This window comes from Pseudomonas sp. PDM27 (assembly GCF_019219205.1).
Taxonomy (GTDB): Bacteria; Pseudomonadota; Gammaproteobacteria; order Pseudomonadales; family Pseudomonadaceae; genus Aquipseudomonas; species Aquipseudomonas laurylsulfatiphila.
The window spans coordinates 172,018-213,755 of sequence record NZ_JAHUWF010000012.1; the positions used below are offsets into that span (position 1 = coordinate 172,018).

Consider the following 41,738-nt stretch of genomic DNA (forward strand, 5'->3'; position numbering starts at 1 on the left):
GTTCCAATTGCTGTTCTACGCTGAGGGCCGGCTTGTCGAAGGGCCTCATGTAGTTTTCTCCAGGCAAAAAAAACCCGCACGATTTGAGCTTGCTGACTGGGTCAACCTAGGCTTGGCGGGTGTGTTGGGGTGCATTATAGGTAGCTGGAGGAGGTCGTCAACTTCATGCTGAAGTGAAATTGTAACGGGTATGTGTTCAGGCAGATTTGGGTGGGCAACCGGATCCGCGTTGGGATCGAAATCTGAAGATCAAAAGATCGCAGCCTTCGGCAACTCCTACAGGGGGGGGGCGGGGTGCTATTTAGGCGTTGGATTTCTGGATGCCAGAAACAACAAAGCCCTCGCATTTCTGCGAGGGCTTGTTCTGTATGGTGCCGGCACCAGGAATCGAACCCGGGACCTACTGATTACAAGTCAGTTGCTCTACCATCTGAGCTATACCGGCGTGTCAGGGCGACGATTATAGCGATTGGATAGGTTCTGTAAACCCCTGAATTCTGACTATTTTTACGCGGGCTTCGGGTCAGGCGCGCAGCAGGGTTTTCTTGAGTTTCTGAATGGCTTTCCAGGTTCGACTGTTTTGCATTGCGCGTAGCTGTGCTTCGGCCTGTTCGGCGCGTTGCAGGGCGGCGGCGAGTTGCTGTTCGGCATCGCCGACGGGGTGGCTGAAGTTGTGGCCTTTGCAGAACTGGAACTCGTCCAGGTTGCACGGCGGGATGTCGAAGGCGGGTTTGAGGTTCAAGTGTTCTTCGGCGAGGTAGTAGGTATTGATGCCGTCGAACAGGATGGACTGGTAGCCGGCGCCGGTAACGAGGGTTTCCCAGGTCTGGTCGCGCTCCCACGGGGTTTCGATGAGGATGACCCACGGCCGCCACTGGGTGAAGTCCATGCCGCGCAGGACGGTCTCTTCGTGGCCTTCGACGTCGATCTTCAGGAAGTGGATAGCGCGGCCCTGGGCATGTTCTTCGCAAATGGATGTCAGGGTGCGGGATTGGACGGTTTGGCTGCGCACGTCCATGCCGGCGTCTTTGTGCATCTGTGCCATGGCCGGGTCGACGGTCGAGAGGCCGGTGTCGGCGATGCCGTAGAAGGTCAGGCTGTCGGCGCTTTCGCCGGCCACGCATTGCAGGTTGGTGTCCTTGGGGCGTTGCTGGCACAGGGCTTCGTAGTAGTTGGGCATCGGTTCGACGTTGATACCGGTCCAGCCGTTGTCGTAGAAGGCCTTGGTGACCGAGTCATGGGTGGGATCGTTTGCCCCGACGTCGATGTAGAAGCCGTTCTCGACGGTCTTGAGGGCGCGCCACAGGCGTATGTCTTCGAAATTCTGTGCGTAGGAAATGAACGTCACTGGCGCATCCTGTCGGAGGAATGTTCTTGTTCGTGGCCGCGCTGCCGGCGCCCTTGAGTGTGTGTATATCAAGAGTAGTGAAAGGGTGCAATTTCCCCTGTCTGCGGTCCGGGATTAGGCGTTTATGTCGTTTTGGTTAAATGCTTATGCACAATGGCATTGGCGGCGCACTGGGTTTAGGCCGAATTTGTGGATCCGTTCTCATTTGTCCGCAAATGCCTGTTTTTTCGATTTTTTATGCGGGTGTACAAAAAATGAACAGTTTGGATTTAGCCCTGAAACAGGCGTAGATATTGGATCCACGATTATTTCATCAACAGAGTTATCCACAGGCTGGCTGTGTTTAAGCGCGTTCGGCCAGGAGCAGGAAATTACGCGGCGTGAGCGGGGTTTTGCAGAAGGTGCCGACGCGGATGCTGTAGCCCTGCTCGGCGAGGAAAAGTGCCCGGTCAAGAACCAGCCAAAGCTCCAGCGGACGTCGGAAAAGTCCACGTAGTAGTTCAAGGTTGCGCACTTCGGCCAGTCGCTGCCAACCGGCGGCTTCGAGGGCTGGCCAATCTTGCGGTCCGACTGTGGATAACTCTTTGAGTGCGGCCAGGTGATGGCAGTAATCGGCGAAGGGTTTGTCCAGCCAGGCGCTGGGCAGGGAAGGGGTTGCCAGGTACTCGTCCATGCCGCGCAGTTGCCGTTGCAGCAAGTCGAAACCCAGGCGTCGGGCCATGGAGGTGTCGCGTTGACGGCGCACGCGGGCGCCAGCGGTGACGGTTTCGCTCATGGGCAGCGCGAGATCGTCGAGGGAAAGCTGTAGGCCGGTGCCTTGGGCGGCCAAGGAAATCGGCGAGTATTTGGCAAGACTGATCCGGTTGTAGCAACACGGCGCAATGGCGAGTTGTTTGCAGCCTGTGGCGCTGGCGAGTTGAATCAGCCGCACATGCAAATCACCGCACGCGTGAAGCGCGACGGGCGTGTGGTGCGCACTCAGTAAAGTAGCTGCGTTTGCCGCGAGCACATCCTGTTCAATGTGCAGCGCATGCAGGTGATGACGCTGGCTGAGTGCCTGGCCGCTGGTTACCAGTGCCGGGTCGTATTCCAGGCAAGTCAGTTGTTGCCCCGGTTGCAGCAGGCGGCGCCCCAAGTGTCCCTTGCCCGAGCACCAGTCCAGCCAATGCTTCGGTGCTTCGGAAAACTGCAATCGACTGGCGAAGGCTTCGATCTGCTGCCATTTGCGCCCCGGTACATCGACGTTCAGTCGATGGCCGGCCGCTTCTAGTGCGTGAGCAGGCAATTCATCCACAGCACTCAAGGCAACGGACATCGATGCCAAGGAAGCAAAGGGTTCCGGCGCATTCAGAAGGGCGGGTTGATTGTGGGCGCTTTCCGCGTCTTCCAGCGACCGCTCGCGTAGCCATTCGGCCAGAGTTGGGTAGGACGCTTCCCAGGGAAGCTGCAGATGAGTGAATGGCCGAGGTTTCCACAGTGCCTGATGCTCTGTCAGAAAAGCATCCAGCGCGGTGAAGCGGGCGAGCAAGGCCTCGCCCGTCAACACGCAGCTATCAACGCCCTTGGCAGGCATCGACGCGCAACCAGCGCTCCAGCAGCTTGAAGCCGCGCACCAGCACGTAAGCCATCACCAGGTAGAACATGCCCGCGGCGAAGAAGATCTCCACCGGCAGGTAGGTCCGGGCAATGATGGTGCGGGCCATGCCGGTCAGTTCCAGCAGGGTCACGGTGCTGGCCAGGGCGCTGGCCTTGAGCATCAGGATCACTTCGTTGCTGTAGGCCGGCAGGCCGATGCGCGCCGCGCGCGGCAGCATGATGAAGAACAGCGCCTTGGGTTTGGACATGCCCAGTGCTCGCGCCGCTTCGATCTCGCCCGGTGGAATTGCCTGAATGGCGCCGCGCAGGATTTCGGCGATATAGGCCGCCGTGTGCAAGGTCATGGTCGCCGTGGCGCACCAGAACGGATCGCGCAGATAGGGCCACATCGAGCTGTTACGGATCGCGTCGAACTGCGCCAGGCCGTAGTAGACCAGGAACAGCTGAACCAGCAGCGGCGTGCCCCGGAAAAAGAAGATGTAGCCGTAGGGAAAGGCCCGCACCCACCACAGGCGCGACGAGCGGGCGATGCCCAGCGGAATGGCCAGCAGCAAACCGGCGATCACGGCGATGGCCACCAATTCCAGGGTCAGGGTCGCGCCCTGGGCCAGTTTCGGCAGCCACTTGATGATGACTTCCCAGTTCATTGGGTGCTCCTCGCGAAGCCGCGGGCGGCGCGCTTTTCCAGGAAGTGCATGCCGGTCATCGCCAGCACCGTCAGGCTCAGGTACATGAACGCGGCCACCATATAGAAGGTGAACGGCTGTTTGGACACGGTCACGCCGATTTGCGCGTGACGCATGATTTCTTCCAGGCCGATCACCGACACCAGCGCAGTGTCTTTCATCAGGATCATGAACAGGTTGCCCAGGCCGGGCAGGGCGATGCGCCACATCTGCGGCATGATCAGCCGGGTGAAGATGCGCCACTTCGACAGGCCCAGGGCCACGCCGGCTTCGCGATGGCCTTTGGGGATGGCGAGGATCGCGCCGCGGAACACTTCCGTGGCGTAGGCGCCGAAGCACAGGCCCAGCGCAATTACGCCGGCGGCGAAGGCGTTGAGTTCGAGGTCGGGGTTGCCGAAGAACTCGCCCAGGGCACGCATCAGGTTGACTGTGCCGAAGTAGATCAGCAGCACCCAGAGCAATTCCGGGATGCCGCGAACCAGGGTCGAATAAGTGCCGCCAAGCCATTGCAGCGGCTTGTACGGGGAAGTCTTGGCCAAGGCGCCGAGCAGACCGAGCACCAGCCCCAGGCACAGGGCCGAGAGTGCCAGTTTCACAGTCATCAGCGCGCCAGCGGCGAGCGCCGGGCCGAATCCGTAGAGGTCGATAATCATGGATTTCTTTTCAAATCGCGGCAGGCAAGGCCGAGAACCGGCGCCATCAGGCGCCGGTCGGGCAGGTCAGAATCAATAGATGCTGAACGGGAAGTACTTGTCGTTGATTTTCTTGTAGGTGCCGTCAGCGACGATTTCTTTCAGCGCGGTGTTCAGCTTCGCGCGGATCGGATCGTTTTTACGCACGGCAATGCCGATCTTGTCGCTTTCTTCCACCGGGTCGCCCTTGAACTCGTAGCTACGGCCAGCGTCGCTTTTCAGCCACTCGTAGTTGACGTACTTGTCGGCCAGGATGCCGTCCAGACGGCCGGAAGTCAGGTCGAGGTAGGCGTTTTCCTGGGTGTCGTAGAGCTTGATGGTGATGTCGTCACCATAGTTGTCTTCCAGGAAGGTACCGGCCAGGGTCGCGCGCTGGGCGCCGATGATCTTGCCTTTGACCGAGGCCTTGTCGGTCTTGAAGTCGACGTCTTTCTTGGCGATGAACTGCAGCTTGTTGGAGTAGTACGGGTCGGTGAAGTCCACCGCTTGCTTGCGCTCGTCGGTGATCGACATCGAGGAGATCAGGAAGTCGAACTTCTTGGCGTTCAGGGCCGGGATGATGCCGTCCCAGTCGGAGGTCACGACGGTGCACTCGACTTTCATCTTGGCGCACAGGGCGTCGCCGATCTCTTTGTCGAAGCCGACGACATTGCCACTGGCATCTTTATTGTTGAACGGCGGGTAGGCCGCTTCGATGCCCATCTTCAGGGTTTCGGCCATGGCACCAGCGCTGAACGCCAGGGTGGCGGCGGCAGCCAGGAAGACCTTTTTGTAGTTCTGCATGTGGGTAGCTCCGTTAGCGGTTGCTGGACATGAATTGTTTGCAGCGCGCCGAAAGCGGGTTTTCAAACACCTGCTGTGGCGATCCTTGCTCTTCTACCAGGCCCTGGTGGAGGAACACCACTTCGCTGGAGACCTGACGGGCGAAGCCCATTTCGTGGGTCACGAGCAGCATGGTGCGGCCTTCTTCGGCCAGCGCGCGGATGACATTAAGTACTTCCTGGACCATTTCCGGGTCAAGCGCGGAGGTGGGCTCGTCGAACAGGATGACCTTGGGCTGCATGGCCAGGGTGCGGGCGATAGCCGCGCGTTGTTGCTGGCCGCCGGACAATTGCGCGGGGTAGGCGTGGCGCTTGTCGGCGATGCCGACCTTGGCCAGCAGGGCTTCGGCCACTTCGATGGCTTCGGCCTTGCTCTGGCCGAGCACGCGACGCGGGGCTTCGATGATGTTGTCGAGCACGCTCATGTGCGGCCACAGGTTAAAGTTTTGAAACACAAAACCGATTTCGCTGCGCAGGCGATTGATCTGCTTGCCGTCGGCGGCCACCAGCTCGCCGTTCTTCGCAGTCTTGAGCTTGAGTTCTTCGCCGGCGACCAGGATCTGGCCCTGGTGCGGGTTCTCCAGCAGGTTGATGCAGCGCAGGAACGTGGACTTGCCGGAGCCGGAGGAACCCAGGATCGAGATCACATCGCCGTCGCGGGCGGTCAGCGAGATGCCTTTGAGCACCTCCAGCGAACCGTAGCGTTTGTGCAAGTTGCGGATTTCAAGCGCGGGCGTGGCCTCAGCCATGTGCGTTCCTCATATATGTTGCGCTCCTGCTGTTGGCGGCCTTCCTGGCGAGGCGGCCAACCTAGCATAGCGTTTCAATGGCAGCCAACAGCGCTACGGACAGTAAACGGCTGGCGTGTGGCAGGTTGTCGCATCGGCGCAGCAGACTGTCGCCCCATCAACAACCGAACAGCCGTTTGAACCTTGCCTGTCGATAAAAAGCGCGGTGGCTGTCGCAAAAAAAGGCGCGATGTTGCCAGCTTTGACGGGGTGTTGGAAGCGCTATCCGGCCAAATGCACCCGTTGTGCACTTTTAATGTGCGCCGAGCCATTTTCAGGTGTGTTTCCGGTGCGCGGATTTGCCCCGCAAAGTGGGTCGCAGGGTAACGTTCTGGCGAAGTGCCATTAAATTCAATGGGTTGCGATGACCGTCCGGTCTAAGCGAGATCACCGGACTAGAGGGATTTGAAACATTTTGGCGCAATTATTGCGTGCAGAATCCAGAACGCCCCGTTGGCTTCTTTTTACGAGAAGGATCGCTGAACGGGATGCACGCATTCGCTTTTCCTTACAAAGGTAGTTTCAATGAGCAGTACCCAAAGCTCTAACGGCCTCGAACAGGGGCTCAAACCGCGTCATGTGACCATGCTGTCGATTGCCGGGGTTATCGGCGCCGGCTTGTTCGTCGGCTCGGGTCACGCCATCGCCGCTGCAGGTCCGGCTGTTCTGTTGGCTTACGCCGCCGCCGGCATGTTGGTGGTGCTGGTGATGCGCATGCTCGGCGAAATGGCCGTTGCCTCGCCGGACACCGGTTCGTTTTCGACTTACGCCGACCGCGCGATCGGTCACTGGGCTGGCTTCACCATCGGCTGGTTGTACTGGTGGTTCTGGGTTCTGGTGATCCCGTTGGAAGCCAACGCTGCCGCGACCATCCTGCATGCCTGGTTCCCTGGTGTGGACATCTGGGCCTTCGCCCTGGTCATCACAATGCTGCTGACCGTGACCAACCTGTTCAGCGTGAAGAACTACGGTGAATTCGAGTTCTGGTTCGCCCTGATCAAAGTGTTGGCCATCATCGGTTTCATCATTCTCGGCGTAGCGGCGATCTTCGGCTTCCTGCCGAACAGCCAGGTCAGCGGCGTTTCGCATCTGTTCGACACCCAAGGCTTCCTGCCAAACGGCATGGGCGCGGTACTGGGCGCGATCCTGACCACCATGTTCTCCTTCATGGGCACCGAGATCGTGACCATCGCGGCCGCGGAATCGAAAAACCCTGGCAAGCAAATCTCCAAGGCCACCAACTCGGTGATCTGGCGGATCGGCTTGTTCTACCTCGTGTCGATCTTCATCGTTGTGGCCCTGGTGCCATGGAACGACCCGGTACTGGCAAGCCTGGGCTCCTACCAGACCGTGCTTGAACGCATGGGCATCCCGAACGCCAAGATCATCGTCGACATCGTGGTACTGGTTGCAGTGACCAGCTGCCTGAACTCGGCGCTCTACACCTCGTCGCGTATGCTGTTCTCCCTGGGCAAGCGCGGTGATGCACCTGCCATGTCCACGCGCACCAACAAAAGTGGCACGCCTTACTGGGCGGTGATGTTGTCCACCGGCGCTGCGTTCCTGGCAACATTCGCCAACTACGTGGCCCCGGCTGCCGTGTTCGAATTCCTGCTGGCCAGCTCCGGCGCCATCGCGCTGCTGGTGTACCTGGTGATCGCGATTTCGCAACTGCGCATGCGCAAGCAGCGTATGGCCCGTGGTGAGAAAATCGTCTTCAGCATGTGGCTGTTCCCGGGCCTGACCTACGCGGTGATCGTCTTCATCGTTGCGGCCCTGACCATCATGCTGTTCCAGGATGCCCATCGTGTGGAAATCCTCGCGACCGGCTTGCTTAGCGCCCTGGTAGTGGCGGCCGGCTTGCTGGTGGCTCGCCGTCGCAAACTGGAAAAACGTGGCGCGGTGGTGCTTAACTGATCCATCCTGCGTAACGCAAAACGGCCGCTGTCAGTGATGACGAGCGGCCGTTTTTGTTTCTGTCGATTGCTCTGTGTTCATTCGACATGAACCCAGTCTTCTACACGTAACCCTGGAACGCGCTCGAACTCCCGCAGGTTGTTGGTGACCACGATAAACCCGCGTGAGCGTGCGTGCCCGGCAATCATTTGGTCGTACGGGCCTATGGGGGTGCCGGCCTTTGCCAGTTCGGATCGGATCATTCCGGTGTGCGCTGCTGCTTCGTTGTCGAAGGGCAGGACTTCAAGTCGGGCAGCGAAGCCTTCGATGACCGCCAGGTTTTTTTCGGGGGCTGCTGACTTTTCCGCTCCGTAGATCAGTTCCATCAGCGTTATCGCGCTGATGCACAGTTGGTCGTGATGACGGTTGAATGCCTCCCGTACCGCCTGTGGTTTGTTCTTGATGGTGAAGATGCAGATGTTGGTATCGAGCATGTACTTGATCATCAGAACGACTCACGCTCCTGCTCGGCAGGTTGCTCGCGATCGGTCATGAAGTCTGCAGTGACGCTTTCACCATCGAACCAACTGTCCCAGGTTTCACCCGCGGGCGTGATGATGCGGGCTCTGCCGACGGCGACGACGTCGACCCGTTTCACGTCGCTTGGCATGGCCACGGCTTTTGGCAGGCGAACGGCCTGACTTCGATTGCTCATGAAAAGGGTTGTCTTTTCCATTTGGACCTCCTGCGCCGTTGCTGGTGCTTTGAGTCCAAAGGATAGGTTTTGTGTTGGATATGTCAATGGGATATACGTGGCGCCTGACGGAAGGAAAACGCCCAATTCAGAGCAAAAAAACGGCCGCTGTATGTGATGACGATCGGCCGTTTTTGTTTGTGCCGTAACCCTTACTCGGCTTTTTCTTCCGGCGTTTCCTGCGACTCGCGGTAGGCGTCCAGCGCAGTGCCGAAGTCAGTAATGAACTGTGGCTCGCTCAGCCATGCCTGGGCGGCGTCGCGGTCCATGCCGTCGGCCCACATGCGGTAGTCGATCAGCATGTCGGCGGCCAGGTGGGTGGCGGCCATGCCTTCGTCGTCGGCGTTTTCCATGTCCAGCAGTTCTGGGTGGTCAACGATGATAAAGGCGAGGTTCGTCAGCAGGACCGAGAGCATTTCGCTGCGGCTGACGGCTTCGGCGTCACGCATTTTGCTGAACATTGCCAGGGTGTATTCCGGGATCGGCTCGGCGAGGTGGCCGAGTTCATCATCGTCCAGTGCAGCGGGTTTCCTGCCGTGGATATTGATCTGCTTGGCTTTGGCTTTTGCACGCTTGGCGCGTTTCTGTTGCTTGTTCAGGGAGGCCATGGGAACTCAGTTCGGTTTCTGTTGGGTTTGCGCGGCAATGGCGTCGGACGCCGCCACATAGTCGGCCTGGAAGGCCGGAGATTCGATCCACGCCAGGGCGCCGGCTTCGTCTGTTTCGGCCGACCATTGGCGATATTCGATCAGCGCGGCGAGGATGAAGTCCATCGCGCCTTCTTCGCCTTCCTGCTCGTACACCAGTTCCAGCAACGGGTCTTCGAGGAAGGCCGTGCACATGGCTTGCTGGCTGGTCTTTTCGGCGTCGATCATTTTCTTGAACAGTTCGGTCAGGTCCACCGATTCGAAGTCGATGCGATCGTCGTTCGGGTCCAGCTCGACCGGCGCGGCGGCCCGCTGGGTGCGATTCTGCTTGGCCTTGGCCTTGGCGCGAGAGGCGCGTTTGTGCTGCTTGTTGGCGGAGGCCATGGGCGTCGTTCCGTATTCGTTGAAAGGGCAATTGACTTAGCTTCGCGGCACTCGCCGCCCGGGGGTATCGGGGGCCAGTTCGCCGTTTTGCAGCCAGGCCAATGCAATGGGCCATAGTGTGGCTTGGTATGGGCTGCGAAAAAAGGCGAAATGTCCGACTTCTTCTTCGCCGATGTCTTCAGGGTGGATACGCAGGTGAGCGTTTGTACTGCCGGTGAAGTAGTTGAGCAGGCGCTCGATGGCCGGGACCGTGCCGTAAGGATCATCGCTGATGCTGATGGCCAGGGTTTGTGCGGTGACATCGGCAAAGGGCAGTTGCCCGCTTGTTGTGCCGATCGCGCGGCCGCTGGAGCGTTTTTCGTAACGGGCAGTGGACAGGCTCCAGTCACGGACCACGCCGGCGGGTGTGTCCTCCAGCCATCCGAGGCGCTTGCCCGGAAAGTAGCCGTAGATCACTGTCACCAGTGGCATCAGCACATGCCACTTGGCAAACATCCGCCAGCGATGGGCGGGTGCATAGTCGCGCCAGTAGGCGAATTGCGCACCGACCGTCACCAGGCGCCGGATCAGGCGCCCGGACGCTCCAAGGCCCGCTGCGCAGCCGCCAAAGCTGTGGCCGACCACATCGATAGGCTGCCCGGGGAACTCACGTTGTGCGCGCTTGAGCATCGCCTCGAAATCCAGCGCTCCCCAATCGGTCCATGAAGCCTTCAGGCCTTTGAGCGATGCCGGCCGCGACTCGCCGATGCCGCGGTAGTCATAGGTGATGACATCGAAGCCATGATCGAACAGGTAGTCGGCGAAGCGCGAGTAATGACGACAACGAACCGAGGTGGCGGCGTTGATGATCACGATCGGACGAGCGGCATCCCGAGAAGCGTGTCGCCAGGTGAAGCCACCGAGGACGAAGCCGTCTGCAGCGGTTTCCTTGAATGGTTCGCCGGACGCGGCGCATTGCAATGGCAACTCGATTTGAGTTGGAGCGAGTGAAGGCGTGTCCTGCAAATTCATCGGCGTCGGACCTTTGCGGGTAGCTGCCAACGATAGTCTTGATGGCGTTGATGAACAATCCATTGGCCTCAACGCAGTGATTGATCGAGCAGTCGTTCTTCAAGAGCCGCCCGTTCCCGATCCAGTTCGTTACGGAGTTCCTCTTCACTCGGCAGGACGAGCTTGTACTTGCTGGCGAACAGTTGTTCGTTTCCTTCAAGCACCGAATAACGCACCACGGATTCATCCTTTTGCGCACAGAGAATGATGCCGACAGTGGGGCCGTCTTCCACGCCGCGTTTCAGGTCGTCGTACATGCGCACGTACATGTCCATCTGCCCCACATCCTGATGGGTCAGTTCACCGCGCTTGATATCGAAGATGACGAAGCACTTGAGCAAGTAGTTGTAGAACACCAGGTCGATGTAGAAGTCTTTGCTGTCGGTACTGATGCGTTGCTGGCGGGCTATGTACGCGAAGCCCTTGCCCAGCTCCAGCAAGAAGCCTTGCAGCTGTTCGATCAACGCCTGTTCGATCTCGCTTTCCTGAAGCTTGCCGGCATCGGGTAACCCCAGAAACTCCAGGACCACCGGATCACGGATGAAATCCCGAGGGCTGGCCTTCATGTTTTGAATGTTGGTGGCGGCCTCCTGCTTGACACTGCCGCGATCGCGGCTCGCCAGCAGGCGTTCGTAGTACAGCGTATTGATCTGGCGTTCCAGGGCGCGGCTTGACCAGTTTTGGGTGGCTGATTCGTTCATGTACCAGAGACGGGCACTGTCGTTGTCGACCCGAAGCAGGCGGCGGTAGTGGGTCCAGCTCAATTCGAGACGCAGTGCGTCGCGAATTGGAAAGGCTTGATAGAACAGGTGCATGTACCGAAGGTTGGAAGCGTCAAATCCCTTTCCGAATTCCGCAGTCAGCCCTTTGGCCAGGGTCGGCAATAACTCTTTGCCGTACCTCGTGCGTCGCGCGCCATTCTGTTCGAACTCAACGATGTGTCGACCAATCTGCCAGCAGGTTTGCACCTGAACGGTATCGACCGCCCGAAGCACCTTCTGACGTGCCTGATGGATCGATTTGCCAAGGCTGCCCAGCAGTGAAGCCAGATAGGGATCGTGAGTGTCGTCGGGTGTGAGGGCTGTCATGAGGTTTTCCGCAGCAGATTGGACAGCGAAAGAGAATGACAAGTGAGCACCCTTCGAAGCTGCCGGGAGTGACTGAGAAACAGGCAGGAAATACCCGACTCGTTGGCAGGACGTGTCGGAGGGCAGGCGAGGGCTGAGGAGCAAATGGCGTAGTACGTTTCGTACTCAGGCCAAATCAATCTAAAACCCCGCCCTGCGACTGGAAATCCAAAGAATGTAACGATTGGGTTCTCCAGAACCCGGGAGTCGTCATCATGAAGTACCTCCATTCACTCCTGTTGCCACTCACCGCCGTCGGCGTGCTGATGTTTCCATCGATGTCGCCCGCCGCCAGCCTTGATCCAATCGACAGCACTGGCGTGCAGGTGCAGCGCCAGGAGCAAAACGGCATCGCTTACCTGTCCGGCGGTATCGGCGAGGATGAGTCCAGGGCCATCCAGCAGACCACCGGCTATAACCTGCACATGACGTTCTCTGTCGGGACGGAAAATGAATACATTCCTGACGTGAGCGTGGTCATTCAGAAAGCCCCGGGGCAAACCGTGCTGACACTCAATAACGCCGGTCCGTTGGTTTACGTGAAGCTGCCTGCCGGTAAATACACGGTCATTGCGACGCGCAACGGCGAAACCCGGCAGGACGTTGCCGATGTTGGCAGTGGTGCAGCCCGTAACCTGGTTTTCCACTGGAATGATGCGAGTTGACGAGACGCTCTAGGCCCTGAGTCCTGCGACTCAGGGTTTATCGTTATTAACGCCCGCATACGCTTGGATGAGTGCAACGCGTAAGGGGTTGGTTTCTACGCTCAGCAGCTTGATGGCCAAGGCGCAGCAGACCACGATCAACATGGGTTTGATCAGCCGTGGTCCGACCCGGACGGCGGCCCGTGCACCCAATTGAGCGCCGATGAAGGCCGCCAAAGCCATGGCTATGGCTACCGGCCAGATAATCACACCTTTGGTGATAAAGACCGACAGAGAGCCGAGGTTGCAAGAGGCGTTGGCAAGCTTGGTAAAACTCATGGCCCGCATCATGCCCAAGCCGCAGAGCAGTACAAATCCGACAATAAAGAAAGAGCCCACGCCGGGGCCAAATATACCGTCGTAAAAGCCCAGGATAGGTGCCACGGTAAACGAAAACAGCAGTACACCAATTCTCTTGCGTCGATCTTCATTGGCCAGCTTCGGAGATAGCGCAAAATAGATCGCTACCAGAATCAGCATGATAGGCACGCAAACTTCCAGGTAGTGCTTATCAATAGAGCTGACCAGCAAGGCACCACTAGCGCCACCAATAAATCCGCAAATAACCAGGAAACGGCCTTCGCGCCACTCGATCAATCCTTTGCGAGCAAAGGTCACCGTTGCCGAAACAGTTGCCGAAGCGGCCTGGAACTTGTTCGTTGCAATTGCACTGATCGGATCTACACCTGCCAGAAACAATGCAGGCAAGGTGATCAAACCACCCCCACCGGCAATCGCATCAAAAAAACCGGCGCAAAAAGCGACGAGCGCTAACATGCCAATTACATCCAAGGACATTGCATACTCTCTTTATGGTTATTGGCCAGTCATCACATGACGGGTCGTTCAACGGCCTGATCACATAAGGAATCAGCCCTGCAGCACTAACGGGTCCTCTGAAACAACGATGGGGGTAGAAAATTTTGAAAGTCCGAAAATACGAACCAAGACCCGTCTGTTGTCTTTGATGACATCGCGACAGTGCAGAGCCCGGATGTTATTGATGACCATGGCCGATTCCTGGGTCAGCGTGCATTCGACCGGAGTTGCTTCATCCACACCTTGGCAAAGGGCGGTGTACGCCGTTTTCACAAAGGTCGAGACGTTGTCATTGACCGAAAAACGATACGAATTAAAGCGGGCTGCGAACCCTGTCTTGTCGTCAAACTCCAGAATCGAAACGTTGCGGCCATCTTCCCCTTTGCCGCTGACAAAGGAGTCACTACGAGTGAACTGGAAGTTACCCGTGGTCAGTGCGAGGCAGTTGGTGACGCCAATTTTTTCGAGTATGGGGGGTAGTGGAATGACTCGCGTAGGCTCCAGGCTCGGGTTCCACAAGGCGGAAAGTATGAGCGACGATGGAGAGGGCGAGTGCTCGTCTTTCGCGTTCACGGCGCACCAGTACGGTGCCTCCGTATGTGGGCCAAGCGCGAGGCCGGAATGGGAGCTCAGTTCTTTGATTTCCGGCTCGGCATTGATTTTGATGAGTCCGCCACCTTTGAAGTTGGCCACCAGTCGAACCAGTTTTCCTTCGTTGTCCATGTCATAGGCAAAGGCACTGTTATCCACCAGTTTCAACAGGATCTGATTACGGGCGGCCAGACAAAGTACGTCGTAACGATTTTCCAGGGATGCCAGGTTTGGCAGCTCATTTGGAGGGCTGACATCGGTGATTTTTTGCAGACCTTCAAAAATCAATACCGAAACAAGACCATCGGAATAGGCGCTCAGCAGTTCGCATTGGTTTTTCGAAAACGAGAACTTTAATTCGGTGGCTGCCAGAGACGCTTTGGACTTGGCTCCTGGTGCCTGCGGCCCGCCGATGGCGGCCAGTTCTTTGGCGAATTTGTGAAGCAGTGTTGACTGCTGAATATCAAAGCTGAAAGTTCTGATTTCTTGTTCAGTAAAAAACTCGGCGTTTTCGACGTCTGGTTTGATGGCGTCAGTCATTGTCTACATCTCTGTTGTGTATCTGCTTCCGGTTATGCGGCAGCTCCTCTTTCGATTTTGCTCAATTCCATGTTCAGCGTATGTCATCCGATTCCGTTAAGGCATACGGAGCGTTCCGACAGACCCGAGAGACTGCCAGGAATGACCGATCACAAATACCTGGCGCATCTTGGCCTCAACCCCGGCAAGCGTTACAGGCGCGTGCTGGCATGGCTAAAGGGCGAAAGGGAGCTGGGGGAGTTGATGCTTCGCGCGGCGCTTCGATGATATCTAGAGCGGTGCCTCATCAAATCCCGGACATTAAAAACCCAGAATCCTGCGATTCAGGGTTTTCTTTTCGCAAGGTCAATCCCCAGCCAGGGGAGGCCAGAACACTCTGGAAGAGAACCGGAAAGCGCCAGGGATTAAAGTATGAAATCCGCTGTCGTCACGTTGCTGATGCCAACTATCTGGATGGCGAACTCGGCGGCGCTGTCGGCATCGGTGTTGCCATAAAGCACGCCCGCTGAAGCTTTCAACTGACCGGCCGCACTGAAGGCTGCGGTACTGCCGATGACCGAGTGAAAGGCTTCATTGGTGGCTGTCGCCGTGTCGGCATCCAGCGTCGACAGATCAATCTTGTCGGCGCCCCGGGTGAAGTCGCCGATGATGTCCCAGGTGGCACTGGTCAGCCCCGTTTCAGCGAGGGCATTGAAATCGAAGATGTCGTTGCCGACGCCGCCGGTGAGAACATCCTTGCCCATACCGCCGATCAGGATGTCGTTCCCGCTTCCACCGAGCAATGTGTCATTACCAGCGCCGCCGTTGAGCAAGTTGGCGGCGGTGTTGCCCGTGAGTTTGTCGTTGTAGTTGGAGCCGGTGAGGTTTTCGATGGCGATCAGGGTGTCGGCGCCTGAGCCGCCGGTGGCCTGGGCTGTGGTCGCGGCGAGGCTGGCGGTGACGGCGCTGCCGGCATAGAGGTAGGAGGTCGTGTCGACGCCAGTGCTGCCATTGAGCACGTTGTTGCCGGCCCCGGCATAGAGCGTGTTGTTGAGGCTGTTACCTGTCAGGGCGGCGATCCCGGTGGCGAGGACCCGACCGTATTCGACATTGGCGCCGAGGGTGCAGGCGCTGAGAAAACTGTAGACCGTGTCGCTGCCACCGGTGCTGGTCGTGGCATTGGTTTCGGTAACGACGTCGCCCGTGTTGTCGACGTAGTAGAGGTCGGAACCATCGCCACCCGTCATCCTGTCGGCGCCTGTGGCGCCATTCAAAGTGTCGTTGCCGGTACCACCGCTCAGCAGGTTGGCTGCGGCGTTGCCCGTGAGCTTGTCGTTGTAGTTGGAGCCGGTGAGGTTTTCGATGGCGATCAGGGTATCGACACCTGATCCGCCGGTGGCTTGCGCGGTGGTCAGCCCGAGGTTGGCCGTCACTGCCGCGGTGGCGTAGGCATAGGACACTGTGTCGACGCCGGTGCTGCCATTGAGGACGTTGTTGCCGGTCGCGGCATAGAGGGTGTTATTGAGGCTGTTGCCCGTCAGGGCGGCGACCCCGGTGGCGAGGATGCTACCGTTCTCGACATTGGCGCCAAGCGTGTAGGCGCTGAGGTAGCTGTAGACCGTGTCGCTGCCGCCGGTGCTGGCCGTCGTGTTGGTTTCAATCACGACATCGCCCGCGTTGTCGACGTGGTAGGCATCCGAACCATCACCGCCGGTCATCCGGTCGAGGCCTGTGCCACCATTGAACACGTCATTGCCCGCACCGCCGGCGAGCGTATCGTTACCGGCACCACCGGTCAGCAGGTTGGCGGCGGCGTTACCGGTGAGCGTGTCGTTGTAGTTGGAACCCGTGAGGTTTTCGATGGCGATCAGGGTGTCGGCGCCTGAGCCGATGGTGGCCTGGGCGGTGGTCACGGCCAGGCTGACGGTGACGGCGCTGGTGGCATAGAGGTAGGAGGCCGAGTCGATACCGGTACTGCCATTGAGGACGTTGTTGCCGACCCCGGAATAGAGGGTGTTATTGAGACTGTTGCCCGTCAGGGTGGCAACCCCGGTGTTGAGGATGCGACCTTTCTCGATATTGGCGCCGAGGGTGTAGGCGCTGAGAAAGCTATAAACCGTGTCGCTGCCGCCGGTGCTGGCCGTGGCATTGGTTTCAATCACGACATCGCCGATGTTGTCGACGTAGTAGAGGTCGGAACCATCGCCGCCCGTCATCCTGTCGAGGCCTGCGCCACCATTCAAAACGTCATTGCCCGTGCCGCCCTTGAGCGTATCGTTGCCGGCACCTCCGGACAAAACATCATTTCCGGCGAAGCCCGAGAGGAGATCATTGCCGGCCATTCCTGAAAAGTTATCCGCACCTCCCTGACCAATCAGCACGTCGTTACCTGCGCCGCCGGTCAGGGTGTCCCCGCTTGAGGCGCCGAGAACGGCTATGCGATGCCCGATTGGTGCAGTGAAGGATGCAGCGGTGTCTTTGCTTTGGACGACGAAGGTCAGGTCGCTGTGCTCGAGAATAATGCGTGCTTTCCCGATGGCTTCGCCGACGCTACCGACCTTGTCACCCAGGTTTGTGATCAGAGTGGTTTGCAGGTCTTTCAATAAGGTAGAGGTTCTGTTGGTGACCTGGTTGTCATCCCAGCTGCCGTTCCCGCCAACGGCATCCATGCCTTGGTTCAGATTGACAAGTGTGTCCGTGACCCAACTTTTCATCAGGTCCTTTAGCGAAGTGGAATTCTGGACTTGCGTGTGGAGCTGGCTCAGGGCGTTAAAGACGCCTGTAGGGATATTGGGTTTGATGATCTTATCGACAATGATATTGGCCATTTCGCTGGTGGCGCCGTCCAGCAGCGCTGATAGACCGACACCGGTATAAAATTTTATATCCTCGATGGGGATGTTCGCCAAGTCACCGGGTAGAAAGTCTGTAACTTTCCACTCTTTGGTTACGCTGTCGAAACTGTATGCAGGGGACTCGAAATTAACGTCGGAGTCCAGGCTGCCGAGTGGTTGTTGCCACTGAAGATCGTCAGGCACATGAAATTGCGGGTTACTGGCGTTGGTTATCGAATTGGTCTGGATCAATTGCACCAGCGCGTCATAAACGCTGATGGCCGGACTGAACTGGCTTAACAGGGCAATACCTTCGTCAACCGCTTCAGCGGGGATGGTGCCCATGGCAAGGATGCTGGCGAGCTCCGCAGGGTCCAGATTGGCCAGAAGGTCGCCGATGGTCAGGCTGCTCAAGGCGTCTTTGAACTGCGCCAGTGCCTCCAGCGCACCGTGGGGACTGGTGTATTCGACCAGAACACCAAGCAAGGCGTCGTTCTGGCTGGCTGTGCCCACATAGCTCGCACTGCTTCCGAGGCCGAATGACTCGTACAGCTGAGCCCGGGTATCGATGGGCGGAAGGGTCAGACCGATACCGGTATAGAACTCGTACAGGGTAGTGGGCGTTGCCATGGGTCAAAGCTCCGTGTGAGGGTTGCCTGGACTTGTTCTTTGAACCTCTTCACCAGGTGGTCAAGTCGAGGGGCATGCCTCTGCGATGCCCCCTCCTTTGGTCAGACGATGAAGTCCGAGGTCGTCAGAGTGCTGATACCGGTGATCTGGATGGCGAACTCAGCGGCGCTGTCCGCATCGGTGTTGCCGTAGAGCACGCCCCCTGCAAATTTCAATTGCCCGGCCGCACTGAAGGCAGCGGTACTGCCGATGACCGTATGAAAGGCTTCATTGGTGGCTGTCGCCGTGTTGGCATCGAGCGTCAACAGATCAATCTTGTCGGCGCCCCGGGTGAAGTCGCTGATGATGTCCCAGGTGGCGCTGGTCAGCCCCGTTTCAGTGAGGGCATTGAAATCGAAGATGTCGTTGCCGGCGCCGCCGGTGAGGACATCCTTGCCCATCCCGCCGATCAGGATGTCGCTCCCGCCCCCACCGTTGAGCGTGTTGGCGGCGGCGTTGCCCGTGAGCCTGTCGTTGTAGTTGGAGCCGGTGAGGTTTTCGATGGCGACCAGGGTGTCGGCGCCTGAGCCACCGGTGGCCTGGGCCGTGGTCACGGCCAGGCTGGCGTTGACGGCGCTGTCGGCATAGACGTAGGAGGCCGTGTCGACGCCGGTGCTGCCGTTGAGCACGTTGTTGCCGGCCCCGGCATAGAGGGTGTTGTTGAGACTGTTGCCCGTCAGGCTGGCGACTCCGGTGGCGAGGAGGCGACCACTCTCGACATTGGCGCCGAGGGTGTAGGCGCTGAGCGAGCTGAAGACCGTGTCACTGCCGCCAATGCTGGCCGTCGCATTGGTTTCAATGACGACGTCACCGGTGTTGTCGACGTAGTAGATGTCAGCCCCATCACCGCCCGTCATCCGGTCGAGGCCTGCGCCGCCATCCAAAACGTCATTGCCGGCCCCACCGTCGAGCGTATCGTTGCCGACGCCACCGTTGAGCGTGTTGGCGGCGGCGTTGCCCGTGAGCTTGTCGTTGTAGTTCGAGCCGGTGAGGTTCTCGAAATTCAACAGGGTGTCTGTGCCAGAACCACCGGTGGCTTGCGCGGTGGTCAGCCCCAGGTTGACCGTGACTGCAGCAGTGGCAAAGGCATAGGACAAGGTATCGGTCCCGATGCCGCCATCGAGGGCGTTGTTGCCGGCCCCGGCATAGAGGGTGTTGTTGAGGCTGTTGCCCGTCAGGGCGGCGACCCCGGTGGCGAGAATGCTACCGTTCTCGACATTGGCGCCGAGGGTGTAGGCACTGAGGTAGCTGTAGACCGTGTCGCTGCCGCCGGTGCTGGCCGTCGCATTGGTTTCAATCACGACATCGCCCGTGTTGTCGACGTGGTAGGCGTCAGAGCCATCGCCGCCCGTCATCCGGTCAAGGCCTGTGCCACCATCGAAAACGTCATTGCCCGCACCACCGACTAACGTATCGTTACCGGCGCCACCGCTCAGCAGGTTGGCGGCGGCGTTACCCGTGAGCGTGTCGTTGTAATTGGAACCCGTGAGGTTTTCGATGGCGATCAAGGTGTCGGCGCCTGAGCCGCCGGTAGCCTGGGCGGTGGTTACGGCCAGGCTGACAGCGACGGCGCTGGTGGCATAGAGGTAGGAGGCACTGTCGATGCCGGTGCTGCCATCGAGGACGTTGTTGCCGACCCCGGCGTAGAGGGTGTTGTTGAGGCTGTTGCCCGTAAGGTTGGCGGCCCCGGTGGAGAGGAGGCGACCCTTCTCGACATTGGTGCCGAGGGTGTAGGCGCTGAGAAAACTGTAGACCGTGTCGCTGCCGCCGGTGCTGACCGTGGCATTGGTTTCGGTAACGACATCGCCAATATTGTCTACGTAGTAGGTGTCGTCGCCGAGCCCGCCGACCAGGGTGTCCGCACCCGCCCCGCCGTTAAGGAAATTGGCCGCATTATCGCCGGTCAGAACATCGCCGAACCTGCTGCCGACGATGTTCTCGATACTGAACAGATGGTCGGCAAAGTCGGAGATGGCTTCTGTCACGGAGAAAATGAAATCCCCGCTGCTAGTGACCAGAACGTTTGCCTGGCTGTCGAGCACAGCAATGGCACCTGTTGCATACCCAAGGCCACTGGTCAGGTTCACAACCACACCGGATTGGGCGTTGGCATAACTGACGCTATCGCGGCCAGTGCCGCCGTCGAGGGTTTCGCCTTGGTAGTACCAGGCATCGAAGCCGCCAATCGGATTGCCAAACTCATCGAACGTATGCCCGGCACTCGACCAGGTCATCGCCGCCGAATACCCCCCTTCGGCCATCAAGGTATCGTCGCCGCCTTCTCCCAGGACAAGATCGAAGCCGACATTGCCGTCCAGAGTATTGGCTTGCGCGTTACCCGTCAGAGTGTCGTTGAACTGACTTCCGATCACCGACTCGATGCTTTCCAGAGTGTCCACGCTGGAACCGCCTGTGACTTGTGGTCCGCTGATGCCCAGATCGATGGTGACAGCGCCCCCATAGTGGTATGAAGCGGTATCGACGCCCGCGCCACCGTCGAGAATATTTACGCCGCTACCTGCGTAAAGCACGTTATTGAGAGCGTTGCCGGCCAGATTGGAGCTCCCGGTCGAGAGAATGCGGCCATTCTCGATATTCGCGCCGAGCGTGTAGTTGGCGAGGGAACTGACGACCAGGTCGACGCCTCCCGTACTGGTTTCGCTGACCACATCGCCGAGATTGTCGACGTAATAGGTGTCCGCCCCATCGCCGCCCTGCATCAAGTCGGCACCCGTACCTCCATCCAGAATATCGTCGCCACCGTAGCCCGCCAGGGTATTGGCGCCGCTGTTACCGGTGAGTAGATTATTCAGGTTGTTACCAAAGCCACTGATATTTTCGCTGCCTGTCAATTCCAGGTTTTCCAGGGTGCTGCCCAGGGTATAGCTATCCAGGCTGGACTTGACCAGATCGGTACCGCCACTGTCCTGCACTATTTGATCTACGTAGTAGTTGTAGAAAAAGCTTTCACCGATGCTCTGTTCGGAGGCTACTCCCCCCACGGATTCAAAGGAAAACCACTGGGTGACAAAGCTGCCGTTAGCGGTGTAGTAGCTGCCTTGGCCCCAATACAGTGCGGATGACTCGGAAAAGTAGATAGCGTCGATTTGCAGCTGATCGGTTCCAGGCCAGTGGTTGAACATGGCGTAGGTTGGGCTCGTGAAGCCGGAAATCCCGGAGACAGTGGTAAAGTCAGACTTCAGCTCGGGGATCTTGTCGAGAATGTAAGTGTCATTCCCGCTGCCGCCGTCCAGCGTGTCCAGGCCTGCACCGCCGTTGAGAATGTCATCTCCCGCCAGGCCAGTAATGCTGTCGGGCTCACCTGTCCCCAATAGATCATCGTTGCTTGTTGTGCCTGTTATCACGGCCATGTCTGATTTCCTTGATTCAGTGCGGCGAGTGGAAGCCACGCAGCCGCGTCAATTTGTTGTCAACGATGACTGGCGGGGTGAAAACGCCGGGCATCCTATTAGCAACCTTCAACTTCTTGGCCGCACAGGTAATGGCATTCATTGTAAGTAGCCATTTGCCATTGCGCTTGCCCAGTCGTCGCCTCGCACGGGAGGTGTGCCGGGTTTCAGAGAGGGAGGCAGAAATGGGCCAGATAGCTTTGGTCGGACCCTGCAGCCGCGAGAAAAACAAAAGGCTGCCAGAGGCAGCCTTTTGTCATGTCAGTACGATCACCCTCTATCAGGCAATCAAGTCGGCAGTTTGCAAGTTGCTCACACCCAGCAACTGAATTTCGAACTCCGCGGCGGTGTCGGCGTCGGTGCTGCCATAAAGAATGCCGCCGGCGAACCGTACTTGCCCCGTGGCATTGCTGCTGAACGCGCTGGAACCGATGAAACTGAACGCATCGTTGGCCGCCGTCGCCAGGTTGGCGTCCAGGGTCGACAGGTCGATCTTGTCGCCTTCGCTGGTCTTGAAGTCGCCAATGACATCGCGCAGGGTGGCGCCCAGGCCCATTTCACTCAAGACATTGAAGTCGAACTTGTCGGCCCCGGTGCCACCATAAAGCTTGTCCAGGCCCGCTCCGCCGATCAACAGGTCGTTGCCGGCTCCACCGGTGAGCGTGTCGTTGCCGGCACCGCCAGTGAGGGTGTTGGCAAGCGCGTTACCGGTCAGCTTGTCGTGAAAGTTGCTGCCCGTGAGGTTTTCGAAGTTCAACAGGGTGTCTGAACCGGAACCGCCGGTGGCTTGCGCAGTGGTCAGCCCCAGGTTGGCCGTGACCGCCGCCGTGGCGTAGGCATAGGACAGGGTATCGATGCCGGCGCCACCATTGAGGACGTTGTTGCCGGCTCCGGCGTCGATGACGTTGTTGAGGCTGTTACCGGTACCGTTGGCAACGCCGGTCGACAGCAGGCGCAGGTTCTCGACGTTGTCACCCAGGGTGTAGGCGCCGAGGAAGCTATAGACGCTATCGGTGCCGCCGGTGCTGACCGTGGCATTGGTTTCACTGACGATATCGCCGGCGTTGTCGACGTAGTAGAGGTCGGCGCCATCGCCGCCGATCAGGCGGTCGGCACCGGCGGCGCCGTTGAGTTGGTCGCTGCCCAGGCCGCCGCTGAGTGTGTTGGCAAGCGCGTTACCGGTCAGCTTGTCGTGATAGTTGCTGCCCGTGAGGTTTTCGAAGTTCAACAGGGTGTCTGAACCGGAACCGCCGGTGGCTTGCGCAGTGGTCAGCCCCAGGTTGGCCGTGACCGCCGCCGTGGCGTAGGCATAGGACAGGGTATCGATGCCGGCGCCACCATTGAGGACGTTGTTGCCGGCTCCGGCGTCGATGACGTTGTTGAGGCTGTTACCGGTACCGTTGGCAACGCCGGTCGACAGCAGGCGCAGGTTCTCGACATTGTCAGTCAGGGTGTAGGCACTGATGAGGCTATAAACGGTATCGATGCCACCGGTGCTGGCGACAGCATTGGTTTCACTGACGATATCGCCGGCGTTGTCGACGTAGTAGAGGTCGGCGCCATCGCCGCCGATCATGCGGTCGGCACCGGCGGCGCCGTTGAGTTGGTCGCTGCCCAGGCCGCCGCTGAGTGTGTTGGCAAGCGCGTTACCGGTCAGCTTGTCGTGATAGTTGCTGCCCGTGAGGTTTTCGAAGTTCAACAGGGTGTCTGAACCGGAACCACCGGTGGCTTGCGCAGTGGTCAGCGCCAGGTTGGCCGTGACCGCCGCCGTGGCATAGGCATAGGACGCGGTATCGATACCGGCGCCACCATCGAGGATGTTGTTGCCGGCCCCGGCGTCAATGACGTTGTTGAGGCTATTACCGGTGCCGTTGGCAGCGCCGGTCGACAGCAGGCGCAGGTTCTCGACATTGTTACCCAGGGTGTAGGCACCGAGGTAGCTATAAACGGAATCAGTACCACCGGTGCTGGCGACAGCATTGGTCTCGCTGACGATGTCGCCGATATTGTCGACGTAGTAGACGTCAGAACCATCGCCGCCAGTCATCAGGTCGGCGCCACTGCCGCCATCGAGGGTGTCGTTGCCGCCACCGCCATTGAGGGTGTCGTTGTCTGCGCCGCCGTAAAGGATATTGGCCAAGGCATTGCCGGTTAGTGTGTCGGAATCATCGGTACCGATGACGCCCTCGATAGACACGAAAGTATCGTAGCCTTGGGACGTATATTGCGAGCCGGTGTTGGACAGGTCGACGCTGACGCCATAGTTGGAATAGGCATACGAAACAAAGTCGGTGCCCGCCGCGCCATTGAATACATTGTTAAATGAGTTGCCGACAAAGGTGTTGTTCAGTGCGTTACCTGTGCCGTTGATACTGCTGTTGCCAGTCAGAATCAGGTTCTCCAGGTTGTCACCGAGCGTATAGCTGATTTCTGACTGAACAACGTCGATACCCTGGTTGGCCAGTTCAACAAGCGTATCGAGCGCATCCACGATATAGGTGTCGTCTCCCAGGCCGCCCAAGAGCCTGTCGCTACCCGCTGCGCCGTAGAGTACGTCATTTCCGGCATAACCATTGATGACGTCATTGCCCGCTGAGCCATAGAGCGAGTCATTCCCGGCAGTGCCTTGCATGTTGTCATTGCCGGATGTGCCGCTGACGATACTGAATTTGTAATAACCGGCTACCCCTGTGTTTCCTGGAGTGGTTTCCAGTCCGAGAATGGCGGATTCATTTCCCGATTGCGGCAGTTCATACCAGGAGGAGCCGTCACCCGTCGAGTAACCGGCACGGGCAACGGTTCCTCCCAGGCCATCGGTGCCGCCACTGGCGCTACCGGTGGTCCAGTTGACGGTTTCATATCTGAAGATGACATCGAAGTTGCCGTTGCCCTTTCCAACAAGCTGGAGTTGGAAGGCATTGAGCTTATCTACCTTGCTGTTGTAGTAACCGACGTCATCCCAGGTAACGGTCAGCGTGCCATTGCCTGCGGAATTGAAGTCGTAATAGACCAGGTTGCTGCCCGTCGATGTGCCGCCCGGCGTGGCACTGACCGTTCCACCACGGGTATCGACGTCGGCAAAAAAGGGAGCAATCATCGGCCTGCTGGAGTCTTGCATGCCGTAGGGGGTATAGGTGGAAAGACCGCCGCCAAATGTGATGTTTCCGTTGTTGTTGACGGAAATATCGGTGTAGTTGGTACCGAAGAAATTGAGTCCGGCAGCCCCGAAAACAGTGCTGATATCAATGTAGGAGGTGTAGCTGTCATCGTTTCGAGTCAGTTGGTTCTCTCCGAAACCCGCTGCACCACCAAGACCGTTTATCAAGCTAGCCATATCAACACCCCTGTCGTTTATTCAAAACTTTCTTGTCGGTTTTTTTCGGGACAACCATGAAACATCAGATATGCAACGTCCGGCCGATCAGGCAATCAGGTCGGTAACTTTCAGTGTGTTCACCCCCAGCAACTGGATTTCGAACTCGGCGGCGGTGTCGGCGTCGGTGCTGCCGTAGAGAATGCCGCCGGCGAACCGTACCTGCCCTGCGGCATTGCTGCTGAACGCGCTGGAACCGATGAAGCTGAACGCCTCGTTGGCTGCCGTCGTCAGGTTGGCGTCCAGAGTCGACAGGTCGATCTTGTCGCCTTCGCTGGTCTTGAAGTCGCCAATGACATCGCGCAGGGCGGCACCCAGGCCCATTTCACTCAGGGCATTGAAGTCGAACTTGTCGGCTCCGGTGCCACCATAAAGCTTGTCCAGGCCCGTGCCGCCGATCAGCAGGTCGTTGCCGGCTCCACCGGTGAGGGTGTTGGCAAGCGCATTGCCGGTGAGCTTGTCGTGATAGGCGCTGCCCGTGAGGTTTTCGAAGTTCAACAGGGTGTCTGAACCGGAACCACCGGTGGCTTGCGCAGTGGTCAGCCCCAGGTTGGCCGTGACCGCCGCCGTAGCGTAGGCATAGGACGCGGTATCGATGCCGGCGCCACCATTGAGGACGTTGTTGCCGGCTCCGGCATCGATGACGTTGTTGAGGCTGTTACCGGTGCCGTTGGCGGCACCGGTCGACAGCAGGCGCAGGTTCTCGACGTTGTCACCCAGGGTGTAGGCGCCGAGGAAGCTATAGACGCTATCGGTGCCGCCGGTGCTGGCCGTGGCATTGGTTTCGCTGACGATATCGCCGGCATTGTCGACATAGTAGAGGTCGGAACCGTCACCGCCGATCAGGCGGTCGGCACCGGCTGCGCCATTGAGCGAGTCATTGCCTGCTCCGCCGTTCAGATGGTCGTTGGCACGGCCACCTGTAAGCGTGTCATTGCCCGCGCCGCCGTCGATGATCACGCTGCCGGCGCTGGTCCAGGTCAGGGTGTTGGCCAAGGCATCGCCTGTCAGACTGGAAACCTTGTTGCCGTTCGCGTCAAAGCGCTGGGTATAAACGTCAACTTGCCCATTCACCACGGAGGACTCCCAGGCAACCACATAGCCGCCATCGGCCAATGTCGTCACCTGGGAGAACATTTGATTGCCGGTGGTCGTGGTATTGATGCGGGTTTCGGTACCCACCTTGACGCCACTGGCATTGAAGAGTTGGCAGAAGATGCCACTTGCATCACCGATACCTTGGCCTGCCCAGGTCAGCAGATAACCGCCATTCATCATGGCGGTGACGTTAGGTTCTTCCTGATTGCCTGTAGTGGTGGTGTTCACCCGGGTTTCTGCGCCCACTTTTACGCCAGCGGCATTGAAAAGCTGCGCGTAGATGTCGGCAGGGGCATCGGTCTCGTCGTCGCCATCACCATCGTCGGGAGCCGATTGCCAGGTGACGACGTAGTTACCGCTACTCAGAACCTTCACAACAGGGTCCGTCTGATCGTCGGCAACCCTGGTATTGATGCGAATTTCTCCGCCGGATTTACTGCCGTCGGCCTTGAACCGCTGACCGAAGATGCCGGCTGTATCGCCTATTCCGTTACCCTCCCAAACCACCATCATGCCGCCATCGGCAAGGCCGGTGACGGTGGGGCCATCCTGGTCGTTCAGAGTGGTGGTAGAGACGCGCGTTTCCACACCGACCTTCGCCCCGTTGGCGTTATAGCGCTGCAGATAACCGCCCCAGCCACTGCCGTCCTGACCGTACGAAGCCCAAGACACCACAAAACCGCCGTCTTTGAGCGCGGTGATCTCCGCGCTGTCCTGCATGCCGTTTCTGGTTGTGTTGACGATGAACTCACTTCCAACCTTGACGCCATTGGCGTTGTAGACCTGGGCGGCGATGTCCGACATATCGTCGAAGCTATCCGATTGCCAGGCGACCACGTAGCCGCCGTTGGCCAATGCGGTAATGGTGGGATCTTCCGCTTCCCTGTTGGTAACGGTGTTGACGAGGGCTGGCCCGCCAACCTTCACGCCACTGGCGTTGTAGCGCTGGGTATAGATGTAATCGGTAAAGTCTGTTCCCTGATCGCTCCACGCCACGATGTAACCACCATCTTTCAGGGCTGTGAGGGAGGGCTCGGAGTTTTTGCCAGTCGTAGGGTTGACGCGGATTTCGCCCAGGGTTGGCATTGCAAATTCCTTTTACGCAACGAGAAAGCGGAAGTGAGTGGCAGTCTACAGGGCAAAACGATGGCGTCAAACTGCCATCAGTCAGGTGTCTCGGCCCTCCCGCGAGTTAAAGTATGAAGTCCGTTGTCGTTACGCTGCTGATACCGACTACCTGAATGGCGAACTCGGCGGCGCTGTCCGCATCGGTGTTGCCGTAGAGCACGCCCCCTGCAACTTTCAACTGGCCGGCCGCACTGAAGGCTGCGGTACTGCCGATGATCGAATTGAAGGCTTCATTGGTTACCGTCGCCGTGTTGGCGTCCAGCGTCGACAGGTCAATCTTGTCGGCTCCTCGAGTGAAGTCGCTGATGATGTCCCAGGTGGAACTGGTCAGCCCTGTTTCAGCGACGACATTGAAGTCGAAGATGTCGTTGCCGGCGGCGCCGGTGAGAACATCCTTGCCCATCCCGCCGATCAGAATGTCGTTCCCGCTTCCACCGTTCAGCAGGTTGGCGGCGGCGTTGCCCGTGAGCCTGTCGTTGTAGTTGGAACCGGTGAGGTTTTCGATGGCTAGCAGGATATCGGAGCCTGATCCACCGGTGGCCTGGGCCGTGGTCACGGCCAGGCTGGCGCTGACGGCGCTGGCGGCATAGAGGTAGGAGGCGGTGTCGACGCCGGTGCTGCCATCGAGCAGGTTGCTGCCGGCCCCGGAATAGAGCGTGTTGTCGAGACTGTTGCCCGTAAGGGTGGCGGCCCCGGTCGTGAGGAGGCGCCCGTTCTCGACATTGGCGCCCAGGGTGTAGACGCTGATAAAGCTGTAGACCGTGTCGCTGCCGCCGATGCTGGCCGTGGCATTGGTTTCCGTCACGACGTCGAGAATGTTGTCGACGTAATAGGCGTCAGAACCATCACCGCCCGTCATCCTGTCGAGGCCTGCGCCGCCATTCAAAACGTCATTGCCGGCGCCACCCATGAGCAGGTTGGCTGCGCCGTTACCCGTGAGCGTGTCGTTGTAGTTGGAGCCCGTGAGGTTTTCGATGGCGATCAGGGTGTCCGAGCCTGATCCAGCGGTGGCCTGGGCCGTGGCCACAGCCAGGCTGACGGTGACGGCGCTGCCGGCATAGACGTAAGAGGCCGTGTCGACGCCGGTGCTGCCATTGAGGGTGTTGGTACCGGCCGCGGCAAAGAGTGTGTTGTCGAGGCTATTGCCCGTGAGGGCGGCAACCCCGGTGGCGAGGAGGCGACCGTTCTCGACATTGGCGCCGAGGGTGTAGGCGTCGAGATAGCTGTAGACCGTGTCGCTGCCGCCGGTGCTGGCCGTCGCATTGGTTTCAATCACGACGTCGCCGGCGCTGCTGACGTAGTAGGTGTCAGAACCCTCACCGCCCGTCATCGTGTCGAGGCCTGCGCCGCCATTCAAAACGTCATTGCCGGCGCCACCATTGAGCAGGTTGGCGGCGGCGTTGCCCGTGAGCGTGTCGTTGTAGTTGGAGCCGGTGAGGTTTTCGATGGCGATCAGGGTGTCGACACCCGATCCGCCAGTGGCCTGGGCCGTGGTCACGGCCAGGCTGACGGTGACTGCGCTGCCAGCATAGGCGTAAGAGGCCGTGTCGACGCCGGTGCTGCCATTGAGGGCGTTGCTACCGGCCGCGGCAAACAGGGTGTTGTCGAGGCTATTGCCCGTGAGGGCGGCAGCCCCGGTGGCGAGGAGGCGCCCGTTCTCGACATTGGCGCCGAGGGTGTAGGTGTCGAGATAGCTGTAGACCGTGTCGCCGCCGCCGGTGCTGGCCGTCGCATTGGTTTCAATCACGACGTCGTCGGCGCTGCTGACGTAGTAGGTGTCAGAACCTTCACCGCCCGTCATTCTGTCGAGGCCTGCGCCGCCATTCAAAACGTCATTGCCAGCGCCACCGTTCAGCAGATTGGCTGCGGCGCTACCCGTGAGCGTGTCGTTGTAATTTGAGCCCGTGAGGTTTTCGATGGCGATCAGGGTGTCTGAACCTGATCCGCCGGTTGCCTGGGCCGTAGTCACGGCCAGGCTGACGGTAACTGCACTGCCGGCGTAGACGTAGGAGACCGCGTCGACGCCGCTCATGCCATTGAGGACATTGTTGCCGGCCCCGGCAAAGAGGGTGTTATCGAGGCTGTTGCCTGTGAGGGCGGCAGCCCCGGTGGCGGTGAGACGACCGTTCTCGACATTGGCGCCGAGGGCGTAGGCGTTGAGAGCGCTATGGACCGTATCGCTACCACCGCTGCTGAGCGTCGCATCGGTTTCGGTAACGACGTCGCCGATGTTGTCGACATAGTAGGTGTCGTTGCCGAGTCCGCCGATCAAAGTGTCGGCACCCGACTTGCCGCTGAGGATATTGGCCCCATTATCGCCGGTCAGAACATCATTGAAACTACTGCCGATGATGTTTTCGATACTCCACAACTGGTCGGCAAAGTCTGAGATGGCTTGCTCCACGTCGTTGATGAAATTCCCGATGCCGGTCTCCGGAGCAGGCCTGCTGTTAAGCAGGGCGATGGCGCCCGTTGCATACCCAAAGCCGCTGGTCAGGTTCACCACCACGCTCGATTGGGCATTGGCATAACTGACGAAATCGTTGCCGGTGCCACCGTCGAGGGTTTCGCCGTGGTAGAACCAGAATTCAAAGCCGCCAATCTGATTGCCAAATTCGTCGTATGTCGTCTCGTAATCAATCGACTCCAGCGTCGCCGAATATCCCCCTTCAGCCATCAGGGTATCGTTGCCGCCTTCTCCCTTGACAAGATCACGGCCGACACTGCCATCCAGGGTATTGTCTTGCGAGTTACCGATCAGGGTGTCGTTGAACCGGCTTCCGATCACCGCCTCGATGCTTCCCAGGGCGTCCGTGCCGGAGCCGCCCGTGACTTGCGATACGGAGCCCAGATTGATGGTGACAGCAGCGTCCGCGTACTCATATGAAACGGTATCGAAGCCTGTATTACCGAAGAGGCTATTATTGCCGCTACCTGCGTAGAGCACGTTGTCGAGAGCGTTGCCGCCCAGGTTGGAGGTCCCGGTCGAGAGTATGCGGCCACTCTCGATATTGGCACCGAGCACGTAATTGGCGAGGGAGTTGGCGACCAGGTCAACGCCGCCGGTGCTGGTTTCGGTGACCACATCGCCGAGATTGTCGACGTAATAGGTGTCGGCCCCATCGCCGCCTTGCATCAAGTCGGCACCCGCGCCTCCGTCCAGGATATCGTCGCCACCGTAGCCCATCAGGGTGTTCTTGCCGCTGTTGCCGGTCAGCCGGTTGTTCAGGTCGTTACCGTCACCATTGATATTTTCGCTGCCTGTCAGCTCCAGGTTTTCCAGGGTGCTGCCCAGGGTGTAGCTGGCCAGGCTGGACTTGACCAGATCGGTACCACCACTGTCCGGCACTATTTGGTCTTGGTCTACGTGGTAGTTGTAGAAGAAGCTGTCGCCGACGCTCTGTAGGGAGGAAACCCCTCCTTCAGACTCAAAGGAAAACCAGCCAGTGACAAGTCCACTGCCACGGGAGTAGTAGATGCCTTGGCCCCAATACAGTCCGGATGATTCGGAAAAGAACAGAGCATCGATTTGCTGTTGACCGCCCCATCCACCATGCATGGGGTCCATGAGGCCGGTAATCAAAAGCCCGGATACATTGGTGAAGCCAGACTTCAGTACGGGGATCTTGTCGAGAATGTAGGTGTCATCCCCGCCGCCGCCGTCCAGCGTGTCCAGACCTACACCGCCGTCGAGAATGTCATCCCCCGCCAGCCCGGTAATACTGTCGGCCTCACTTGTCCCCAATAGATCATCGTTGCTCGTAGTGCCTGTTATCACGGCCATGTGTGATTTCCTTTTTCCGGGCAGCAAGTGGAAACCCACGCGGCCGTGTTGTTATTTGCCACCAGTAACAGGCGAAGTGAAGCCGCCGGGCATTTCAGCGAAATTCGTCGAGGCCACGTAGGTCAGGATGACGAACTCGACTGTGCTGTACGCAAGCGTGTCGCTGTAGAGCGCCCCGCTGCAACCTTCAAATGCCCGGCCGCACAGATTGTGGCACTCATTGTATATAGCCATTTGCCACTGCGCTTACCCGGTCGTCGTCTCAATGGGGATGTCTGACGGTAATTCATTTGCGCTTCAGGCCGGTTGATTTGCGAAAGTTCGTCGACGGTCTGGCTGCACGGGGCGAATCGGACATCAAGATAGGGGAGGGGGCGAGTCAGTAACGTTTAAGGGGGGGCGAGCGCTTAGGCGGGATCCTGGGGAGGCAGGCTGGTCTGGCAACCATCAAATCGCAGGCAATAAAAAACCCCAAGGAATCATCTTCGCTTGGGGTTTTTCGGTATTTTGGTGCCCAGAGACGGAATCGAACCGCCGACACGGGGATTTTCAATCCCCTGCTCTACCGACTGAGCTATCTGGGCAACGGGGCGCATTAAACGGGTTTTTCAGGGGGTCGTCAAGCAAGTTTTCAAAAAAATTTTAATTATTACCGTCGCTTACGTTCCGACCCCCGAAAAATCGGGGTTATTCCGACGGCGGTACGTAGCCTTCGGCCTTGGCGTAATCCTCGCCGGAGAAGTACTTGTCCATTTCGCCCTGAAGATATTTGCGATCTTCGGCGTTCATCATGTTCAGGCGTTTTTCATTGATCAGCAGGGTCTGGTGTTTTTGCCAGTCGGCCCAGGCCTTCGCCGAGACGTGGTCAAAAATGTCCTGGCCTTTGGCGCCCGGGAAGGGAGCGCGCTCCAGGCCTGGCAATTCTTCTTTGTACTTGCGGCACATGATGGTGCGGGTCATGACGACTCTCCTGCGTTCAATACGGCGGCCGCGCGTTCGAGCAAGGTTTTGACCGGGGCGGCAAGGCCCAGGCGCGGCGGGGTGGCGAGGTTATACCAGAGCCAGTCGGCCTCGGCCACGTGATGGCCGGTCTCCTGGACCTGAACCAGCCAGGGTTCGATGGATAACTGAAAATGGCTGAAGGTGTGCACCAGGCTCGGCAATGCCTGTTGGTTGCCCAGTTCCAGCGAGTGCTGCGCGGCCAGGTGTGACAGGTCGTCGAGGTCGTCGAGTTCCGGCAGGCTCCACAAGCCGCCCCAGAGGCCCGTAGAGGGGCGACGGTAAAGCAGGATGGCGCCTTCGGTGTTGGCCAGCATCGGCATCAGCGTGCGCTTCTGCGGGATGGCCTTGCGCGGCTTGGGGATCGGGTAGCGGGTTTCCAGGCCGAGCATGTGCGCCTCGCAGCCTTTTTCCAGCGGGCACAGCAGGCAGCTCGGTTTGCTGCGGGTGCAGAGCGTGGCACCGAGGTCCATCATCGCCTGGGTGTAGGCGTTGACCCGGTCGTGAGGCGTAAAGCGCTCAGCGTTGGCCCAGAGCTGTCTGGCGACCTTCGGCTCGCCCGGGTAGCCCTCTTGCGCGGTAAAACGCGCCAGGACGCGTTTGACGTTGCCGTCGAGGATCGGCGCGCGCAGGCCCATGCTGATACTGGCAATGGCGCCAGCGGTGGACAGGCCGATCCCCGGCAGATCCGTGAGCTTTTCCACGTCCCGGGGAAATTCGCCGCCGTACTGCTCGACGACGATCTTCGCGGTCTTCTGCAAATTGCGCGCACGGGTGTAGTAACCCAGGCCGGTCCACAGGTGCAGCACTTCGTCTTCCGGTGCCGCCGCCAGGGCTTCGACCGTTGGCAACGAGGCCATGAAGCGGTCGAAGTAGTTCAGCACGGTGCTGACCTGGGTCTGCTGCAGCATGATTTCCGAGACCCATACCCGATACGGGTTGATGTCCTGCTGCCAAGGCAAATCGTGACGGCCGTGGCGGTCGAACCAGTCCAGCACCGCCGTTGAAAACTGCTCGGCTCTCATCGCTTGAATAGGTCCTTGAGCGCGTCTTTCAGTTTCGGGTCGACTTTGTCGCCCCATTTTTCGTCGATTTTTTCGCTGATCCTCTCGCCAGCCAACTTGGTCGCGACCTGGCTCATGCGGTCGTTATCCAAACGGCAAGCCTTGGCGCCCAGCTCCAGCGGGCCACGGCAGCGCAGCGGCCACTCGATGCCGACAAACTTGTCGCCGACCTGACAGGCCGGGTCCGGCATGGCGCTGGTATCGCCTTCGACGATGATGCCGACACGGTAGTCCATGCCCAGCACGCGCAGATCGATGTCACCGTCACCTTTGACGGTCATGCCCGGGATGCGCACTTTCAGGTCCGGGTTGCTGGCTACGCCGTTACGCAAGGTCAGGTTGCCCTTGAGCTCCTGGAACGGAGTGTCCTTGCCGCGTGGCTCGCCGCTGAGGGTTTTGCGGTTGAGCGTGGCGATGCCTTTGCACAGCTGTTGCTCAAGGTTGGCGTTGAGCAGCACGCCATTGTTGATGACGAAACTCGCGTTGCCGTTGAGGGTTTCGATCAACGCCTTCTGGCTGTTGCCGTTGCCGGTCAGGTTGCTGTTGAGCGTGACCAGGCCCTTGACTGGTGGATTCTTGCCCTGGCTTTCGAGGATTTTTTCCGCCGGTACCCGGCTGATCTTCGTCTGCAGATTCAGCGCCGGCACTGGCTGGCGCACATCGAGCGTGCCGGTGGTTTCGAAGTTGCCCTCGTACAGGTCGCCGCGCAGGTTGGCCAGCGTCAGCAGGCCGCCCTGGCCGGTGGCCTTGAGCGCAGCGTTATGGATCGGCAGTTTTTGCAGGGTCAGCTGACCGAAGGTCAGGTCGGCGTCCACATCGAGCTTGCTCAAGCGTTCCACTGGCAACAGGCGCTCGCTGCTCCACGCGTCCTTGGTCGGCGCGGGTGGCAACGGCGTGCTGCCGGCGCCGGCCATGGCATCGGCTTCGGTGCTGGCGACTTCGGCCTGGCGCACTTGCGTCGCGCTATTGGCCTCGGCGGATTTCGGCGGCAGGTAACGGTCGACGTTGAAGGTGTCGGCCTTGAGCAGGGCGCGCAGCGATTGCTTGGCGAAGTCTTCGACGGCAATGCGGCCGCTGAAGGTGCTGTCGTCGACTTTCAGGTTGAGGTCGTCGAGCGCCAGGCTGGTCGGTGTCGCGGCCAACCGGCTGACCAGCTCGACTTTGCTCAGGCTGCCTTCAGCCATGGCCGGGAGTTTCTGGCCGATGCTGTCGACGAATTTCGCCAGGTCGAACTGGGCAATCGAGATGCCGCCGCTGACCTGTGGGGTCTTGTCCAGATCGTTGACCTTCAGTTCACCCAGTGCCCGCAGCTGGTTGGCGGAGATCTTGATGCCGGTCCACTCGGCAACGTTGGCGGCCTTGTCCAGCACCAGCTGGCCCTGGGCGGAGAACGTCACGGCCTTGCCTTGCAAGGGATCGCCGGTCACTTCACCCGACAGCCTCATGTCTTCGAACTGATAGCGCTGCAGTGCACGTGCGATGCGCACCTCACCGTTGAGTTCGGTACGCACCCGCAGTGCCGGCTGGTTGGCTGACAGGAAAGCCGTGAGCTTGAGCGGAATGTTGACGGAGTCATGGACCGCGCCGGTGCTCAACTGAATGCTTTCGGCACTGAAGGTCTTGCCGGTTCGTTCGTCGGTGTATTCGACCCGTGCGTTGTTCACGGTCAGGCTGTCGATGTCCAGGCGGATCGGCTGGGGCGGTTTTTCCGCCGCGCCGCTGGTTTCGGGCGCAGGTTCGGTAGCGGCTGGCGGGGTGCCGGTCGCGTCGGTGCCGGCCGTTGCAGGCAGCTTGCCGATGTCCTCCCAGTTGCCATGACCCTCCTTGTCGCGGTTCAGGCGCAGGTTCAGGCCTTCGACGCGCACGTCGCTCATCTGCACTTCACGGCGCAGCAACGGCAGTACGCGCACCGAAAGGCCGAGCATCTGCAAGTCGGCGTACGGTTCGGTCGGTTTGACCATGGTCGCGACACTGGCGTCGTGCAGCTCCAGGCCCAGCCACGGGAACAGGCTCCAGCCGATATCGCCATTGAGCGTCAGCTCGATGTGGGCTTTGTCGCGGGCAATCTGGCGAATCTCGTCTTTGTAGTCGTTGGGATCGAAGAGGTGGGTCAGGGCAAAGCCCAGCGCCACAATGATCAGCAACAACCCGAGAAGTACCAGACCCAGGATTTTGCCGAACGCTTTCATGGGCGAGTCCTTGTAATTAGTCGAATTCAAAATTTAGCCGAGGAGTATAGCGCCCCCGAACAGACGACCGGTCAGTGATCACGCCGGCAATACATCCAGTGGCAGTTTCAGCTTGGCGGCCAGCGCCTGCGCCTCCAGATGCCCGGCAGGCGCCAGCAGGCGCAGCGGCATACCCGATTGCGCGGCCATTTTTTGCGCTTCGGCCACCAGTCGCTCGGCAACGCCACGGCGACGGGTAATTTTTCGCACACATATTTGTGACAAATGCCAGGCGTCTTGGTGCCTTTGCAGGCGGGCCGCGCCCAGCAGGCGATCATTGAAGCGTCCGGCGATCAGTGTGCCGTCTTGTAAGCAGTCTTCGATCAACTGCGCCTCGCCGGAAAACGGGGCGAACAACCAGTCTGGAGCGTCGCGGTAGATCTTCTGCAGATCCTGCCGATCCTGGGGCGTGGCTTGATTGAGCGGCTCGACAATGATCGGCATGGTGATTCCTGTGGGGTCATGAAGCGATGGAGATCAGACGACGTACAAAAGGTGATGTCAGTTTGGTTTTTCTGTCACTGGCAGATGGTAACCTTTGCCCGTTCGTCCGTCCTTCTGCGACCTGTTGTCGCACAACAAGGCGCTCCACCAAAAAACGGTCATGTCTGCGTGCATAAAGGCCGGGAGCGTGGCTGGCGAACCCTACTAATAATTGGGGGAAATACAATGACCACGAGCATCACGGCGGACGGCCTTAGCGCCGACCAGCCCGCGTTCCTGTCCAAGGAGCGGATCATCGCCAAGCCCGGCTTCAACCGTTGGCTGGTGCCACCGGCCGCGCTGGCCATCCACTTGTGCATCGGCATGGCCTACGGCTTTTCGGTGTTCTGGTTGCCGCTGTCCAAGGCGCTGGGCATCACGGCTCCAGTGGCCTGCGCAGCGGACATGGGTTTTATCGCACAGGTCTTTTCGTCCCAGTGTGACTGGCCGATCTCGATGCTCGGCTGGATCTACACCCTGTTCTTCATCTTCCTGGGGTGCTCGGCTGCCATCTGGGGTGGCTGGCTGGAACATGCCGGGCCACGCAAGGCTGGCGTAGTGTCGGCATTGTGCTGGTGCGGCGGTCTGCTGATTTCGGCGCTGGGCGTGTATACCCACCAGATCTGGCTGATGTGGATCGGCTCCGGGGTCATTGGTGGTATCGGCCTGGGCCTGGGCTACATTTCTCCGGTCTCGACCCTGATCAAGTGGTTCCCGGACAAGCGCGGCATGGCCACCGGCATGGCGATCATGGGCTTCGGCGGTGGTGCGATGGTCGGTGCTCCGCTGGCGGCAGCGCTGATGGGGCATTTCGCTTCGCCAACCAGCGTCGGCGTGTGGCAGAGCTTCCTGGTCATGGCCGCGATCTACTTCGTGTTCATGATCGGTGGCGCATTGTCCTACCGCGTCCCGCCAACCGGCTGGAAGCCTGAAGGCTGGACCGCCCCGGCGAAAAAAGCCTCGAACGCGATGATTACTCATCGTCATGTTCACGTGAATGTGGCCTGGAAGACGCCGCAGTTCCGTCTGGTGTGGCTGGTGCTGTGCCTGAACGTATCGGCGGGTATCGGCATCCTCGGCATGGCGTCGCCGCTGCTGCAGGAAGTGTTCGGTGGCAAGTTGCTGGGCAATGACCTGGCGTTCGGCCAACTCGACGCTTCGCAACTGGCTTCAATCGCCGCCATCGCGGCCGGTTTCACCGGTTTGCTGAGCCTGTTCAACATCGGCGGGCGTTTCTTCTGGGCTTCGTTCTCGGATTACCTGGGTCGCAAAAACACCTACTTCGTGTTCTTCGCCTTGGGCTTTGCCCTGTACGGACTGATTCCGAACCTCGGTCATCTGGGCAGCATCGCGCTGTTCGTGGCGGCGTTCTGCGTCATCCTGTCGATGTACGGCGGTGGTTTCGCGACTGTTCCTGCGTATCTGGCGGACCTGTTCGGTACGCAAATGGTCGGTGCGATTCACGGTCGTCTGCTGACGGCGTGGGCGGCCGCCGGCGTGCTCGGTCCCGTGCTGGTGAACTACCTGCGTGAGTATCAGCTGAGCATTGGCGTCGAGCGTGCAGCAGCGTACGACATCACGCTGTACATCCTCGCCGGCCTGCTGGTGTTGGGTTTCCTGTGCAACCTGCTGGTGCGCCCGGTGGCCGACAAGTACTTCATGACCGACGCCGAACTGGCCGCCGAACAGGTGCTGGGCCATGACAAAGGGGCTGACAGCAGCACCGTGCTGGAGTGGAAAGCCGCGCCTGGCACCAAGCCGCTGGCGGTTGCGGCGTGGCTGGTGGTGGGTATTCCGTTGGCGTGGGGTGTGTGGGTGACCTTGCAAAAAACCGCGGTGTTGTTCCACTAACACCAAGGTAAGCCACAGCCCCTGTGGGAGCGGGCTTGCTCGCGAAGAGGGAGTATCAGTCGACATAATTGTGGACTGATCCACCGCTTTCGCGAGCAAGCCCGCTCCCACATTTGTTCTGTGTTGCACCTGAATGGCTTGTACTGACATGTACATCGCTGGCACCCCCGGATTCACTCCGTCAGTGATATCACCTCGCGTGTTTCTGTTTGGCGCCCGCACGCCTATAATGGCTGCCTTTTTCGCCCAATGATTTTGCGGAGCTGGTGATGGCCGAACGTAAGGCGTCTGTCGAGCGCGACACTCTGGAAACCCAGATCAAAGCCTCGATCAACCTCGATGGCACCGGAAAGGCCCGATTCGATATCGGTGTACCTTTTCTTGAGCACATGCTGGACCAGATCGCCCGTCACGGGCTGATCGACCTGGATATTGTCAGCAAGGGCGACCTGCATATCGATGACCACCACACTGTGGAAGACGTCGGTATCACCCTCGGCCAGGCCTTCACCAAAGCCATCGGCGACAAGAAAGGCATCCGTCGCTACGGTCACGCCTACGTGCCGCTCGATGAAGCGCTGTCGCGCGTGGTGATCGATTTCTCCGGCCGTCCAGGCCTGCAGATGCATGTTCCCTACACCCGTGCCACCGTCGGTGGTTTCGACGTTGACCTGTTCCAGGAATTCTTCCAGGGCTTCGTCAACCACGCCAACGTCACCTTGCACATCGACAATCTGCGTGGGCACAACACCCACCACCAGATAGAAACCGTGTTCAAGGCTTTCGGTCGCGCCCTGCGCATGGCCGTCGAACTTGATGACCGCATGGCCGGGCAAATGCCTTCGACCAAGGGCGTCCTGTAATGCAGACAGTCGCGGTTATCGATTACGGCATGGGCAACCTGCACTCGGTGGCCAAGGCCCTCGAGCACGTCGGTGCCGGCAAGGTGCTGATCACCAGCGATGCCAACGTGATTCGCGAAGCCGACCGGGTGGTTTTCCCCGGCGTCGGCGCCATTCGCGATTGCATGGCGGAGATCCGTCGCCTCGGCTTCGATTCGCTGGTGCGTGAAGTCAGCCAGGACCGTCCGTTCCTTGGCATCTGTGTGGGCATGCAAGCCTTGCTCGACACCAGCGAAGAGAACGACGGCGTCGACTGCATCGGCCTGTTCCCGGGCGCGGTGAAGTTCTTCGGCAAGGATCTGGTCGAGGATGGTGAGCACCTGAAAGTCCCGCACATGGGCTGGAACGAAGTGAAGCAGAAGGTCAGTCACCCGCTGTGGCACGACATTCCGGACCTGGCGCGTTTCTACTTCGTGCACAGCTACTACATCGCCGCCGCCAATGCGCGTCAGGTGGTGGGTGGCGGTCACTACGGTGTCGATTTCGCCGCGGCGCTGGCCGAAGGCTCGCGTTTCGCCGTGCAGTTCCACCCGGAGAAAAGCCATACCCATGGCCTGCAGTTGCTGCAGAACTTCGCTGCGTGGGACGGTCGCTGGTAAATGGCCGTCAAGAAGAAACCGCCGATTCTGACCCTCACTCCCGAGCAGGAGAGCGAGGCCAATCGCAAGATCAAGCGTTTCATGGAAGACCGCTTCGAACTCGACCTCGGCTCGTTCGAGGCGGCGGAGATTCTTGAGCTGTTTACCCGTGAAATTGCTCCGCACTATTACAACAGGGCGATTTTCGATGTGCAGGCGCACCTCAAAGAGAGGTTCGAAAGCATCGAAAGCGACCTGTGGGCGCTCGAGAAAAACTGATTTCCGAGCCAAGCTGAACATTCAAATTTGAAGGTTTGCCAGATGCTGATTATTCCCGCTATCGATCTTAAAGACGGTGCCTGTGTTCGTCTGCGCCAGGGCCGCATGGAAGATTCCACAGTGTTCTCCGATGATCCGGTGAGCATGGCTGCCAAGTGGGTGGAGGGCGGTTGCCGCCGTCTGCATCTGGTCGACCTGAACGGCGCGTTCGAAGGCCAGCCGGTCAACGGCGAAGTGGTCACCGCCATCGCCAAGCGTTATCCGAACCTGCCGATCCAGATCGGCGGCGGTATCCGCTCCCTGGAAACCATCGAGCACTACGTGAAAGCGGGCGTCAGCTACGTGATCATCGGCACCAAGGCCGTGAAAGATCCGGCCTTCGTTGCCGAAGCCTGCCGCGCGTTCCCGGGCAAGGTGATCGTCGGCCTGGACGCCAAGGACGGTTTCGTCGCCACCGACGGTTGGGCTGAAATCAGCACCATCCAGGTGATCGACCTGGCGAAGCAGTTCGAAGCCGACGGCGTCTCCGCCATCGTTTACACCGACATCGCCAAAGACGGCATGATGCAGGGCTGCAACGTACCGTTCACCGCGGCACTGGCTGCTGCCACGAAGATCCCGGTGATCGCTTCCGGCGGTATCCACAACCTGGGCGACATCAAGACCCTGCTCGACGCCAAGGCGCCGGGCATCATCGGCGCCATTACCGGCCGTGCGATTTACGAAGGCACCCTCGATGTCGCCGAAGCGCAAGCTTTCTGCGATTCGTACAAAGGCTGAGGACTGATCATGGCGCTGGCCAAACGCATCATCCCTTGCCTGGACGTGGACAACGGCCGGGTGGTCAAGGGTGTGAAATTCGAAAACATCCGCGACGCCGGTGACCCGGTGGAAATCGCCCGTCGCTACGACGAGCAGGGCGCCGACGAGATTACCTTTCTCGACATCACTGCCAGCGTCGATGGCCGCGACACCACGCTGCACACCGTCGAGCGCATGGCCAGCCAGGTGTTCATCCCGCTGACCGTGGGCGGTGGCGTACGCACCGTGCAGGACATCCGCAACCTGCTCAATGCCGGCGCGGACAAGGTTTCGATCAACACCGCAGCGGTGTTCAACCCTGAGTTCGTCGGCGAAGCCGCGCAGCATTTCGGTTCGCAGTGCATCGTGGTCGCGATCGACGCGAAGAAGGTTTCCGGGCCGGGCGAAACCCCGCGCTGGGAAATCTTCACCCACGGTGGGCGCAAGCCAACCGGCCTCGACGCCGTTGAGTGGGCAAAGAAAATGGAAGGCCTGGGTGCCGGTGAGATCCTGCTGACCAGCATGGACCAGGACGGCATGAAAAACGGTTTCGACCTGGGCGTCACCCGCGCCATCAGCGATGCGCTGGGCATTCCGGTGATCGCTTCCGGTGGCGTCGGCAACCTGCAACACCTGGCCGACGGCATTATCGAAGGTCACGCCAGCGCGGTTCTGGCGGCGAGTATTTTCCACTTCGGCGAATACACCGTGCAGGAAGCCAAGGCTTATATGGCCCATCGCGGAATTGTGATGCGCTGAATAAACCAATGCAGGCCAGTGGACATCATGGCGTGCCCAAGGCACTCTTGGGTACGCCATGGATTTCGGTAGCCAGACATGCTTAAACGCTTTCTTCTCGTCCTTGCCAGCGCTTCTCTGTTGTTCATCAGCGGAGCACACGCAAAAGACAGTCCCGATGCCGACATGGTGTTGCTGACTGAAAATTTCCCGCCCTACAACATGGCGAAGAATGGCAAGAACTTCGCTCAGGACGAGAACATCGATGGCATCGCCACCGATATCGTCCGCGAAATATTCAAGCGCGCCAACATTACCTATAGCCTGACGCTGCGTTTCCCTTGGGAGCGAATCTACAAACTCACCCTGGAAAAACCCGGCTATGGCGTGTTTGTCATGGCGCGGTTGCCGGATCGCGAGAAGCTGTTCAAATGGGTCGGTCCAATCGGCCCGGACGACTGGATCATGCTGGCCAAGGCTGACAGCAAGATCACCCTCGAAACCTTGAATGATGCGCGCAAGTACAAGATCGGCGCCTACAAGGGCGACGCGATTGCCGAGACGCTGGCCAAGCAGGGGCTCAATCCGATTGTTGTACTGCGCGATCAGGACAACGCGAAAAAACTGGTCAACGGGCAGATCGACCTGTGGGCCACCGGTGACCCGGCCGGGCGCTATCTGGCACGTCAGGAAGGGGTCAACGGGTTGAAAACCGTACTGCGTTTCAACAGTGCGGAACTGTACTTGGCACTGAACAAGGACGTGCCGGACGAGACGGTGGCCAAGCTCCAGGCGGCGCTGGACCAGATGCGCAAGGAAGGCAAGGTCGACGAGATCATGGCGCGGTATCTATAGGATTCAACACCAACCCTTCAGTCATGCCCGGACCACTGTGGGAGCGAGCTTGCTCGCGATGGCGTCGTGTCAGTCGACAACATTGGTGAAGGACAGATCGCTATCGCGAGCAAGCTGAACTGGTCAACTAATTTTGGACACCAGTTACGGTTTCATGCCGCCAGTTTCTCCATAGCTACCGGCGACCGGTAGTCGTTGTAGCTATGGAGCCTGACGTTGTTGTAACGCATCACATAACGCTG

34 protein-coding genes and 2 tRNA genes (1 of these 36 running past the window's edge) are annotated in these 41,738 nt (G+C 59.3%); 10 read left to right on the forward strand and 26 right to left on the reverse strand.

Annotated features, from left to right (window positions below; all coding sequences use genetic code 11):
* The 8 genes from KW838_RS23190 to KW838_RS23225 form a co-directional block, all read right to left on the reverse strand.
* A protein-coding gene (locus KW838_RS23190) for an Abi family protein (RefSeq protein WP_218503704.1) crosses the window boundary here: on the reverse strand, window positions 1-49 show its start. 941 nt of this gene lie to the left of the window's left edge; only the first 49 of its 990 coding nucleotides appear in the window; the start codon lies at window positions 47-49; the stop codon falls past the left edge of the window.
* 320 nt (window positions 50-369) lie between these two features.
* Window positions 370-445: transfer RNA gene (locus tag KW838_RS23195), tRNA-Thr, on the reverse strand.
* Window positions 446-523: 78 nt separating this feature from the next.
* The gene (locus tag KW838_RS23200; protein ID WP_218485847.1) at window positions 524-1,348 is read right to left on the reverse strand and encodes an FkbM family methyltransferase; all 825 of its coding nucleotides are present in this window, start codon (window positions 1,346-1,348) and stop codon (window positions 524-526) included.
* A gap of 343 nt (window positions 1,349-1,691) precedes the next feature.
* On the reverse strand, window positions 1,692-2,921 hold the full coding sequence (locus KW838_RS23205) for a methyltransferase (RefSeq protein ID WP_218503705.1): 1,230 nt from the start codon (window positions 2,919-2,921) through the stop codon (window positions 1,692-1,694).
* Complete coding sequence (locus tag KW838_RS23210; RefSeq protein ID WP_015093059.1) at window positions 2,902-3,591, reverse strand: ABC transporter permease; 690 nt, start codon at window positions 3,589-3,591, stop codon at window positions 2,902-2,904. Before KW838_RS23210 ends, KW838_RS23205 begins: the two co-directional genes overlap by 20 nt.
* The gene (locus KW838_RS23215) at window positions 3,588-4,283 is read right to left on the reverse strand and encodes an ABC transporter permease (protein ID WP_015093060.1); all 696 of its coding nucleotides are present in this window, start codon (window positions 4,281-4,283) and stop codon (window positions 3,588-3,590) included. The genes KW838_RS23210 and KW838_RS23215 overlap by 4 nt, the downstream gene beginning before the upstream one ends.
* 72 nt (window positions 4,284-4,355) lie before the next feature.
* The gene (locus KW838_RS23220) at window positions 4,356-5,105 is read right to left on the reverse strand and encodes an ABC transporter substrate-binding protein (protein WP_218503706.1); all 750 of its coding nucleotides are present in this window, start codon (window positions 5,103-5,105) and stop codon (window positions 4,356-4,358) included.
* Between the two features lie 13 nt (window positions 5,106-5,118).
* Window positions 5,119-5,892, reverse strand: coding sequence for an ABC transporter ATP-binding protein (locus tag KW838_RS23225; protein WP_218503707.1), 774 nt, complete (start codon window positions 5,890-5,892; stop codon window positions 5,119-5,121).
* Window positions 5,893-6,456: 564 nt separating this feature from the next.
* Here KW838_RS23225 and gabP point away from each other — a divergent pair.
* A complete protein-coding gene (gene gabP, locus KW838_RS23230) occupies window positions 6,457-7,848 on the forward strand; it encodes a GABA permease (RefSeq protein WP_008046522.1) in 1,392 nt (463 codons plus the stop codon).
* Between the two features lie 77 nt (window positions 7,849-7,925).
* On the opposite strand, the gene vapC is transcribed toward gabP, so the two are convergent.
* The 6 genes from vapC to KW838_RS23260 form a co-directional block, all read right to left on the reverse strand.
* Window positions 7,926-8,333, reverse strand: coding sequence for a tRNA(fMet)-specific endonuclease VapC (vapC, locus tag KW838_RS23235; RefSeq protein WP_218503708.1), 408 nt, complete (start codon window positions 8,331-8,333; stop codon window positions 7,926-7,928).
* A complete protein-coding gene (vapB, locus tag KW838_RS23240) occupies window positions 8,333-8,563 on the reverse strand; it encodes a type II toxin-antitoxin system VapB family antitoxin (protein ID WP_218503709.1) in 231 nt (76 codons plus the stop codon). Before vapB ends, vapC begins: the two co-directional genes overlap by 1 nt.
* Window positions 8,564-8,733: 170 nt before the next feature.
* Window positions 8,734-9,189, reverse strand: coding sequence for a hypothetical protein (locus KW838_RS23245; protein WP_102700259.1), 456 nt, complete (start codon window positions 9,187-9,189; stop codon window positions 8,734-8,736).
* A gap of 6 nt (window positions 9,190-9,195) precedes the next feature.
* Window positions 9,196-9,612, reverse strand: coding sequence for a hypothetical protein (locus tag KW838_RS23250; protein ID WP_218503710.1), 417 nt, complete (start codon window positions 9,610-9,612; stop codon window positions 9,196-9,198).
* A gap of 36 nt (window positions 9,613-9,648) precedes the next feature.
* Entirely contained in the window at window positions 9,649-10,623 is a 975-nt protein-coding gene (locus tag KW838_RS23255) for an alpha/beta fold hydrolase (protein WP_218503711.1), read from the reverse strand.
* Between the two features lie 68 nt (window positions 10,624-10,691).
* Complete coding sequence (locus KW838_RS23260; protein ID WP_218503712.1) at window positions 10,692-11,750, reverse strand: YhcG family protein; 1,059 nt, start codon at window positions 11,748-11,750, stop codon at window positions 10,692-10,694.
* A 254-nt stretch (window positions 11,751-12,004) separates the two neighbouring features.
* Here KW838_RS23260 and KW838_RS23265 point away from each other — a divergent pair, with 254 nt between their 5' ends.
* On the forward strand, window positions 12,005-12,454 hold the full coding sequence (locus KW838_RS23265) for a hypothetical protein (RefSeq protein WP_102700263.1): 450 nt from the start codon (window positions 12,005-12,007) through the stop codon (window positions 12,452-12,454).
* Window positions 12,455-12,484: 30 nt separating this feature from the next.
* Here the strand turns inward: KW838_RS23265 and KW838_RS23270 are convergent, their stop codons facing one another.
* A complete protein-coding gene (locus KW838_RS23270; RefSeq protein WP_218503713.1) occupies window positions 12,485-13,291 on the reverse strand; it encodes a TSUP family transporter in 807 nt (268 codons plus the stop codon).
* A gap of 72 nt (window positions 13,292-13,363) precedes the next feature.
* A complete protein-coding gene (locus tag KW838_RS23275; protein WP_218503714.1) occupies window positions 13,364-14,443 on the reverse strand; it encodes a hypothetical protein in 1,080 nt (359 codons plus the stop codon).
* A 141-nt stretch (window positions 14,444-14,584) separates the two neighbouring features.
* Here KW838_RS23275 and KW838_RS29620 point away from each other — a divergent pair, with 141 nt between their 5' ends.
* Window positions 14,585-14,710: a hypothetical protein gene (locus KW838_RS29620; RefSeq protein WP_256358947.1), complete on the forward strand. Its 126-nt coding sequence runs from the start codon at window positions 14,585-14,587 to the stop codon at window positions 14,708-14,710.
* Between the two features lie 137 nt (window positions 14,711-14,847).
* On the opposite strand, the gene KW838_RS23280 is transcribed toward KW838_RS29620, so the two are convergent.
* From KW838_RS23280 to KW838_RS23335, 10 genes are all read right to left on the reverse strand, one after another.
* A complete protein-coding gene (locus KW838_RS23280; RefSeq protein WP_218503715.1) occupies window positions 14,848-17,886 on the reverse strand; it encodes an S-layer family protein in 3,039 nt (1,012 codons plus the stop codon).
* Window positions 17,887-17,987: 101 nt separating this feature from the next.
* Complete coding sequence (locus tag KW838_RS23285; RefSeq protein ID WP_218503716.1) at window positions 17,988-21,296, reverse strand: calcium-binding protein; 3,309 nt, start codon at window positions 21,294-21,296, stop codon at window positions 17,988-17,990.
* A gap of 319 nt (window positions 21,297-21,615) precedes the next feature.
* Window positions 21,616-24,669 (reverse strand): nidogen-like domain-containing protein, encoded by a 3,054-nt coding sequence (locus KW838_RS29625; RefSeq protein ID WP_305730005.1) that lies wholly within the window; start codon window positions 24,667-24,669, stop codon window positions 21,616-21,618.
* 87 nt (window positions 24,670-24,756) lie between these two features.
* Window positions 24,757-26,892 carry a calcium-binding protein gene (locus KW838_RS29730; protein ID WP_218503717.1) on the reverse strand — a complete coding sequence of 712 codons (2,136 nt, stop codon included), beginning with the start codon at window positions 26,890-26,892 and terminating at the stop codon, window positions 24,757-24,759.
* A gap of 106 nt (window positions 26,893-26,998) precedes the next feature.
* Complete coding sequence (locus tag KW838_RS23310; protein WP_218503718.1) at window positions 26,999-30,718, reverse strand: M10 family metallopeptidase C-terminal domain-containing protein; 3,720 nt, start codon at window positions 30,716-30,718, stop codon at window positions 26,999-27,001.
* A 508-nt stretch (window positions 30,719-31,226) separates the two neighbouring features.
* Window positions 31,227-31,302, reverse strand: a tRNA-Phe gene (locus KW838_RS23315).
* A gap of 103 nt (window positions 31,303-31,405) precedes the next feature.
* Complete coding sequence (locus KW838_RS23320) at window positions 31,406-31,678, reverse strand: oxidative damage protection protein (RefSeq protein WP_007972770.1); 273 nt, start codon at window positions 31,676-31,678, stop codon at window positions 31,406-31,408.
* Window positions 31,675-32,742, reverse strand: a complete 1,068-nt coding sequence (mutY, locus tag KW838_RS23325) for an A/G-specific adenine glycosylase (protein ID WP_218503719.1) — start codon at window positions 32,740-32,742, stop codon at window positions 31,675-31,677. Before mutY ends, KW838_RS23320 begins: the two co-directional genes overlap by 4 nt.
* On the reverse strand, window positions 32,739-34,970 hold the full coding sequence (locus tag KW838_RS23330) for an AsmA family protein (RefSeq protein ID WP_218503720.1): 2,232 nt from the start codon (window positions 34,968-34,970) through the stop codon (window positions 32,739-32,741). The genes mutY and KW838_RS23330 overlap by 4 nt, the downstream gene beginning before the upstream one ends.
* A 78-nt stretch (window positions 34,971-35,048) precedes the next feature.
* On the reverse strand, window positions 35,049-35,453 hold the full coding sequence (locus KW838_RS23335; RefSeq protein ID WP_102700269.1) for an acetyl-CoA sensor PanZ family protein: 405 nt from the start codon (window positions 35,451-35,453) through the stop codon (window positions 35,049-35,051).
* 225 nt (window positions 35,454-35,678) lie between these two features.
* Between KW838_RS23335 and KW838_RS23340 the strand changes: the two genes are divergently transcribed.
* The 7 genes from KW838_RS23340 (at window position 35,679) to KW838_RS23370 (ending at window position 41,496) form a co-directional block, all read left to right on the forward strand.
* Entirely contained in the window at window positions 35,679-37,343 is a 1,665-nt protein-coding gene (locus KW838_RS23340) for an OFA family MFS transporter (RefSeq protein ID WP_218503721.1), read from the forward strand.
* 269 nt (window positions 37,344-37,612) lie between these two features.
* Window positions 37,613-38,206 (forward strand): imidazoleglycerol-phosphate dehydratase HisB, encoded by a 594-nt coding sequence (gene hisB, locus KW838_RS23345; protein ID WP_003186751.1) that lies wholly within the window; start codon window positions 37,613-37,615, stop codon window positions 38,204-38,206.
* Window positions 38,206-38,844, forward strand: a complete 639-nt coding sequence (gene hisH / locus KW838_RS23350; protein ID WP_007972757.1) for an imidazole glycerol phosphate synthase subunit HisH — start codon at window positions 38,206-38,208, stop codon at window positions 38,842-38,844. The genes hisB and hisH overlap by 1 nt, the downstream gene beginning before the upstream one ends.
* Window positions 38,845-39,102 carry a DUF2164 domain-containing protein gene (locus KW838_RS23355; RefSeq protein WP_007989200.1) on the forward strand — a complete coding sequence of 86 codons (258 nt, stop codon included), beginning with the start codon at window positions 38,845-38,847 and terminating at the stop codon, window positions 39,100-39,102.
* 42 nt (window positions 39,103-39,144) lie between these two features.
* The gene (gene hisA / locus KW838_RS23360; protein ID WP_007972753.1) at window positions 39,145-39,882 is read left to right on the forward strand and encodes a 1-(5-phosphoribosyl)-5-[(5-phosphoribosylamino)methylideneamino]imidazole-4-carboxamide isomerase; all 738 of its coding nucleotides are present in this window, start codon (window positions 39,145-39,147) and stop codon (window positions 39,880-39,882) included.
* A gap of 9 nt (window positions 39,883-39,891) precedes the next feature.
* On the forward strand, window positions 39,892-40,662 hold the full coding sequence (hisF, locus tag KW838_RS23365) for an imidazole glycerol phosphate synthase subunit HisF (RefSeq protein ID WP_007972752.1): 771 nt from the start codon (window positions 39,892-39,894) through the stop codon (window positions 40,660-40,662).
* Between the two features lie 78 nt (window positions 40,663-40,740).
* A complete protein-coding gene (locus KW838_RS23370; RefSeq protein WP_102700272.1) occupies window positions 40,741-41,496 on the forward strand; it encodes an ABC transporter substrate-binding protein in 756 nt (251 codons plus the stop codon).
* Window positions 41,497-41,738 lie beyond the last annotated feature (242 nt).

Excerpts from the sequence above, each read along its gene's own strand:
- KW838_RS23285 (WP_218503716.1), bottom strand. The coding sequence starts at position 21,296 with ATGGCCGTGATAACAGGCACAACAAGCAACGATGATCTATTGGGGACA.
- KW838_RS23265 (WP_102700263.1), top strand. The coding sequence starts at position 12,005 with ATGAAGTACCTCCATTCACTCCTGTTGCCACTCACCGCCGTCGGCGTG.
- hisB (WP_003186751.1), top strand. The coding sequence starts at position 37,613 with ATGGCCGAACGTAAGGCGTCTGTCGAGCGCGACACTCTGGAAACCCAG.
- KW838_RS23225 (WP_218503707.1), bottom strand. The coding sequence starts at position 5,892 with ATGGCTGAGGCCACGCCCGCGCTTGAAATCCGCAACTTGCACAAACGC.
- KW838_RS23205 (WP_218503705.1), bottom strand. The coding sequence starts at position 2,921 with ATGCCTGCCAAGGGCGTTGATAGCTGCGTGTTGACGGGCGAGGCCTTG.
- KW838_RS23355 (WP_007989200.1), top strand. The coding sequence starts at position 38,845 with ATGGCCGTCAAGAAGAAACCGCCGATTCTGACCCTCACTCCCGAGCAG.
- KW838_RS23340 (WP_218503721.1), top strand. The coding sequence starts at position 35,679 with ATGACCACGAGCATCACGGCGGACGGCCTTAGCGCCGACCAGCCCGCG.
- KW838_RS23255 (WP_218503711.1), bottom strand. The coding sequence starts at position 10,623 with ATGAATTTGCAGGACACGCCTTCACTCGCTCCAACTCAAATCGAGTTG.
- mutY (WP_218503719.1), bottom strand. The coding sequence starts at position 32,742 with ATGAGAGCCGAGCAGTTTTCAACGGCGGTGCTGGACTGGTTCGACCGC.
- KW838_RS23210 (WP_015093059.1), bottom strand. The coding sequence starts at position 3,591 with ATGAACTGGGAAGTCATCATCAAGTGGCTGCCGAAACTGGCCCAGGGC.
- KW838_RS29730 (WP_218503717.1), bottom strand. The coding sequence starts at position 26,892 with ATGCCAACCCTGGGCGAAATCCGCGTCAACCCTACGACTGGCAAAAAC.
- KW838_RS29625 (WP_305730005.1), bottom strand. The coding sequence starts at position 24,669 with ATGGCTAGCTTGATAAACGGTCTTGGTGGTGCAGCGGGTTTCGGAGAG.
- KW838_RS23275 (WP_218503714.1), bottom strand. The coding sequence starts at position 14,443 with ATGACTGACGCCATCAAACCAGACGTCGAAAACGCCGAGTTTTTTACT.
- hisH (WP_007972757.1), top strand. The coding sequence starts at position 38,206 with ATGCAGACAGTCGCGGTTATCGATTACGGCATGGGCAACCTGCACTCG.
- KW838_RS23310 (WP_218503718.1), bottom strand. The coding sequence starts at position 30,718 with ATGGCCGTGATAACAGGCACTACGAGCAACGATGATCTATTGGGGACA.
- hisF (WP_007972752.1), top strand. The coding sequence starts at position 39,892 with ATGGCGCTGGCCAAACGCATCATCCCTTGCCTGGACGTGGACAACGGC.
- KW838_RS23245 (WP_102700259.1), bottom strand. The coding sequence starts at position 9,189 with ATGGCCTCCCTGAACAAGCAACAGAAACGCGCCAAGCGTGCAAAAGCC.
- KW838_RS23260 (WP_218503712.1), bottom strand. The coding sequence starts at position 11,750 with ATGACAGCCCTCACACCCGACGACACTCACGATCCCTATCTGGCTTCA.
- KW838_RS23220 (WP_218503706.1), bottom strand. The coding sequence starts at position 5,105 with ATGCAGAACTACAAAAAGGTCTTCCTGGCTGCCGCCGCCACCCTGGCG.
- vapC (WP_218503708.1), bottom strand. The coding sequence starts at position 8,333 with ATGATCAAGTACATGCTCGATACCAACATCTGCATCTTCACCATCAAG.
- hisA (WP_007972753.1), top strand. The coding sequence starts at position 39,145 with ATGCTGATTATTCCCGCTATCGATCTTAAAGACGGTGCCTGTGTTCGT.
- gabP (WP_008046522.1), top strand. The coding sequence starts at position 6,457 with ATGAGCAGTACCCAAAGCTCTAACGGCCTCGAACAGGGGCTCAAACCG.
- KW838_RS29620 (WP_256358947.1), top strand. The coding sequence starts at position 14,585 with ATGACCGATCACAAATACCTGGCGCATCTTGGCCTCAACCCCGGCAAG.
- KW838_RS23250 (WP_218503710.1), bottom strand. The coding sequence starts at position 9,612 with ATGGCCTCCGCCAACAAGCAGCACAAACGCGCCTCTCGCGCCAAGGCC.
- KW838_RS23270 (WP_218503713.1), bottom strand. The coding sequence starts at position 13,291 with ATGTCCTTGGATGTAATTGGCATGTTAGCGCTCGTCGCTTTTTGCGCC.
- KW838_RS23335 (WP_102700269.1), bottom strand. The coding sequence starts at position 35,453 with ATGCCGATCATTGTCGAGCCGCTCAATCAAGCCACGCCCCAGGATCGG.
- KW838_RS23215 (WP_015093060.1), bottom strand. The coding sequence starts at position 4,283 with ATGATTATCGACCTCTACGGATTCGGCCCGGCGCTCGCCGCTGGCGCG.
- KW838_RS23330 (WP_218503720.1), bottom strand. The coding sequence starts at position 34,970 with ATGAAAGCGTTCGGCAAAATCCTGGGTCTGGTACTTCTCGGGTTGTTG.
- KW838_RS23280 (WP_218503715.1), bottom strand. The coding sequence starts at position 17,886 with ATGGCAACGCCCACTACCCTGTACGAGTTCTATACCGGTATCGGTCTG.
- KW838_RS23370 (WP_102700272.1), top strand. The coding sequence starts at position 40,741 with ATGCTTAAACGCTTTCTTCTCGTCCTTGCCAGCGCTTCTCTGTTGTTC.
- vapB (WP_218503709.1), bottom strand. The coding sequence starts at position 8,563 with ATGGAAAAGACAACCCTTTTCATGAGCAATCGAAGTCAGGCCGTTCGC.
- KW838_RS23320 (WP_007972770.1), bottom strand. The coding sequence starts at position 31,678 with ATGACCCGCACCATCATGTGCCGCAAGTACAAAGAAGAATTGCCAGGC.